This is a genomic window from Coraliomargarita parva (genome assembly GCF_027257905.1).
Classification (GTDB): domain Bacteria; phylum Verrucomicrobiota; class Verrucomicrobiia; order Opitutales; family Coraliomargaritaceae; genus Coraliomargarita_A; species Coraliomargarita_A parva.
Genome location: NZ_JAPZEI010000003.1, coordinates 461,372 through 514,927, shown reverse-complemented (window position 1 = coordinate 514,927; position 53,556 = coordinate 461,372). Strand labels below are relative to the sequence as shown.

The 53,556-nt window shown below is 57.3% G+C and carries 46 protein-coding genes and 1 tRNA gene (1 of these 47 running past the window's edge); 16 read left to right on the top strand and 31 right to left on the bottom strand.

The features are described 5' to 3' along the window. Positions 1 to 150 precede the first annotated feature (150 nt). From O2597_RS06495 to glgB, 5 genes are all read right to left on the bottom strand, one after another. Entirely contained in the window at positions 151 to 564 is a 414-nt protein-coding gene (locus O2597_RS06495; protein WP_269523451.1) for a DUF4288 domain-containing protein, read from the bottom strand. 120 nt (positions 565 to 684) lie between these two features. After that, positions 685 to 897, bottom strand: a complete 213-nt coding sequence (locus O2597_RS06490) for a hypothetical protein (protein ID WP_269523450.1) — start codon at positions 895 to 897, stop codon at positions 685 to 687. 1,207 nt (positions 898 to 2,104) lie between these two features. Further along, positions 2,105 to 2,181, bottom strand: a tRNA-Val gene (locus O2597_RS06485). Between the two features lie 1,184 nt (positions 2,182 to 3,365). Next, positions 3,366 to 4,016, bottom strand: a complete 651-nt coding sequence (gene yihA, locus O2597_RS06480) for a ribosome biogenesis GTP-binding protein YihA/YsxC (protein WP_269523449.1) — start codon at positions 4,014 to 4,016, stop codon at positions 3,366 to 3,368. 102 nt (positions 4,017 to 4,118) lie between these two features. After that, the gene (gene glgB, locus O2597_RS06475) at positions 4,119 to 6,335 is read right to left on the bottom strand and encodes a 1,4-alpha-glucan branching protein GlgB (RefSeq protein WP_425603730.1); all 2,217 of its coding nucleotides are present in this window, start codon (positions 6,333 to 6,335) and stop codon (positions 4,119 to 4,121) included. 144 nt (positions 6,336 to 6,479) lie between these two features. Between glgB and O2597_RS06470 the strand changes: the two genes are divergently transcribed. The 5 genes from O2597_RS06470 to trxA are packed head-to-tail and all read left to right on the top strand — an operon-like array spanning position 6,480 to position 10,484. Continuing rightward, entirely contained in the window at positions 6,480 to 8,624 is a 2,145-nt protein-coding gene (locus tag O2597_RS06470) for an LPS-assembly protein LptD (protein WP_269523447.1), read from the top strand. Between the two features lie 7 nt (positions 8,625 to 8,631). Next, positions 8,632 to 9,432, top strand: a complete 801-nt coding sequence (locus O2597_RS06465) for a segregation and condensation protein A (RefSeq protein ID WP_269523446.1) — start codon at positions 8,632 to 8,634, stop codon at positions 9,430 to 9,432. 2 nt (positions 9,433 to 9,434) lie between these two features. Beyond that, complete coding sequence (locus O2597_RS06460; protein ID WP_269523445.1) at positions 9,435 to 9,677, top strand: hypothetical protein; 243 nt, start codon at positions 9,435 to 9,437, stop codon at positions 9,675 to 9,677. A gap of 43 nt (positions 9,678 to 9,720) precedes the next feature. Then, positions 9,721 to 10,149, top strand: coding sequence for a hypothetical protein (locus O2597_RS06455; RefSeq protein ID WP_269523444.1), 429 nt, complete (start codon positions 9,721 to 9,723; stop codon positions 10,147 to 10,149). A 17-nt stretch (positions 10,150 to 10,166) separates the two neighbouring features. Further along, entirely contained in the window at positions 10,167 to 10,484 is a 318-nt protein-coding gene (trxA, locus tag O2597_RS06450) for a thioredoxin (RefSeq protein WP_269523443.1), read from the top strand. Positions 10,485 to 10,663: 179 nt separating this feature from the next. Here the strand turns inward: trxA and O2597_RS06445 are convergent, their stop codons facing one another. The 24 genes from O2597_RS06445 to O2597_RS06330 all read right to left on the bottom strand — a co-directional run bounded on the left by O2597_RS06445 (position 10,664) and on the right by O2597_RS06330 (position 41,335). Beyond that, positions 10,664 to 12,079: a UDP-N-acetylmuramate--L-alanine ligase gene (locus O2597_RS06445; RefSeq protein ID WP_269523442.1), complete on the bottom strand. Its 1,416-nt coding sequence runs from the start codon at positions 12,077 to 12,079 to the stop codon at positions 10,664 to 10,666. Between the two features lie 91 nt (positions 12,080 to 12,170). Then, positions 12,171 to 13,634 (bottom strand): undecaprenyl-phosphate galactose phosphotransferase WbaP, encoded by a 1,464-nt coding sequence (gene wbaP, locus O2597_RS06440; RefSeq protein WP_269523441.1) that lies wholly within the window; start codon positions 13,632 to 13,634, stop codon positions 12,171 to 12,173. A 227-nt stretch (positions 13,635 to 13,861) separates the two neighbouring features. Beyond that, positions 13,862 to 14,899: a hypothetical protein gene (locus O2597_RS06435; RefSeq protein WP_269523440.1), complete on the bottom strand. Its 1,038-nt coding sequence runs from the start codon at positions 14,897 to 14,899 to the stop codon at positions 13,862 to 13,864. 21 nt (positions 14,900 to 14,920) lie between these two features. Beyond that, positions 14,921 to 18,136 carry a hypothetical protein gene (locus O2597_RS06430; protein WP_269523439.1) on the bottom strand — a complete coding sequence of 1,072 codons (3,216 nt, stop codon included), beginning with the start codon at positions 18,134 to 18,136 and terminating at the stop codon, positions 14,921 to 14,923. 379 nt (positions 18,137 to 18,515) lie between these two features. Continuing rightward, positions 18,516 to 19,628: a glycosyltransferase family 4 protein gene (locus tag O2597_RS06425; protein WP_269523438.1), complete on the bottom strand. Its 1,113-nt coding sequence runs from the start codon at positions 19,626 to 19,628 to the stop codon at positions 18,516 to 18,518. Beyond that, positions 19,625 to 20,794, bottom strand: a complete 1,170-nt coding sequence (locus O2597_RS06420; protein ID WP_269523437.1) for a glycosyltransferase family 4 protein — start codon at positions 20,792 to 20,794, stop codon at positions 19,625 to 19,627. Before O2597_RS06420 ends, O2597_RS06425 begins: the two co-directional genes overlap by 4 nt. Positions 20,795 to 20,808: 14 nt before the next feature. Further along, on the bottom strand, positions 20,809 to 21,594 hold the full coding sequence (locus tag O2597_RS06415; protein WP_269523436.1) for a WecB/TagA/CpsF family glycosyltransferase: 786 nt from the start codon (positions 21,592 to 21,594) through the stop codon (positions 20,809 to 20,811). Then, positions 21,591 to 22,781, bottom strand: coding sequence for a glycosyltransferase family 61 protein (locus O2597_RS06410; protein WP_269523435.1), 1,191 nt, complete (start codon positions 22,779 to 22,781; stop codon positions 21,591 to 21,593). The genes O2597_RS06415 and O2597_RS06410 overlap by 4 nt, the downstream gene beginning before the upstream one ends. Before the next feature lie 25 nt (positions 22,782 to 22,806). Then, entirely contained in the window at positions 22,807 to 24,084 is a 1,278-nt protein-coding gene (locus O2597_RS06405) for an NAD(P)H-dependent oxidoreductase (protein WP_269523434.1), read from the bottom strand. 19 nt (positions 24,085 to 24,103) lie between these two features. Next, positions 24,104 to 24,655: a dTDP-4-dehydrorhamnose 3,5-epimerase family protein gene (locus O2597_RS06400; RefSeq protein WP_269523433.1), complete on the bottom strand. Its 552-nt coding sequence runs from the start codon at positions 24,653 to 24,655 to the stop codon at positions 24,104 to 24,106. Further along, a complete protein-coding gene (rfbG, locus tag O2597_RS06395; RefSeq protein ID WP_269523432.1) occupies positions 24,645 to 25,754 on the bottom strand; it encodes a CDP-glucose 4,6-dehydratase in 1,110 nt (369 codons plus the stop codon). The genes O2597_RS06400 and rfbG overlap by 11 nt, the downstream gene beginning before the upstream one ends. Before the next feature lie 11 nt (positions 25,755 to 25,765). Continuing rightward, positions 25,766 to 27,133: a UDP-glucose dehydrogenase family protein gene (locus O2597_RS06390; protein ID WP_269523431.1), complete on the bottom strand. Its 1,368-nt coding sequence runs from the start codon at positions 27,131 to 27,133 to the stop codon at positions 25,766 to 25,768. Next, the gene (locus tag O2597_RS06385) at positions 27,133 to 28,254 is read right to left on the bottom strand and encodes an NAD-dependent epimerase/dehydratase family protein (RefSeq protein WP_269523430.1); all 1,122 of its coding nucleotides are present in this window, start codon (positions 28,252 to 28,254) and stop codon (positions 27,133 to 27,135) included. The genes O2597_RS06390 and O2597_RS06385 overlap by 1 nt, the downstream gene beginning before the upstream one ends. 16 nt (positions 28,255 to 28,270) lie before the next feature. After that, complete coding sequence (rfbF, locus tag O2597_RS06380; RefSeq protein WP_269523429.1) at positions 28,271 to 29,047, bottom strand: glucose-1-phosphate cytidylyltransferase; 777 nt, start codon at positions 29,045 to 29,047, stop codon at positions 28,271 to 28,273. 108 nt (positions 29,048 to 29,155) lie between these two features. Next, a complete protein-coding gene (locus tag O2597_RS06375) occupies positions 29,156 to 30,319 on the bottom strand; it encodes a polysaccharide pyruvyl transferase family protein (protein WP_269523428.1) in 1,164 nt (387 codons plus the stop codon). Continuing rightward, a complete protein-coding gene (locus tag O2597_RS06370; RefSeq protein ID WP_269523427.1) occupies positions 30,316 to 31,140 on the bottom strand; it encodes a glycosyltransferase family 2 protein in 825 nt (274 codons plus the stop codon). Before O2597_RS06370 ends, O2597_RS06375 begins: the two co-directional genes overlap by 4 nt. A gap of 5 nt (positions 31,141 to 31,145) precedes the next feature. Then, positions 31,146 to 32,327 (bottom strand): glycosyltransferase family 4 protein, encoded by a 1,182-nt coding sequence (locus O2597_RS06365; RefSeq protein ID WP_269523426.1) that lies wholly within the window; start codon positions 32,325 to 32,327, stop codon positions 31,146 to 31,148. After that, positions 32,324 to 33,271, bottom strand: coding sequence for a hypothetical protein (locus tag O2597_RS06360; RefSeq protein ID WP_269523425.1), 948 nt, complete (start codon positions 33,269 to 33,271; stop codon positions 32,324 to 32,326). The genes O2597_RS06365 and O2597_RS06360 overlap by 4 nt, the downstream gene beginning before the upstream one ends. Further along, entirely contained in the window at positions 33,268 to 34,176 is a 909-nt protein-coding gene (locus O2597_RS06355; protein ID WP_269523424.1) for a hypothetical protein, read from the bottom strand. Before O2597_RS06355 ends, O2597_RS06360 begins: the two co-directional genes overlap by 4 nt. A 13-nt stretch (positions 34,177 to 34,189) precedes the next feature. Continuing rightward, complete coding sequence (locus tag O2597_RS06350) at positions 34,190 to 35,551, bottom strand: O-antigen ligase family protein (RefSeq protein WP_269523423.1); 1,362 nt, start codon at positions 35,549 to 35,551, stop codon at positions 34,190 to 34,192. 6 nt (positions 35,552 to 35,557) lie between these two features. Then, positions 35,558 to 37,147 carry an MATE family efflux transporter gene (locus tag O2597_RS06345; protein WP_269523422.1) on the bottom strand — a complete coding sequence of 530 codons (1,590 nt, stop codon included), beginning with the start codon at positions 37,145 to 37,147 and terminating at the stop codon, positions 35,558 to 35,560. A 144-nt stretch (positions 37,148 to 37,291) separates the two neighbouring features. Next, positions 37,292 to 39,493, bottom strand: coding sequence for a GumC family protein (locus O2597_RS06340; protein WP_269523421.1), 2,202 nt, complete (start codon positions 39,491 to 39,493; stop codon positions 37,292 to 37,294). Positions 39,494 to 39,511: 18 nt separating this feature from the next. Continuing rightward, the gene (locus O2597_RS06335) at positions 39,512 to 40,210 is read right to left on the bottom strand and encodes a polysaccharide biosynthesis/export family protein (RefSeq protein ID WP_269523420.1); all 699 of its coding nucleotides are present in this window, start codon (positions 40,208 to 40,210) and stop codon (positions 39,512 to 39,514) included. 15 nt (positions 40,211 to 40,225) lie between these two features. After that, entirely contained in the window at positions 40,226 to 41,335 is a 1,110-nt protein-coding gene (locus tag O2597_RS06330; protein ID WP_269523419.1) for an outer membrane beta-barrel protein, read from the bottom strand. A 288-nt stretch (positions 41,336 to 41,623) separates the two neighbouring features. Here O2597_RS06330 and purD point away from each other — a divergent pair, with 288 nt between their 5' ends. Then, a complete protein-coding gene (purD, locus tag O2597_RS06325) occupies positions 41,624 to 42,919 on the top strand; it encodes a phosphoribosylamine--glycine ligase (protein ID WP_269523418.1) in 1,296 nt (431 codons plus the stop codon). 36 nt (positions 42,920 to 42,955) lie between these two features. Then, the gene (locus O2597_RS06320) at positions 42,956 to 43,447 is read left to right on the top strand and encodes an arsenate reductase/protein-tyrosine-phosphatase family protein (RefSeq protein ID WP_269523417.1); all 492 of its coding nucleotides are present in this window, start codon (positions 42,956 to 42,958) and stop codon (positions 43,445 to 43,447) included. A gap of 604 nt (positions 43,448 to 44,051) precedes the next feature. Here the strand turns inward: O2597_RS06320 and O2597_RS06315 are convergent. Next, positions 44,052 to 44,198, bottom strand: coding sequence for a hypothetical protein (locus O2597_RS06315; RefSeq protein ID WP_269523416.1), 147 nt, complete (start codon positions 44,196 to 44,198; stop codon positions 44,052 to 44,054). Between the two features lie 112 nt (positions 44,199 to 44,310). On the opposite strand from O2597_RS06315, the gene O2597_RS06310 reads away from it, so the two are divergent. Next, entirely contained in the window at positions 44,311 to 45,891 is a 1,581-nt protein-coding gene (locus O2597_RS06310; RefSeq protein ID WP_269523415.1) for an NAD(P)/FAD-dependent oxidoreductase, read from the top strand. 4 nt (positions 45,892 to 45,895) lie between these two features. On the opposite strand, the gene O2597_RS06305 is transcribed toward O2597_RS06310, so the two are convergent. Then, positions 45,896 to 46,366 carry a hypothetical protein gene (locus O2597_RS06305; RefSeq protein ID WP_269523414.1) on the bottom strand — a complete coding sequence of 157 codons (471 nt, stop codon included), beginning with the start codon at positions 46,364 to 46,366 and terminating at the stop codon, positions 45,896 to 45,898. A gap of 101 nt (positions 46,367 to 46,467) precedes the next feature. On the opposite strand from O2597_RS06305, the gene O2597_RS06300 reads away from it, so the two are divergent. From O2597_RS06300 to O2597_RS06265, 8 genes are all read left to right on the top strand, one after another. After that, entirely contained in the window at positions 46,468 to 47,496 is a 1,029-nt protein-coding gene (locus O2597_RS06300; RefSeq protein ID WP_269523413.1) for a COX15/CtaA family protein, read from the top strand. After that, on the top strand, positions 47,493 to 48,410 hold the full coding sequence (gene cyoE, locus O2597_RS06295) for a heme o synthase (RefSeq protein ID WP_269523412.1): 918 nt from the start codon (positions 47,493 to 47,495) through the stop codon (positions 48,408 to 48,410). The genes O2597_RS06300 and cyoE overlap by 4 nt, the downstream gene beginning before the upstream one ends. Positions 48,411 to 48,424: 14 nt before the next feature. After that, positions 48,425 to 48,850: a DUF420 domain-containing protein gene (locus tag O2597_RS06290; protein ID WP_269523411.1), complete on the top strand. Its 426-nt coding sequence runs from the start codon at positions 48,425 to 48,427 to the stop codon at positions 48,848 to 48,850. A 125-nt stretch (positions 48,851 to 48,975) separates the two neighbouring features. After that, complete coding sequence (locus tag O2597_RS06285; RefSeq protein ID WP_269523410.1) at positions 48,976 to 50,268, top strand: cytochrome c oxidase subunit II; 1,293 nt, start codon at positions 48,976 to 48,978, stop codon at positions 50,266 to 50,268. 9 nt (positions 50,269 to 50,277) lie between these two features. Further along, positions 50,278 to 52,263: a cytochrome c oxidase subunit I gene (locus O2597_RS06280; protein ID WP_269523409.1), complete on the top strand. Its 1,986-nt coding sequence runs from the start codon at positions 50,278 to 50,280 to the stop codon at positions 52,261 to 52,263. Positions 52,264 to 52,282: 19 nt separating this feature from the next. Then, positions 52,283 to 52,885 carry a cytochrome c oxidase subunit 3 gene (locus tag O2597_RS06275; protein WP_269523408.1) on the top strand — a complete coding sequence of 201 codons (603 nt, stop codon included), beginning with the start codon at positions 52,283 to 52,285 and terminating at the stop codon, positions 52,883 to 52,885. Between the two features lie 2 nt (positions 52,886 to 52,887). Then, positions 52,888 to 53,241, top strand: coding sequence for a cytochrome C oxidase subunit IV family protein (locus O2597_RS06270; RefSeq protein ID WP_269523407.1), 354 nt, complete (start codon positions 52,888 to 52,890; stop codon positions 53,239 to 53,241). Positions 53,242 to 53,360: 119 nt separating this feature from the next. Beyond that, on the top strand, positions 53,361 to 53,556 hold the 5' end (the start) of the coding sequence (locus O2597_RS06265) for a cytochrome c oxidase assembly protein (RefSeq protein ID WP_269523406.1). It continues 626 nt past the right edge of the window; the window shows 196 of its 822 coding nt (coding positions 1-196); it begins with the start codon at positions 53,361 to 53,363; its stop codon lies beyond the right edge, outside the window.

The window sequence follows — 53,556 nt, the reverse complement described above, 5'->3', positions numbered from 1 at the left end:
TGCTGGTTGAGTAGGCCAGAGTCTCAACTGCTGTCCAGAGAGCTAAGACGATGTTGAGCCACGCAACTATCTGCAAAGGCTTTGGAAGTGATTTTAGTTTCTTTATCATATTCTTAGCTAACGTCGAGACCAGACAACCAGCCTAAGGGCTCAGTCGTCCAGTTGCTTTTTAGAATTTTCGGGCGGGTTAAATGGGTTGTCTGCGTCGACTGGTTCAGTCTTCTTTCCTTGTTGATGCTCGGTGCCAGTGTCAAAGAAGGCGTCAAGGTAAGCGTCAGGTTTTAGGTCGCTTTCTCTCAGAAGCGAGAAGACCTCAATGCCTTGTTCTTTAAGGTCCAAGTCAGTGTATAGCCAGTAACCTTGATAAAAGCCTAAAGAGACCATGCCTTCCTTTTCAGAGGTGCTATTCCCGATGTATTCTAATTCTTCTTTCTCGGCTAGCTCTAGGGCTTCGTCTAACGAATCAGCATTCCACATCGTTAATCGCTCTTCGTAGACATGCTTTTTCTCCCTGCCCCCACGGCTTGTCCATTCTAGGACTGATCTGACTGTGTATGTGGCCATTAATTTACTGAACGTTAAGGTGTATCGACGGAGTGAGCGGAGCGAACGGAGTTGATCACCGCGACTTGTTAGACTTTTTGCCAGCTGGTTTCAAATTCTCCTGAACGTCTCCCTTGCAGCTCATTCTTCTCTCCTTTGCTGCTGGTTGGATTTCGCTTCCAGTCGATCAAGTTTCTCTTCAATTCTATTCAATTGCTTCGTCCATTTAACGATCAGGTAGATAATCAACCCAACAAAGAGAATCCCCAACGCGAGGTTGATAAACTGTGCGATTACAATGCTCCAATTGTGCCCGAAGTCACCAACCCGTTCCATTTGGTATGTTTTTTCCATTCTTTCGTCTAACAGTGTTATCTACCCGACTCAGTCGGGGTTTTGCAAGAAAGTGTGTCGACTTAAACACTCGAAACGGGATCAAAGCCAACGGATAATTGATGTTCATAATAATCCGTCTGACAATTACTTATAGAATAATCCATCGCTCAAAAGATAAGTATTTACGGAAGAAATTGTCCAGCTGTATCACGAGCAAAAGCCCGACTCAGAGCTAAGAAATTGGCCGAGTCGGGCTTTTGCTATTTTCCCCAAGGCCCGCCGTTCGCACCCAAGACAATCCAAGCTACTAGATACCAACATGATATAAAAGAACCCTTCAATTTTCCCAGAGTCACCTTGACCGGGAAATAACCAACTCAACGAATCGTCACTTAACTTATAGTGAAATACGTTTACCGATCTCATTCATGAAGACTATCCATTTTCCACCTCGGGCCGAAGTATTGAACACGTCAGCAAGGAATGTCATGGCAAACCGAGCGGAGCTACCGGGGCCATAAGAATATCGAAACGACACAAAATCTATCTGCACGTCATGCAAAAGCCCGGAGCGGGCGGTCGGAGTCGGTTGGATAGCCTGTAGCTCCAATTGCAGGGGCGGTGCAGATTCCTGTCGACCGGACCAAGATGATACCGCCTCGCCATCAGGCAAGCTACCGCCATTGGTCGGGCGCTCCCCCACCTCGGGAAATAATGGACTGGCATGAACAAACTCAAACGGTTCGATGCCATGCTAGCGGCAGTGCGGATTCGCTGTCTAGGCTAATTGCGGCTTTTCCTGTGTTTAGGCGCCCCTCCTCATCCGGCTCACGCCGGATGCTACAATTTCAGGCCAACAACCGGAGATCTGCGACAGCCCCAACTCATAATCTTACTCTTAATCCTAATCCCTCAGATTAAGAGTATGAGTCTGATAAAGACAGGAACTAGCCCCTCGAAACACCCGATTCGTGAACCCTCCTCATCCGGCTCACACCGGATGCTACAATTTCGAGCCAACAACCGGAGACCTGCGAGGCCCCCAAATCATAATCTTAATCTTAATCTTAATCTTAATCCCTCAAAATGTAGCGAAAAGATTAAGATTAAGAGTAAGAGTAAGAGTAAGAGTAAGAGTAAGACCGAAAGAGGAATAAGCCCTTCATCAAAAACCAAATCTGCGGATGTGTGCGAGCCGGCGTGACCATTTCCACGCTCAAGGAAATGGTGGGAAAGCCGGAACTCGAATCCGGGACCTCCTGCGTGTGAAGCAGGCGCTCTAACCAACTGAGCTACTTCCCCAAAAATGAAAGGTGATTGAGATAAAGCCGAGAACGTGGGCGTCAAGCCACAGTTTCAATTCTTTTGAGAGGCGATGTGCCTTGTCCCTCCAGGACAACCCCGCGAGGCCTCAGGATCCCCGCGGGCAAAGCATACAGAGCACAAAAACAAAAGCTCCTCCTCTTCCCAAGGGGAGGCCTGTCACGGCGTATCGGAGAGAAGCCGGATGTCCCGGCTTGCCCGGGACGGAGGGGTCCGAAAAAAACGCGTACAGCAGATCCTAGCTGGTAAGCGACGCCACTTACACCTTACTGATATAGAAAAGCGAATGGGATGTTACAACCGCTAGAGACAGGGAGATGGGGAGAAAATCCGCCCTCAGCCCTCAAAATCCGCCCTCCAAACAACCTCGCCCGACATGTCCCGCTGTGGCGGAGGCAGAATCATGGTAGGCAGAATGATTTTCCAGCAACGCCGCTGCTTGTTCTGCGGTGCCCTACCTCCGTTGTAAGCATCATTCTGCCTGTAATGATTCTGCCTAAATCCACGTTGTTGTAAGAATTATCCTGCCCGTAATCATTCTGTTTCCCAAAACATCGCTGTAAGAATCATTTGTGGATACCTGTACACCACAAGCCATCTCCGCGCTCCTGCGCTTCGTCAGCTCTCAGGTCTCAGGTTTCAGATTTCAGCCCTCCAGAGTTAGCTCTCCGCCCTCAGCCCTCAAAATCCGCCCTCCAAACAACCTCGCCCGACATGTCCCTCCGTAGTCCGCCGGGCGGAGACAGAATGATTTTCCAGCAACGCCGCTGCTTGTTGTGCGGTGCCCTACCTACGGCCTGAATTGAACTTTGGTGCTGCTGCAGAACAGACCCAGCAGAGCTGGGAACCGCTTATATGCTCTTATAAACGCTTATGGGAATGAGGCCTTGCGGCCACGATCATTCATCCCCCAGTCATCAGGTTGTAATGTTCAGATAAGCGCCCCTAAGCGGACATAAGCGGACATAAGCGGACATAAGCGGTCTCCAGCTACGCTGGAAGAACCTCAAGGACGACTTCAAAAGATGTGTATAAGGATATGCTTCCCAAGGGAGGCCTGTCACGGCGTATCGGAGAGAAGCCGGATGTCCCGGCTTGCCCGGGACGGAGGGGTTCACCCACGACGAAAGCCGGAATTTCCCCGATAATCGGCAATCACCCAGTTATTTCTTCATCCAGCCGAGGTTGACGCCCTTGCCCTTGGTCTTGGCCTTGCTCTTCTTTTTCGGCAGCTGCTGGTCGATCCAGTGAAGGATGGGCCCGCGCCCTTTCCCGCTCTTGGCCGAGCAGTGAAAGATTCCGGTCGGCGCCAGGCCCCACTCTTCCAGAGCCGCTTCGAAGGCCTCCATGTTCTCCTCAACCTGGCTGTCGGAGCTGCGGTCGGTCTTGGTAAAGACGACGGAATACGGGACGCCGCACTCCTGCATCCACTGCATAAAGGACAGGTCCCCACCCTGCGGCTCGATGCTGGAATCGACCAGGGAAAAGACCTGCTTGAGATTGGGCCGGGTGGTCAGGTAGGCGCTGACCTGCACATTGAATTCATGCTGCTGCTGGCGGGACACCTTGGCGTAGCCGTAGCCGGGCAGGTCCACCAGGACCCAGCCGCCGTTGATCCGGAAAAAATTCATCCGCTGGGTCTTGCCCGGCTTGCTGGAGGTGTGGGCCAGTTCCTTGGTGGCCGTGAGCAGGTTGATGAGCGAGGACTTGCCCACATTGGAGCGGCCGACAAAGGCAAACTCCGGCAAGCCGGTCGCCGGACAGGACTCAAGGTCGAAGGCACTGGCCAGAAATTCGATGTCTGTAATCTTCATGTGCGGTCAGGGAGGAAACAGCACAACTGTTTCACCTGATCAATAAAGAAGATTCCCGGCCGGCAGGCAACCGCGGCCGGAAACCCCAAGCAAATGCGGGAATCAACCTTCGTAGCGGAAGACGCTCACCGACGAAGGCGGCAGTTCCAGCTTGATCGAATACGGACGCCCGTCCCAGGCCTCCTTCTCCGCAAGTATGCCGCCTCCATTGCCAAACCCCAGGCCGCCGTAGAGCTTCGCATCCGAGTTGAAGATCTCGCGGTAGTAGCCCGGCCAGGGCACACCGACACGGTAACCGTCGCGCGAAACCGGAGTGAAGTGCCCGACCACCACCAGGGTGTCCGTCTTGGACTCCCCCTTGCGCATGAAGGTAATCACGCTGCTGTTGTTGTCTGTGCTGTTGATCCACTCAAAGCCTTCCATGCTTAAGTCGCCGCTGCCCATGCCCGGCACATCGCGGTAGATCCGGTTCAGGTCGCGGACGACCATTTGGATGCCTTCGTGGTCCGGATACTGGAGTAGGTGCCAGTCCAGCGAGCCGGCGTAGCGCCACTCGGAGGATTGCCCGAAATCGGAGCCCATGAAGAGCGTCTTCTTGCCCGGCCACATCCACATCAACCCGTAGAGGGCGCGCAATTGATGCGCCTTGGCCGAGATCGGCTCACCGGGCATCTTCAGGAGCATGGAGCCTTTGCCGTGGACCACCTCGTCGTGGGAGAAGACCTGCATGAAGTTTTCGGAATACTGGTAGAGCATCCCGAACGAAAGCTGGTGGTGCTCGTACTTCCGGTAGATCGGATCCTTCTGCATGTACTCCAGGGTATCGTGCATCCAGCCCATGTTCCACTTGAAGTCAAAGCCGAGCCCGCCTTCCGATGTGGGCTTGCTCACGCCGCCAAAGGCGGTCGATTCCTCGGCGATCATGAGGGTGCCCGGATAGTACTTGTGGACGAGGTCATTCGTCATCCGAAGGAAATCCATCGCTTCCAGGTTTTCACGGCCACCGTATTGATTGGGGATCCACTGTCCTTCCTCGCGGGAATAATCGAGGTAGAGCATCGAAGCAACCGCATCGACCCGCAGGCCGTCGATATGGAAGCGCTCACACCAGGCCAGGGCGCTGGCGATAAGGAACGCGCGCACCTCATGGCGGCCGTAGTTGAAGATGAGGGTGCCCCAGTCCTGGTGAAAGCCCTGGCGCGGATCGGCATGCTCGTAGAGCGCACTGCCGTCAAACTGGGCCAAGGCGAAGCTGTCCGTCGGAAAGTGTGCCGGCACCCAGTCCATGATCACGCCGAAACCGTTCTGGTGGAGCGTGTCGACCAGGTACATGAAATCCTCGGGCGAACCGAAACGCTGCGTGGGCGCGAAGAAGCCCGTCACTTGATAGCCCCAGGACCCGTCGAAGGGGTGCTCCGAAAGCGGCATGAACTCCACGTGGGTGTAGTGCATGCTCTTGAGGTAGGCCACCAGCTCGGTCGCGACCTCTCGGTAGTTCAGGGGCCGGTTGGCATCCTCCACCACGGACTTCCAGGAACCGAGGTGCATTTCGTAGACCGATATCGGGGCGTTCTTCCAGTCGGTTGAGGCCCGGCGCTCCTGCCAGTCGCCATCGTTCCACTCGTAAGCACCGAGGTCACACACGATCGAGGCATTGTAGGGCGGCGCCTCGAAGCGGGTCCCGTAGGGATCCGTCTTCAGGTGCGGGTAACCGTGCCGGGTGCCGATCTCGTACTTATACTTGGCGCCAACCTCGAGGCCCGGAATGAACAGCTCCCAGACCCCGGAAGCCCCCATGCTGCGCATGGGATGGTAGCGTCCGTCCCAGTGGTTGAAATCGCCGACCACCGAAACGCGCTGCGCATTCGGGGCCCAGACGGCAAAGGAAACCCCCGGCACGCCGTCGACCACACGGATGTGCGCCCCCATCTTGTTGTGGACCTGATGGTCATTCCCCTCGTTGAAGAGATAGATGTCATCTTCCGACAGGGTCGGCAGGAAGCTGTAGGGATCGTAAAACTGGCGAATTTCACCGTTGTAGCGCTCGATCCGCAGGCGGTACGCGAACACATCCGGGCGCCCTTCGATAAAACCTTCGAAGAATCCGTCCGGGGTGAGCTTCTTCAGATGATAACGTTCCCCGTTTTCATCGGCGAGGTCCACAACCTCACAGCTTTTGGCATCATCCAGATAAGCCCGGACCAGGACGCCCGCCTGCCGCTTGCCGGATTTCCTTACAGGGTGCATGCCCAAGACTGCATGCGGTTGGCTACAAGACACTTTGGTAATCGAGTCGAGGTCAGCTTTGGAGATAATCACGGGATGACACAAAACGTATCTTTTACGACATGCAAGACTCTTAGCATCCGCCCTTTACGCTTATTATAGAAAGACCGCAGACTCGCCCTTACGGGCCCATAAAAAACTTGTGCCGTCAAAATCGTCTGCCCATAGTCCCACCCCGTGCCACAAAAAGCCCGGAATTACATACTCATTTCCCTAATTGGTTCCCAATTGAGCCTGTCTGCAGCCCTGCCCGAATTAAGTTCGATCGAGCCGATTGAATTTGATGAAGCCGCCCAACGTCTGGTCGCCCGAGGAGATGCACGTCTGGACTTCGAAGACACCCGGGTACGGGCGGACCGGATTTCCTACTATCAGGACTTCGCCCTGGCCGACGCGCTCGGCAATGTGGCCATCAACCGCGACGGCTACCGTGTGATCGCCGACCGTTTGAGTTTCGATGCGGAGGAAAGCATCCTTTCGATGGACGTCATTCGCACCGGCGAATGGCCCTTGTATGTATCTGGAGTGACTGCCGGCGGCACCCTCGACAATTCCAGCGTGCAAGGTGCGACCTTGTATTACGGAAACCCCGGATCCTACACGCTCAGTGTCGCTTCCGATGCGGTCCACTATGTGCGCGAAGAGGAACAGGCCTACCTGGAAATGGAGGGCGCCACATTCCGCGTCGGGAAAATTCCCTTCTTCTATCTGCCCAGCTACACCCACTATATAAGCGAGTCGCCCTACTTCCTCGATCTCTCGGCGGGCTACGACAACGAGTTGGGCGCCTACCTGCAAACCACCACGCTGCTCCCCGTCACCCCCTGGCTGCGCCTCGGAGCCAATCTGGACTATTACACCAAACGCGGCGTGCTCGCGGGCCCAACCGCCCAGTACGTCTACAATTCCGAACGGCAAAGTATCACTGGCTCCTTTGGTTCGGGCTACATTTCCGACCATGGTGGCCGCGGCGAGGACGTATTCGGCGATCCCATCAACGAGGACCGCGGCTTTATCCAATGGCGCCACAAGCAACAGGTCGGCGAGCGCTTCAATTTGACCGCCAGTGCCGACTACTGGTCCGACTCCGAAGCCATACGTGACTTCCGGGACGATTACTATAATGACAACCGCCAGCCGGACAGCTTCGTGGAAGCCGTCTATTCAGGAGACAACTACTACTTGTCCGCCTTCGGCCGTTTCCAGCCCAACGAGTTTCAGTTGATCAATGAGCGCCTCCCGGAAGTCCGTCTGGATCTCCTCCCCGTGCCGATCTTTGAAACCGGGGCCTATCACCGGGGCGCGGTCTCTTATGCACGTCTCCGGCAGGACCTCGAACGTTTCATTCCGACCATCCATGATGAGACCGAGTACGACCGCTTCGACCTCTCGTACCGGATCGAACGCCCCATCGCGTTCAGCGACTGGCTCACCCTCACGCCGCTGGCCGGGGCCCGCATCACCCATTATACGAACCAGGAAATCGACCCGGCAAACCCCTACTATGATCCGGAACTGGAGGACGATTTCACCCGTGACCTCTATGAAGTCGGTTTCGACCTCGAATCCCGCTTCCATGCCACCTACCCGACCTATAACAAGACCTGGAAGATCGACGGCTTGCGCCACATCCTCCGTCCGGTACTGCGTTACCGCTACTACTCGGACAGCGATGCCGACGGTAAAGTCGCCGTCATTGAAGGCACCCCCTTCGACCTGGAACGCCCGGTCCTGGACCTGAGCGACCTCCGCAATGCAGACGTCCTGACCGAAACCCACCTCGCTCGACTGGGAGTGGAAAACCTCTTCCAGACACAGGCGCAAGGCTACGGCTCGCGCACCCTGGCAGCCTTGAACTTCTACCAGGACATTCTCTTTGAAAAGGGCGTCCGCTACGACGGGGACGACCAGAACACCTTCGAGGCGACCTGGGTGGAACTCGTCCTCAGCCCGGCGCCATGGTTGAAGTTCGACCTCGCCGCACGCTTTAAGACGGAATCGCTCACCCTCGAAGAACTTCGCACCCGCACACGCCTGATCAGTGGTGAAATCTGGGAAATCGGGCTCTCCTCCGACCTGCTGAACAAGCACATCGACCAATACCGTCTGGACTATATCTACCGTGTGAACGAGCGCCTGAAGTTCCTCGCCGATGCACGCTATGATGCCGATACCGGCAAGTTCACCGAATTCGGGGTCGGCGTCCAATCCAACCTCGGCAATGCCTGGGTCATCATCTACGCGCTGACCTTCCGCAATGACGCGCAGCGTGAAAGCGATGTCGAATTCAGCATCCGCCTGAAGATGGTCGGCATCCAGTAAGGACAATATGGAAGAAGCGCTGATTCCATCCAACGACTTTTCGATCCGGCTGCCGGCCTTTGAAGGCCCGCTGGACCTGCTGCTCTTCCTGATCCGGCGCAACGAGGTCGACATCTATGATATCCCTATCGAGAAGGTCACACGTCAGTACATCGAAATCCTGGGCTCGATGGAACAGCTGGATCTGGAAATCGCGGGGGAATTCTTCGTCATGGCGGCCACCCTCATGTATATCAAGAGCCGCATGCTACTGCCCAAGCAGGAACAGGGGGTCAATGAGGACGTCGAGGACGAGGATATCGATCCCCGCTGGGAACTGGTCCAGCAGCTTCTGGAATACCGGAAGTTCAAGGAAGCCGCCTCTGATATCGAGAAGCTCATCCTCAACACCAACGACCTGATCCCGCGCATCGGACCGAAGGAAGCAGTCGAAGCCGTCGAGCGCCCGCTCAAACCGGTGGATCGGGTGGAACTCTGGAATACATTCAACCAGGTGCTGCGTCGTCTGGCCGAACGCATCCAAAAGGGCGAAATTCATGCCGAACAAGTCACGGTTGCCGACCGGATGGAATATGTTATGCTGCGTCTTCGTCACGAGAAGACCTTCCTTTTTTCACAACTTTTCGAATCCACCACCACTTTAACCACCATCGTAGCCACCTTCCTCGCCGTGCTCGAACTGACCCGCCTCGGGGAGCTCTCCATCCAGCAGGACTGCGCGTTTGCCGACATCCGCTGTGAGGCCCGCGAAAAATCTGCGCCGGTCAGCGACGACAGCGTCTGGGAAGCCGGCAATGGGGAATCCTGACAATGAGTCGACCCAAGAATGACAAAGCCCACCTGCTGGGCCTTGGCCTGGACAATAAGGACGGGCACAAGCGGATCACCCGCGCCGAACGTTTTTCAATCGTCGGCGGCTCCGAGGAGACGCACAGCCGTATAACCGAAACAGTGGTCAAAACCTTTGAAACACTGGACCGCAAGGGCAAGTCCCTCGAAAGCGTCGAAAAAAAGGAGTTGATCGACATCATCCAGCAGTCGACTCCCAAATGACGCTACTTGACAGGCGGGTTCCCGAACACATGCTGAAACTTTTATGAGTGAATCGAACGATACCCCAAAACCGGAAAATGTAACGCCCGAGACGCCGAAAGCTCCGGAGACACCCGCCGCCGCGCAGCCCAACCGCCCGTCCGTGCCGGCCAAGCCGAGCTTCAAAACCGGCATGCCCTCCGCTCCGAGCAAGCCGCAAAGCATCGGAGCCTCCGTGCCACCGCCTCCGGCCCGTCCGAAGCCCTCTTTCCAGCCCAAGGCGCCCGCCGCTCCGGCCAAGCCACAAGCCGCCAAGCCACAGGCCCCTGCCCCGGCAGCTCGCCCTGAACCGGTCGGCGGACTGCGGCCCTCCAGTGCCAGCAAAGAGTCCGGCGTCAGTGTCCCTGCCCTCGTGGTCGATGCGATTGCCGCCGCCGCCGCAGTGGTTTTTGCCGTCTTAATCCTCCAACAGGTGTTGCCTTATTTCAATTAACTCATATCCGAAAGAATATGTCCGCAAACATTACAGACCTCGACAGTAGCAATTTCGATTCGATCGTCAGCGGTGCCTCGGTGCCGGTGCTGGTTGACTTTTGGGCACCTTGGTGCGGCCCCTGCAAGGCGATCGCACCGATCCTCGAAGAGATCGCCAGCGAGATGGGCGATTCCGTGAAGGTGTGCAAGGTCAATGTCGACAACAACAGCGAGATTGCCGGCAAGTACGAGATCCGCGCGATTCCGACCATCCTCGTCTTCAAGAACGGCAGCATCGCCGACACCATCGTCGGCCTGACCTCCAAGGACGACCTGAAGGCCAAGCTGTCCTAAGGGTTAAACAAGCTTTTACAAAAAAGGCATCCGCTCCCGCGGGTGCCTTTTTTGTGTTACGGGATACGTGATACGGGATGCGAGCGATTCAGTTCACACGACACGGACGCGCGGAAGCGCGTCCCTCCATACCGTATCCCGCATCCCGAATCCCGTATCTCGGATCCCGTCGTAGGGCATCAAGCCCCACGCAAATGCGCGGCAAAGGACTGCGGCACCCCGTCGAAGGAACCGTTCGTAAAGAAAACGAACAACCCGCCTTCATCTTCGGAGTCCGCAAGACGTTTCGCTTCCTCCAAGAGTTCTGAATTCTGATCGAATGCGAGGCAGCTCATACCTTCGGCCTGCAGTGCATGGGCGATCTGCGCGGTATTCAGGCGTTCCTCGACAGGCACTTTCTCAGCGCGGTGGACCGCACCCAGCAAGACACGGTCCGCATGGAGCAGTGCGGCTTCAAATTCACGCTGAAAGAGCGAGGTGGTCGCGGTATTGCTGCGGGGCTCGAAACAAACGGTGCAACGCCGTTCCGGGTAGGCGGCCCGAAGCGCTTCGATTGCGCCGGCAACGGCGGTAGGATGATGGGCAAAGTCCTCAATCACCGTCCAGGCACCGTCCTGAAAGAGGACATCCTGCCGGCGTCGCACCCCTTGAAAGGCCGCAAGTGCGTCTAAATTGAATTCGCTCGGTGGCAGGCCGAGGCTGGTCGCGGCGGCTAGGGAAGCCATCGCCGCATTCCTCGCATTGAAGAGACCGTGTAGCGGCCAATTAACACGAGCCCAGAGCTTGCCCTGCCAATACAGTTCGAAGCGGGCGCCTTCGGGCCGGTCCTCAAAATCCCGGACCACCAGGTCATTCTGCGCCCCGGTGCCAACCCGCCAGACACGGGTCCATGGCGCGGGCAGAATGGCCTCGATGTTGGCATCATCGCCATTCACGATAAGCGTCCCCTTGCCTGGTATGATCCGGATGAAATGCCGGAAACTGCGCTGGACATCCTCAAGGTCACGGAAAATATCCGCATGGTCCATCTCCAGGTTGTTGATCACGGCCACCTGCGGCCGGTAGTGGATGAATTTACTGCGCTTGTCGAAGAAGGCCGAGTCGTACTCGTCACCCTCAATCACGAAGGCGGCCCCCTTCCCGATCTCCGAGCCGCTGGGCAAATCGTGCGGCACCCCGCCGATCAACCAACCGGGTTCGGCCTTGGCAGACTCGAGCAAATAGGCAGTCAGGGTCGAAGTCGTGGTCTTGCCGTGCGTGCCCGCAATCACGACTGGTGAACGACCGGCTAGAATAGTGTCATGCAGCAAGGCAGGCAGGGAAACGAAACTGATTTCGGACTGGTTCAACAGCCACTCGACCTCCGGATTCCCCCGGCTCATCGCATTGCCGATCACCACCTGGTCCGGCTTCAAAACCTCCAGACGCGCCGCGTCATAGCCCTCCAGCACTTCGATCCCGGCGTCCGCCAAAACGTCGCACATGGGCGGATAGACCCCTGAATCCGCGCCGATCACTTCATGTCCCTGTGCCTTGGCCAACAAGGCCGCATTTCCCATCGCAGTGCCGCAAATTCCAAGAAAGTATACCCGCATGCCTTTTCTTCGCTTGCGGAGGGCGAAAGTTCAAGCGCAAGTCACAGGAATCCTGACGCAAGGGAGGGACTGGCCAAAGGGAAGCCGCCGCTCAACGAGCGCCGCTGCCCAGCAACACGACCTTGAAGGTCCGCACCAAAATTACGATATCGAGCCAGAGTGACCAGTTCCGCACATAGTAGGGATCCCAGCGCACCATCCCCTCGTTGCCCACATCGCTTCGACCGGAGACCTGCCAGAGCCCGCTCATCCCCGGCTTGACCCGTTCACGCAAACGACGCACCCCGTCCGGCAGTTGCACGTAGTGGTATTCCGGCAAGGGACGCGGTCCGATCAGAGACATGTCCCCTTTGAGAACGTTGATGAGCTGCGGAATTTCATCCAGCGAGGTCTTGCGCAGGAAACGTCCCACTTTGGTAATCCGCGGGTCTTTTTGCAGCTTGCAGTTTGCCTCCCACTCCGCCCGCAGTTCGGGTTCCTCACGCAACTTCCGTTGCAGAACCATTTCCGCGTTCGGCACCATGGTCCTGAATTTCCATGTCTTGAAGAGGCGACTGCCCTGCCCGATCCGCTCCTGCTTGAAGATTGGATTTTGGCGGTCCTCCAGCCAGATCAAGGCACAGATCAACAAGTAAAGCGGCCCCCAGAACGGCATCGAGCACAGCGTCAACCCCAGTTCAAAACTCCGCTTCAAGACCCGCTTACTGGGATCCAGCAAGTTATTGGACAACTCCAAGCCCGGAGTGCCGCTCAGGTCGCGGGAAGTCACCCAAAGCGTCGGCGTATGAATCAAGTTCGGGATGATCATCACCCGCAGGTAACTCGACAAGCTCCCTTCCATGAGCTCCGAAATGCGTTCACCCCCGATTTTGGTCATGGCAAGGATCGCGACCGGCACGTCCTTTGCGATGGAATCGGTTCCACTACGTACGGGGATCCCTTCCAACTGTGTGCCGTGAAGCATCTTGTTGTCGTCGAAGACACATACCGGATAATAGCCTTGGCCCGGTTCTTCCTTGAGACGTTGGATAATGCTACGCCCCGCCAAACCGGCACCGTAAATCGCTACCGGAATCCCCCAGATGTGGGCCTGCAGGAGCATTCGTTTGACCAACATCCGCACGAACGGCACGATCGGCACGGTCAGCAAAAAGGAGGCCAACAGCGACACGCGTGTGTAATCGAAGCTAGAGCGCGAGAGGAAGAGCACGATCGTCATGCCGGCATAAACCGCACAGGTTAAGCCCACCTGGCGGCGCAGCGATTCAACCGGTGACATGCCCCAGGCGGGAAGCAGCTTGAAAACGAAAGCACCGATGGTCCAAAAGGATGCCAGCCAGGGAAGCCATGAAGGACTCAAAGGCTGACCAACGACCAGCCACCTGAGCATGGCGGCACACTCAAAGCCAAGGGCCAGACCGATCAGATCACCGGTCAACAACAAAAGGGAATTAACCGTGTAGCGGTTAAAGTAGCTAAAGCCAATCTTCAGCTTGGTGCTGAAATACCAGCCTGACGGTGCCGGACGCACACGTGTAGCGACTGTTGGGTTCATACTGGTTCTGCTGGTAGTGTAGATGAGAGGGCGGCGGTAACAGAACTGTAGTAGACTTAGGTAATCTTAAGTTCATTCATCATCTCTGGATCGAGAGGATCTCATATGAACGTGCATAAAATAAGGCATTCTGGTTAAACTTAGGTGTCTTATGAAAACTTGCAGATTACATGCCATCGACACGCAATGCACGATTATAACGCAAAACGAGGCGGAATGTCCGTTTATTATTCTCCGGATACCGTCCAACGGTAATAACCATTTACATTCATCAGGATAAACCCACCACCCGGCTCTAAAGGCAAGTCCCCACAGTCCAGTCCGGATTGTGCAACCGACAAAAAGGAGCCACAACTGGCATTGAGGTAAATCGTATCCGACACCGTCCCCGCATCGGGATCCACGACCAGGATTCGGTCGCCATTCCCCGCGACCGTGCTGGCCTGGAAGCCGCTGGTTTTCAAGCCGACATGCGCGAGGGAAAGATTGTAGGCCCCATCCTCGGCGATCAAGGAACCGGCGTAGACCGGCGCGATAAAATTGTAGCCGCGATACACTGGGATGCGGACCGGACCATCCACCACCACGCCCTGGATTCGGATATCAACTCGCTCTGCTGCGTCCGGGTTGGAAAGATAGAAACTGGTTCCCGGAAGGATGGCATTATCACCCACGGGAATGTGTTGGTCTCCAAAGCTTTGCACCCAGCCTTGAACGCCGGTACGGGAACCGTCCGAGAGCCAGTAGCGCTCGAAACCGCTGCCGGTGTAGAAATCAAGAAAGGCCGCCTCATTGACGCTCGGACCGGCAGTCAGCACGCCTCCCACGGCGCCGAAGAGCTCGTCGAGCGTGAAAAACGCATGCACGGAGAAGATTTCATTTCCCGCCAACTTCGACAATTCTCCGGCTTGGCCGTCCTCAAGGACTTGTACGACTTGCGCGTCGTCCGCGCTGCCGGAAACCACAAACCAACTGCCATTTTCAGCTCCGGATCCGATCAACAACAGGTAGTACAGCTCCGGGTCCAGTTCCGCGAAAGCGGATTGCGCATCAAGCAAGCTTAGGTTCTCAAGATCGATTCCGTCCAAACGCCCACGAACCACCGGGACCTTCAGATAAGGGACGCTGATCAAGCGGCTGTCCTGCCCCGGTTCGACCAGCGTCAAGACATGGGTGCCCACCGTTCCCATCTGAGTCCGTGCGCTCAGTGCCGGCAAGAGCGCGAGCGTGAGAATACCAAGGCTTGCCAATAAATGCTTTTTCATGACCTGTGTTCCTTCCTATTCTCAGTTGCTCACGACGATACGGTACTGGCGGTTACGCACCACATCCCGGGAATCCGAATCGAGCCACACCATGTCTTCGCCGGTACCGGCAAGCGTCTCGCTGGAAGCATAGGTCACCCAGCCGTCATCACTGTACTCGATCTCGTAATTTTTGCCGGACTGGCTCGACCAGCTCACGCCGATGACCGGAGCCAGCGCCAGATAGCTCGTGCTATCCGTGGGATCCGTACCGGCCAGGTATTCCTGGTAGTTGCTGGATCCGTCGCCGTCGAAGTCTTCGTCCTGACCGCCGAACTCAACATCAATGCCGCCGAAGTAACGTTCCTCCCATTCATCCGGCAGGGCATCCTCGTCGACTGCGACCTCGGACTCCGGAGCGGTGGTGGCACTGACATCCATGTAGGCGGTCGCCTCCAGTTCGAAGGTGGCACCGTCCAGATCCGTCACCAGCGCCAGGATGTGCAACTCCCCTTCGACGAAATCATCCTCGCTGACCGCCGCATTCTCGGCGGCAAAATCGAAGGGAGCAAAGCCCTCGGTATTCACCAGGACCGCCTCGCCATTCACATACTTGTAGAAATCGACCGATGCCACCTGGTCGGCCGGCTTCACCGAGATGTACACCGCACCCTCCAGTGTGACACCATCGAGCGAGTCATAGCTCGAGACGTTGTAGCTTTCCGAATAGACCAGTTCCGCCTCATTTTCGACCGTTTGCTCAACGGACAGGTCGACCCAGAACTCGGCGATATTGCCGTAGGCATTTTCCGGCGCGAGGTAGCGGTAATAGCGGTAGGCCGGCACCCCGTCCAGTTCGATAACATGCTCCCCGTAGGCCGGCGTCTCCGTCACTTCGTAGAGAGTCACGTAGCCGCTCGTGCTGCTCTCGTTGGACCCCTGGAACTTGCCGCCTTTCATCCGGTAGGCCGCATTCAACCGTGGCATGAAGCGGATCGTCAGCGGGACACCGGCCTCGCCAAAGTCGATCCCGGTGTAGACCTCCGTGCTCGTGTAGAAGTCGTAGAACGAGTCCTCATTGCCGTCGAAAGCCTTTTCGAAATTGCCGCTCGCCGACCAGGCCGGATCGAAACCGAAGATCACGAAGCCGTTCGCTTCCGCTTCACGGTAGCCGTCCGGAACCACCACCTCCTCTTCCACCACTTCGACCACATCCGATTCAGTACCGGTGCCCGTCGCCGTGCTGTCGTCCTCCGTGACCGTCTCGCCCGTCCCGGCGCTGCCGGGATCCGTTTCATCGACCACTTCGTCCGTCGCGCCGGTCTCGGACAGGTCGACCCAGAACTCGGCGATATTGCCGTAGGCATTTTCCGGCGCGAGGTAGCGGTAATAGCGGTAGGCCGGCACCCCGTCCAGTTCGATAACATGCTCCCCGTAGGCCGGCGTCTCCGTCACTTCGTAGAGGGTCACGTAGCCGCTCGTGCTGCTCTCGTTGGACCCCTGGAACTTGCCCCCTTTCATCCGGTAGGCCGCATTCAACCGTGGCATGAAGCGGATCGTCAGCGGGACACCGGCCTCGCCAAAGTCGATCCCGGTGTAGACCTCCGTGCTCGTGTAGAAGTCGTAGAACGAGTCCTCATTGCCGTCGAAAGCCTTTTCGAAATTGCCGCTCGCCGACCAGGCCGGATCGAAGCCGAAGATCACAAAGCCGTTCGCTTCCGCTTCACGGTAGCCGTCCGGAACCACCACTTCCTCTTCCACCACTTCAACCACATCCGATTCAGTACCGGTGCCGGTGGCCGTGCTGTCGTCCTCCGTGACCGTCTCGCCCGTCCCGGCGCTGCCCGAGTAGCCGTCGGAAATTCCTTCCATCTGGCCGAACATGAACAAGACACTCGGGAAGCTTGCCTGGTGCCCGCGCCAGGGCCCGCCATAGGGGCCGGCACTTCCCAGCGGACTGGTGTAGGCGATCGAACCGCTGTTCTGGCGCATGTAGCCCTTTTGGATTCGTGAATCATTCCAGTAGCGGTTGCCCATGGGGGCGAAGTAAATTTCAGAATTCCACTGGGTTCCGATCTCGATGCCGGTCTCCGAGGTATTGTCGATCCGGTACACCTCCTGGACCGCGGCACCGTCATAGTACCAGTCCTTCTTCTTCTCGATCAGGTCCAGGTGTGTCGTGACAATCATCTTCAAGGTCTTGTCCGCATCGCCGTCCCCACACTCCGTGCCGTACATCCCGTCACGGGTGGCGAATTCATACAGCGAGCTGTCTCCCGAGCGTGCCAGCGCATCCGTGATCGCGACGGCGGACTCCAGGTTGTAGCCGTTGTAGTTGAAGCCCTGCTGCACATTTCCACTCAGGTTATTCCGTTCGTACTCCCCCACCGAGCCGTCCGGAAATACGCTGAACTTGATCCATTCCTCAACATAGAGCTTCGCGCGTTCCTTCAGGAAGGCATCCTCCAGCCACACGCCGGCGAGTCCGACAAACTCCATCACTCCCGCACGCCGGTTATTGTAGAACTTGTGCACCCAAGCGATCGGGTTATGAAGCGTCCCGGAAGCGTCCTTGTAGGCATAGGTCGATCCGAAGTAGTCTTCCTTGGCGGCATATCCCAAACCGGTTTCATAGTCACGGTCGGCCCGGTTGCTGAAGACCCCGCCGGTCAACTCCTTGTGCACGGAGTATTCATAGGAGTAGGCCCAGTCCTTCACCCAGGCACGAAATTCGGCCAGTTCGCTACTGCTGAAGGAGGTCTCGACGAAATCCGCACACATGACCAGGCGAAGGATCCAGGCGGCCCCCCACCAGTTGCCGTAATCCGTCCGTTGGTACTGGGCCGGATCCATCTGCAGGTTCGAATTGCGGGCGTGCCAGAGCAGCTCGTCCTTCACCTGTCCGGCCAGCTCGCTGTCATTCATAACCAGCGAGTAAAAGGCCGCGTCCAGCATGACACGGTGATTGCGGATGTAAACCGCCGCAGACGCACCCGAACTGCTGGTTTGAATCGTGTAGCTGCTCTTCCGTTCCGCCGCCGGGTCGGCCGCAAAAGTAGCGGCACTCTCGGTCAGACGTTGCCACTCTCCGGGAATCTGCGGATCAAAGGCATCGCCACTGACGCGGTACGGACCATTGACCGTCCGCTTCTGCCATTCCTCCAAATCGGTTTGATCCCAGAGAATGCCCTGCCCTTGCAGGGCGGCAAAAGCACCGGCAAACAAGACGGCGATCAAGCATGTCCGGATACGACACATCCAATTACCTAGGTCACTGACTGATTGTGTCCACCGGCACCCTCTACGACGCGGGTCTGGGTATAAGAAATAATCGTTTAGGGAATGGTTTTTCATAAGACCCGTAGATGCCATCCGGATCCGCTTGGTAAAGGCTCTTCAATAGTCATTCGGTCTATTTACAAGCTGTTGATGCGGGACTTACGAATTGTTTACAGCGCATAGGGCGCAGCCCCCAGCATAAGATAGATTGTGTATCCGATAGTGCGCAAATCACGTATTTCTTAATACGAACCCCCAGAATCAGTAGCCCTGCACGCGGCCATTAGGGCCCCAACTGGACGCATGATGCAACAGATGACACGGTCTTGAAAGCGAAAAGGTATGGGCGTCGAAACACTCAGTCCAAAGTATCCAAAAAATCCTTCCAGATGCCATACACCGTATCGGGACTGAAGCGTGATTCGGCGTCCTCACGGGCATGCCGCCCGAAGGCCTTCCTGCGCGCGGCATCAGCAATCAACAATTTGAGACGCTCGGCAAATCCCGCGGTATCCGCAAAGGGCACCAGGTACCCGTCTTCCCCCTCGCAAACGATCTCGTTGGGACCGGAAACGATGTCGAAACTGACGATCGGCAACCCGCATACCTTGGCTTCAATCAGAACCAGTGGGAGCGCCTCGTACTCCGAGGATAAGGCATAGATAGAAGCATCCATGTATTGGGCTTCAATCGCCTTCGTTGGTGCCATCCAATCGATCGATTCGAAGACCCCAAGTTCCGTGGCCAGCGCCTGGGTGGATTCCAAAGATGGACCATCACCAATAATCTTCAGGCGCCAGTCCGGATAGTCCGAAACCACAGACTTCCAGGCTTGAACGAGAAGATCCCGCCGCTTCTGGTCATTGAAATGCCCGATACTAAGCACCGTCCTGGCATCCAGTCCGGCTGCCTGCGATGGACAAAAGGAATAGGCATTCACGATGACGTGCACCTGACGGACCCCCAGCCCACGATAGACCTGCGCTTCGTGTTGGGTCAGGACCACGACCGCACGGAGCCGAGGATAGGTCGCCTTCACCTTCGCGGCCATTTTGGCATTACGCTCGGTCACCCAGAACGGCCAGTGTTCAAATGCCACCAACCGGCCCCCAACACAGCTTGAGGCAAGTCCGACCGTCAGGTTGTTTGAAAAGGACACGACGACGTCCGATCGGTCCAGCGCCGTTGCCCGCAGGAAGCGATTCCAGTTGCGGGTCCCCAACAGTCGCTGGGCGACACGGGCAACAGGCCCCGGCAGCCGACGGGCCCATTGGCGTTCCACCGTATATTCGTGTACCGGAATCGACGCATCCAAGGCGTAAGGTCGGGATTCGCCGACCCGCAAGACCAGGATCTGCACGGGGTAGCCCATCCGGTGCAAGGCATTCGCCAGATTGACCAAGACCCGCTCCGTACCACCACCGGAGTGGATCGAAGGGGCCACCAGCAATATGTTTTTGGGCGGACTCACAGGCATCGCAGTGACCCGAGCAACTCACGGTAGATCGAAATGAATCCACGGGCGGTGTTCGCAGGCTGGAAATAGTCCCGGTCTTTTTCGTGATTCCTGCCCCCCAGGGACAGCGCATGTTCGGGATCGTCCATCACCCGGCAGAGCGCTTCCACCAAGCCGGACTGCTCCAGCGGATCGACGATATAACCGTTCACACCATCGATCACATATTCCGCCTGGCCGCCATGACGTGTTGTCACGACGGGGAGCCCGATCACCCGTGCCTCCTTGACCACATTCGGGCTGGTGTCCGCTTTCGTCGGCAGAACCAGGCAGCGCGCACCGGCGAGTTGGGCCTGCAGGGCTTTCCAGTCCAACATCCCCAGCCACTCTACATTCCCAGGCGAGTTTGCCTGCAATTGCGCACGCAAGGGTCCGTCCCCGGCCACCCGGAGCTTCCAGCCGCGCCCGTCAATGGATGCCATCGCTTCGACCAGCAGGTCGATCCCCTTGCGCCGGTCAAAGGTACCGACAAACAAGGCATAGGGCGATTCGTTATCGGGACAGTAGTGGACATCATAGAAACCACGATTCACCCCATACTCCACCTGGTACAGCTTTGCATCCGGCCGGATCTTCCGCACCTGCTCCATCCCCCATTTCGACTCAGCGGTGACCACGTCCGCGCTACGGATGAACTTCGGCTCAAATGAGGTGATAATCTTCCACTGGAAGCCCGGCGGGATCGCTCCAATCTCCTTGTAGGTCGACATCACCCCCTGCATGGAAAGAATCCCCGGGACTTTGATGTGATTGAAGACAACCGGAAAAGGACGCTCCGTCCCCCAGCAATGGACAAGGTCAGGCTGGATCTCACGCAGCGCGGCCAAGAGCCGACGACGGGAGGGCCAATAGCCCAGAAGCAGGTCGACCGTGATCTTGGTCCGTGGCAGGCGATAGAAATGCTGCCCTTCCCAGACTTCGGTTTCCGGTCCACTCTGCCGGGCTTTCAAGTCGAGGGTGACCCAATGAAATTCATACTCGTCAGTGTATTGGCAAAGTTCTTCCGCCAATTGCATCAACCATGGATTACCTTGCCCCCCGCCCCGGCCTTTCGCGCCTTCGGAAAGGAAGCTCCAGGGAAAATCGGCGAGTATTGCGATACGTTTTTTTTCAGCTGCCATTCAGTCGTTTCGTGTCAGGTAGAGTTCGAGCCGAATTTGTAAGCCAAGTACTGCCAGCCAAAAAAGGCGATGAATCGTGGATTATGCCAGGCGTAGCGGCGCCAGAGGCGACGGGGTTCCATGAACAAGCGAAACAACCATTCCAGACCGAGCTTTTGCATCAAAGGCGGGGATTGCTTGACCCGGCCGCTGTGAAAATCGAATGCTGCGCCGACACCGAGCATCGGCATGCTGATCCGTCCCTTGTGCGCGGCCATCCAGCGTTCTTGTTTCGGACAGCCGATGCCGACAAACAAGACACCCGCCCCGGAGGATTCAATTTGTTCGGTATATTCGCGGTCCTCCTCGTCAGTCAACGGACGGAACGGCGGTGAGATCGCACAGGCGACCTCGATGCCCGGTATTGTCTTGTCCAATACGGCGACAAAATCCTTCAGGCTTTCCTCGGTCCCGCCGTAGAGGGCGACCTTCACACCTTCCCGAGCGGCAGCCCGGCAGATATGCAAGGTCAGGTCGGGCCCGTAGACACGTGTCGCGTGCCCCACCCCGAGCGCCCGCAGGCTCCACACCAGAGGCACCCCGTCGGGCGTGATCAGGTCCGCGGAATTCACGACCGAACGGTATTCCTCGGAATCCCAACCTTCCATCACCACATGGACATTCGTCACACAGACATAACGCGACGAACGTGCCTTCCCCCATTCGATAACCAGTTGGGTCGCATGCTCGTAGGAAGTGGCGTGCAGGCGCTGCCCCAGCACACGCCGCTCTTCGATTTGATTCGTTTCAGCCGCCTTCATGATGCTTTCAACTTCTCCAGTACAGGATCCAGAAGAGCATCCAGTGCGTCGATATCGACTGTGACATGCACCTTTTGCCCCTCTTTGCCGTCTTTCGCGCGAACCGGACTGGGGCAAAGCATGTGGGAGTAACCGAGTCCCACATTAAAGGCCAGATCCGCATAGGTGGTCAGTACGAACTGCTCCGGGAACAGCTCGACAAAATGGGCGCTTTCCGGACAGAACATGATGTTTGCCAGGCCCGCCCCGTGTACGGAGACAACAACCTGTGCCCCCGCAAAGAGCGCAATCTTGTCGAGAAAGGGCAAGGATGCCATTTCGAAGGATCTAAAACCGCGCTCGGCCAGATGTGCCACGAGGGCGTCCTCATTCAGCACATTCCGCATACTCGAATCGCTGCGACGCACATAGACCAGCGGCGCTTCGAAATCCCTCAGCTTCCGGGCCTTGAGAAATGCTTCGCGGTGAAAATCCGTCACCCATTTCGGGATGATCACGGAGTCGCCCCGCGGCGCCGTCGAGGTGATGAGCCGGTCGGCCGTAAAGTGATGATGCTCGGCATCGGTAATCAGCTGGGATCGGTCGATGCCCAAATACTTCAAACTGTCCGCCTGGAAATCGTACCGGGGCTCGGGCACCAGAAACCGGTCGACCGAGTCGTACAGCCCGCTGAGTCGAAGCAGGTGCAGACGCGAGAGCGAATCGATCAACCAGTGCGCGTAGTTATTGGCGCCTCCACCACCGGTCAACAGCGAGAAAACCGTCCCCTCGCAGTGCTTTGGGTTCGGAAAATTCGAGAGTTGGAAGACCTTGTTCAGTTCCGGCGAAACGACGCGCCCCATCGCATAATTGAAGGACATGTCGCCGAGTAAGCGGTTGTCGCTGGAGATGACCGCCACTGTCGCCTCGTTCGGATTGAAGATCCGGCCGTTTGTAATCTCCGCCACGCGATAATCGACACTGACCGATCGCTCCGCGGGCTTGCCAAAAGGCGACAAACGTTCGTAGAGCGCATCCGGGATATCCAGGGAATTGATCACACCGGACAGGACCGGGTGGTAAGTCACCCCCTCGGGCGGATTGCTCGCACCGGCGATGCCCGTCGGCCTCAAGGCCGTGTTCTTCGGCACATAGCGCGAAACAAAACGGGTCCTCGCCTGATTCAGTTTTTTTGAGAGCTTGCTCACCTTGAAACAGGAATAGTTTCCGGATTTAAGCGATGATCGCGCGATAGGCGGATTCGACAGAGCCCGACAGTTCCGGTTTGAGATCAGACCAGGCAATCGCGGCATCTTTCGGCACGTCTTTGGCCAGCGTACGCCCTTTCGACAAAGCCACGGGCAGAAGGCCATCGCTTTGAACAATAGAATGGTTTTCGCATTCGCCATAAACCGCGAATCCCCCGATTCCGTCGAGGGTATCCCCCGCCTTCAAATCCTGCTTCGCCGTGGCAATCACCTCGACGGAAAGTGAATCGAGGGCATCCAGTGTCCCGTCCTGGAAATCAACCAGCCGCGCAATCGAGGACGGCAGTTCGAAGAACAGGAGATGGTAAGGAATGTAGAAGCTGTACAGGGGCCCATCGCCCAATTTTCCATAGTTGAGGAAACGCGCGGAGACCGGATCGTCGGTCGAGGCAAAAACAAAGACACCGGGACCGGGCTTGCCCCCGATCACCATTTCGACAATTCCGCCGTTCGCCTGTAGGTCATCAAAATCGTAACGACCGGTGAGATCATCCACATGGCCCGTGTAGTCGATGGAGATCATGCCCCGTTTCGCCACGCGGAAGCCGGTGGCGTTGGCGATACAGGCTTGCTCCAGGGAGACCTTGGTACCGTCCGCAAAACTCGTGACCATGTCGACACTCATGCCGGATTTCTCGGCAAAGCCCTTTTGGGTCTCCGGTGTTCGGTAGTGGTCCAGCATCCCTTTGATGTTGCCCAGTACCTGTGGCTTGAAGCCCATACCCTGGACAAAGCGCATCAGGTTTAGCGTCACCCCCGGCTGGTCCCCGTCGCCGAGGGTGTAACGCACCCCTGCCTCGCGCGCCTTAAGCTGCAGGTAAGGACCCACCGTCGCATCGAGCTCCGCGTTGAAGGAGACAACAGATTTGCCCGCGGCAAAGGACTGTATGATCAGGTCGAAGGAGAACTGGATCGTGCCCGTCATCTCCACGACGACGTCAATTCTCCCGGCTCCGAGAATGACCCCCGGATCATCCGTCACGCTAGCGGTCCCCGAGCCGATACAATCGTCCAGCGAATTGGCGCTCGTGAGGACCGATACTTCGGAGACCCCGGCGGTTTGGTAGGCGCGTTGCGCTTTTTCCAAAGTACGGTTGTAGACGCAGGCTACCCGCATGCCCGGAACGTAGCGTTCGATCTGGTTGATCAGGCCGGCGGACATCTCACCGGCACCGATGATGCCGACTTGGATCGGATTCCCCTGCGCTTCGCGCTCTTTTAGTTTTGTGTCGACGATAATCATGGTAGTGTATCTCAGGTAGTTAGGCGCCGGACTTCGAGTCCTGCGGGGAGAAAAGCGGCCAGGACCGGTCTTTGTCGGAAATGACCTTTGCTTCCATGGGCCAGTTGATCTTGAAAAACGGGTCGTCATGGCGAAGTCCGTCTTCCAGCTCCCCCGCGTAGTATTCACTGACCAGATACTCGACTTCGCTGTCCGGCTCCAAAGTCATGAAGCCGTGGGCACAACCTCTGGGTACGAAGACCATCTGCAGGTCACCTGCCTTCAATTCGATGCCGAAATGCTGCAGGTAGCTGGGCGAGTCGGGCCGAAGGTCCAACATGACGTCGTACACCGAACCGTTGATGCAGCGAAAGAGCTTCGTCTCTTCTGCCGGCGCTTTCTGGTAGTGCAGCCCACGCATGGTCCCGGCGTCGGCGCTGCGCGAGTAGTTCACTTGCGCCACATCGGCGATAATGCCGTGCGCCTCCAACTCCTTGCGGCAAAAGACACGCGCAAAAAACCCTCGGGCGTCGCCCCGTGGTTCCATCGTGACCAGCCAGGCATCCTTGATTGGTAATTCCTTAAACTTCATTACGGTGGTAGGCTTGGGTGTATGCGGCGATGTGGCCTTGAGTCACATCGCTCGCGCTGGAGGGATCTTCATGTGCCATGCGGTACCATTCGACCGTATGGGCCACGCCTTCGTCAAAGTCCCAAACGGGCTTCCAGTTCAATAGGCGCTCAGCCTTGCCGATGGCCAAATTCAAAAGCTTCGCTTCGTGAGGCGCGTCGCCGCCCGAGCTGTCCTTCCACTCCCCCTTCCAGCAGGCAACCACTTTTTCCACCAGGTCGCGGACCGGTCGGTTCGATTCCGGATCGGGGCCGAAGTTGAAGCCGGAGCACACTTGCTGACGATGTTCCAGCGTGTCGGCCTGCTCGAGTTCGATGCCTAGTTTCAGATATCCGCCCAAGGGCTCGAGGACGTGTTGCCAGGGACGCGTGGCATTGGGATTGCGCACATGTATCGGCTCGTCCTTCGCGATCGCACGGATGCAGTCCGGAACAATGCGGTCATCGGCCCAGTCACCGCCGCCGATCACGTTGCCCGCCCTTGCCGACGCCACCGAGACCCCGTGCTTGCGCCCATATTCCTCCGGAGGGAAAAAGGACCTGCGATAGGACGAAATCGCAAGCTCGGTTGCGCCCTTGCTCGCACTGTAGGGATCGTGCCCGCCCATCGGGTCGCTTTCCGCATAGGGCTGGGTACGCTCCAGGTTCTCATAGCATTTGTCGGTCGTGATCATGACGGCCTCACACTGTTTCTCCAGACGGCGGATTGCCTCCAAGACATGGATGGTACCCATGACATTCGCTTCGAAGGTCTCCACCGGAGTTTCGTAGGACTGCCGTACCAGCGGCTGTGCCGCCAGATGGAAAACCTTGTCAGGCTGCGTCTCCGCGACAAGCTTCGCCATGGAGTCCGCATCCCGGATATCAACGATGTGATGCTCAACCCGGCGCTTTAAACGCAGTTGGTTGAACAAGGACGGCGTCGTATTCGGCAAAAGGCTCACTCCGATGACGATGGCCCCGAGAGAGAGCAGCCATTCTGCCATCCATGCCCCTTTGAACCCGGTATGCCCGGTGAGTAGAATTCGTTTTCCTCGATAATGTTCTTCAAAATCAGACATGAAATCTTAAACTATGCCGTGGCACTTTCGGGTACGGGTAGTGTGAATCCGATTCCTTCATAACGCGGCACACTGCTCCGGGCGATCATGCGCCTGCCATCGACCAGCAGGGGCGTCATCGGCATTGCGGCAATCAACTCCGGCAGTGACTTGAATTGCGGCCATGAAGTCATGAGTAAGATGACTTCGGCGCCCTCGACGCAGGCTTCCACGGTCTCCGCATAAGCGATGGTCCCCTCTCCAAGAGCCTTTTCGGTCTCTTCCTGCGCGATCGGATCGAAGGCTATGATATCGGCCTGATGCGCCAGCAGGTCGCGAATCACCGCGATCGAAGCAGACTCGCGGATGTCATCGGTCCCCGGTTTGAACGCAAGCCCCAGCACCGCCACCCGCACCCCAGCCAGAGAGGCGAAATGCTTGAGCGCAAGTTCCACCATACGCTGCGGCTGGGCCAGATTCGTCTGTATCACGGAATCCAGTATCGACATCGACTGCCCGCGGTCCTGGCCGTAGCGGATCAATGCCTTCACGTCTTTGGGGAAGCAGCTTCCGCCGAAGCCGCAACCGGAGGCCAGGTATGTCAGCGACGAAGGAAAGACCCGCTGGCCGGATTCAAGAATCGGAGCGAAACGCTTGTCCAGATGCACCCCTTGCATGACTTCGACAGTATCGACATTTTCCAGGGCGGCACAGAGGTTGCCGATTTCATTGGAAAATGAGATCAAGGTCGCAAGCAGTGAATTCGCGGTGTACTTGATCATCTCGGCCGTTCTGGGACTCGTCCGAAGCTTGTCCGTGTCGGGGAAAACCGAATACACTTCGTCAAGCACGGCAATGGTGCGCGCATCGATGCCGCCCAGCACGATGCGGTCCGGCTCCATGAAGTCCTTGATCGCCTCCCCTTCCTTGAGGAATTCGGGGTTCATGCCCACGCCGAAATCCGTGCCGGCTTTTTTGCCCGAGGCCGCTTCAAGGATGGGCAGTACCACATCCTCGGTCGTCCCCGGAACGACCGTGCTCTTCACGATGACCGTGTGATACGTCGGCTTGTCTCGGAGCACTTCGCCGAGCTGCTGCGCCACTTGCTTGATATATTTCAAGTCGATACGCTCCCCGTCGAAAGGTGTGCCCACCGCGATCAGAGAGAGCTCGCTGTCCATCACCGCGCCGGTGAAATCCGTGGTTGCCTGGATCCGGGTTCCGACGTGCTCCTTGAGCAGGGACTCCAGGCCTTCTTCGTAAATCGGAGGGTCCCCGGCGTTGATCCGGTCCACCTTTTCCTGAATGACGTCGATGCATGTGACCTCATGTCCCTTCGAAGCCAGGCAGACGCCTGACACCAAGCCTACGTAACCGGTTCCTACCACTGATATTTTCATTACGCTTCTTCTGCCTCGCTATTGTCGTTGTACCAAATGAGTGCCCGCCGCAGTCCTTCGTCCGGACCGATCTTCGGGTCATACCCCAGTTCATCCCTCGCCTTGTCGATCACCGGACAACGACGATTCGGGTTGTCGACCAGGTAAGCGCTATCCGAACTGTCTTGCTTCACGACCTGACCGGTATAGCCGAAGAGCTCCTTTGAGAGGGCGACCACGCGGTCGGCCAGCTCCGCCATCGAAATCTCGGGCTGTTCGATGCCGATGTTGTAGGACTCGCCGTCCCGGCCAACCAGCAGGATCTTGAAGTAGCCGACGATTGCATCCGCGATATAGCAGAAAGTCCGGGTCGGCTTGCCGTCCGACAGCATGATAATGTCTCGCCCCGCCAACACGTCGCGCGCGAAGTCGGGCAAGACCCGCTTGTCCGTGATCTTCAGTCCGGGACCATAGTTGTTAAACGGCCGGGCGATCCGGACAGGGACCCCGTGCTGCTGGGCGAAATTCACGCAGAGGGTCTCGCCGTAGCGCTTCGATTCGTCGTAACAGGCCCGTGGCCCCGTACAGGACACATTCCCGCGGTAGCTCTCGGGTGTCGGGATATTCTCCGGTGATGGGTCGCCGTAGATCTCACTGGTGGAGTAGTACAGAAGACCGGAAACCGGCGTTCCGGCGTCCTTCATCTGCATGCAGTAATCCAGTATCAGTCGCAGGCCGTTCACATTCGCATCCATCGTCTCGATCGGATACTTGCGGTAGAAGGTCGGTGACGCGATCGAGGCCGCATGGATGATATAGTCGAAGGCCCCCATGCCCTCGGGCAGTGGATGCGTAATGTCATGCTTGACCAGCGTCAGCGTGGCATCTCCCTCCAGGGCAGTCAGCCAGTCCGGCACCCCGCGGATGAAATTGTCATAGACTGTCAATTCGACCGCCGAGCCGGCGGGGAGCTTGGTATTCAAATGCAGGATCGACTGAACCAGGTAGTACCCCAGAAAGCCGGCCCCGCCGATGAGCAAGAGCTTTTTGCCTTCCAGTAACTTGAATTCTTTCTCGAGCTCACGACAGATGAATTCGAGATCCTCTTGGACGATGTCCGTAGCAGATGGGAGTGTATTCATTCTATTAGTCTATAATTCAGCTCCAGACCTTCCATGGGGCCTTGCCGGACTCCCATAAGTCTTCAAGAACCATTTTATCGCGTAAGGTATCCATCGGTTGCCAGAAGCCGGCGTGACGGAAAGCCGCCATCTTCCCCTCATGGGCAAGCCGCGCCAAGGGGTCCTTTTCCCATGGCATGTCGTCGGACGGGATGTAGTCCAGAACCTCAGGCTCCAGCACGAAAAAGCCCCCGTTGATCCATGCGCCGTCCCCCTGCGGTTTCTCCACGAACTCAGGCACCTTGGTGTCGTCCGGGTGCAAGGTGAAGGCACCAAAACGTCCCGGCGGCTTGATCGCCGTCATCGTCCCGAGAAGGCCTTGCTCCTGATGGTAGCGGATCGAGTCGCTGATGTTCACATCGGATACGCCGTCCCCGTAGGTCATGCAAAAGGTCTCGCCGCCAAGATAATCACGCACCCGTCGCATACGGCCACCGGTCATGCTGTCGACGCCGGTGTCCACACAGGTGACCCGCCAGGGCTCCGCCTTGCTGTTGTGGACCTCCAGGCTGTTGTTGGCCAGATCGAAGGTCACATCGGCCGAGTGCAGGAATAGATTGGAGAAGTATTCCTTGATCACATGCCCCTTGTAGCCACAGGCCACAATAAAGTCGGTGATGCCGTGATGGGCGTAGATTTTCATGATGTGCCAGATGATCGGCTGGGGGCCGATACTGACCATCGGTTTGGGCCTGACGGCACTTTCTTCACTGATGCGGGTACCATACCCACCGGCTAGTATGAGTGCTTTCATGTATGTAGGTTTAACTTGGTAGGAAGAGAGGAAAGGCTGTTCTAGCTATCACCAGCAAATACAAAGCCAAACGGTAATGAGAAACATATTCCTAATCATAATCAAAATTTAACATTCCACAGCCCCCCGACGGCTCGCAATCTCCAGGAGGCTGTTATTCAGGTAGTTCCGCGATATATCCAAAGCGTGTTTCATGCTGTCCCCCAGGTCGATCTTGCACTCAACATTACAAAGAGACGGCTCCCGATGCAAATCAGAAACGTCGCGGATCAATCGCGCACCTAAGCCGGCCATCGAGAGCAGACTTTCCATTCGCGCGTTGCGGCTGCTGTGGCCGATAGTAAGAAATGGAACCCCGAACAGCATCGAAAAGACCGTGGCGTGAAAGGAATTGCTGAGGACAAAGCGTGCATTCCGGATCAGGCCGAGAAACTCCGCGGGGCCCGAATCAATCGCGATGCGTGTCTTGCGCCCGAGCATGAAACTGCCGCCCTTCCCTGCGATCACGATCCGGACTTTCAGGGTATCGGACAGGTAACGTATGATCGCGTTCGTGCGGGCGTTCATTTCCAGCGCATAGAATAAAAGATAGGGTTCCTGCAGCAATGGCGGTGCGGCCAGTTCACCCCAACCTTCGCCATCGAGGAAAAACGCGGGGTCCAGTACCTGCGGCACACTCCGTCCGGCCAACTCTTGAATAAAGTCCACACCCGAGGATTCACGCGCCGACAGATACTGGAAACGCTGAATCCAGTCGGCCAGGTGCTCCGGCGCACTGGACGCTTCGAAGGTCTTGCCAAAACTGGGCGCATAGGCGATCGCAGGACGATCCGTTGGCAGAAAGCGCAGGAAATAAACCGGCGAGGCGCCCTCGCTGAAATTCCAGATCTGGTCGCTGCCACAGACGTATGCGTCATATTCCGTCGGCCCTGCTTCCAACTCCGCCACCGTGTGATACCGGGGGCTGAGCCGGAGCTGGTTTTGCTGAAAGCTTTCAAAGCGCTCGAAGCGCCGTTTGAGCAATCCGGAAAACAGAAGGTAGCCCGACTTCGCGACCAGGTCCTTCGGCGATTTGAGCGGCCGCTTGTATCGGTTCTTCGCTTCCAGTTGATGCGAATAGTAATGAATGAATTCGACCTCATGGCCATGTGCCTCCAATTCGCGCTGCAGGCCGTAAGCTTGCAGCACGGCTCCGTAGTTATGGGCGGAGTGGAAGGTTAAGACACCGATTTTCATGGCTCGCGATTTCGAAACGGGTACTTCAGTCATCATCTTCCCAGAAGAATGCGTGCGTAGGGCGCAACAAAGTGACGCAGCCAATTGCCCTTTTGTGTACGCCTTGCGAAAGCCAGATGATCCCGCCATGGCAAGCCCTTGGGTGAATTTAATTTCTTCAGTCGCTGCAAGCGCCCCAGTTTCGCATCCTGCCAAGTGTTTTCATTGGAATTGGGACGGCAGATGCCGACGACCTTTGACGATTGAAGGACGTCGATACCGCAACGTGTGGCCTGGATCCCATAATCGAAGTCTGCAAAGCTATGTGTGTATCCGGAATAAAGGCTGCCCAGACGCTCTCGAACAACTCTCGGAATCAAGACACAATTCCCGTTGAAGGTATCACACTTCACCGGTGTTTCCTTCAGGGGCGCAGGTCCTTTGGGGTGGCTTCGCAAACGTCCACCGTAGGACAGCTCCCCGCTGTCAGGATCTGATATCGCACCGACGGCGATCACCGGACAGTCCGCAGCAGGCGCCAACTGTAGCAGTTCGCGGATCGCGCCGGGATGGAGCGTCGTGTCATCATTAAGCATCAAGAGATAGTCCGGATTGGCCGATTCCGCCTGTTCCCAGGCCTTGCACATCCCCCCGCACCAGAACAACGAGCCGTCGCCTTCAAGCACTTGTGCCTTCGAAAAGGCTGCCCGTATCGCATCCCCCGTGCCGTCCGAGCTTCCGTCATCCACCAGGACCACATCGAGCCTCACGCCCTCAGGCAACTCCTGGTCGAAGAAGGCCTGAAGGCAGGCGAGTGTCAGCATCTTGCGGTTGAAGCAAGTAAGCATGGCGGTGATCTGTATCGGTTTGGATGACATGATTCTTATGCGACTTCATCGAGTATGGTGCTGAAGCGTTGCAGCCATTGCTCCCTGGAGGCCTCCTCCAAGAGCCAATGGTGACCGCACCGGCCCATCTGCAAACGTTGCTCGGCTGGTGTAAGTTCCATCGTCCGGACCGCCTGCATCAGGGATTCCGGAGACCCCGGCTCAAAGAGCAAGCCCGTCCGCCCATCCTGGACGGTCTCGCGGAAACCGCCGGAATTGGACGCAAGCATCGGCTTGCCGTGCTCATAGGCTTCATAGGTAACCAGTCCGAGCGGCTCCCACCAAATGGACGGAGCGATGAAGGCGCGTGCCCGGTGCATCAGGCGTGCCTTCGCATCACCACTGACATAGCCGGCATATTCAATTGCCGCACAGTTTTCGGCGGCAGCCTGGACTTCGGATTCAAGCGGCCCCGTCCCGGCAATACAGAGTTTCGGACAGTGTTGCCGAAGGGATCCGTAGAGTCTTGCCCACGCCTCGAGAAGAACACGGACCCCCTTTTCCGGAACAAGACGGCTCAGGAAGAGGTAGTACCCGTCGTCCTTCGTCTCCGGCACCTTGGGAACCGGGTTCCAGAAGTGGCGTAGCGTCACCACCCGCTCCGCCGGCACCCCGGCCTCGATGAATGCATCGCGCATAAAATCGGATATCGCTATCCAGCGCGTCACCGCGTCGAAGGTACCCAGCGACTTATGGAGCTTTAGCACGCCTGCCAGGATTGCGGATTTCACCAAAGATCCCTGCCAGGCGCCGGCCCGGACCTCGGGCCAGTAATCCCCCGCCAGTCCGTCCGGGACGATGCTTTCATTGGCCCAGAGTGTCCCGTTGACCGAGAATGGCCTGAAATTGTGGATGAACTGAATGACCGGAATTCCAAGCCTTTGGGCACGGCGGTAGACAGACGGCGAGGCAACCGGATAGAGGTTGTGCGCAAGAATCGCACGTGGGCGGCTCGTATTGACCACGGCCTCCAGTTCCCGGGCTGCGTCACGGTTGTAAAACATCATCAGCAGCTGACGCAGCTTGTTTGGTGCCAGCTTCCCCTTCCACTGGCTCGAGTCCCAGCGTAATGAAGACAACTGGTAACGGCTCTGGAGCAAGTCCCGGATCGCGTCGGCGATAAGCTCTTCCCCACCCTTTTCCACGTAGCAGTTAAAAGTTTCCACCAAGCTGTTCATAAACCCGTATCCTGTGCCCCCTCCACCAATCTCAATTTACGGAGCAACCAGCGAAAACGCATGCCCGGCGATTTACTGTGCCAGTTATCCTCGATCCATTTGTTCAACTGCGGGGAAGCTTCGACTTGCTCCGGATGCTTCAGGGGAAAGGCCAGTTCCTGACTCTCGGTGCCGCTGAGACCCGCGGTATTCGTGGCGTCTTCACCGAAGCCTACATTAGAAACCAGGTTTCGGTTTGGAAATATGGCCAGCCCCCGCTGCAGCCAGATGCTTAACTGGTAACGATAGGCCCAGCTGTCCGTGGTGCCGCGGGAAACACGGCCGAGTATAAACCCCCAATAGGCCCGCTGACGTAAGCCCGGAAACACCCGGCGATGAATCTGCCCCCAATGAAGCGGGTTCAGAAAACCGTGCATGTCCGGATCGTAGTTCACCCATGCCCGGCGCCAGGTGGCCCAGCCCCAGCATGAAAAATAATCGGAAAATGTATAGGATTCATGGATACCCAATCCGTTATCCTTGCCGGTGTATCCGGAGACCGCATAGATCCGTTCGTCCTCACGGTAGCGTACGAGCATCTCATCCGCAAAGCGTAGGAAAGAGCCGGTGGGCAGACAGTCGTCCTCCAGGATGATGCCGGCCTCGCAGGCATCCAGAAACCGAGTAATCCCATCCGAGATATTGGCGCGGACACCCAGGTTGTGCTCCCGATGGATCGTCGTCAGTTCACATTCCCAGGGCAAGGATTCGAATTGACTGCGAACCGCGGCAACTCTGTCCGCATCCGTCGGATGGCCCGCCCGGGGGCCGTCTGTCAGGACCCAGACCCGCGGGGGTGAGAAGCGCGCCAGTATCTCGATCTGCCGGCGTGTCAGGTCCGGCCGGTTGAAGTGGATCAATAGAACCGGGGCGCTCAATCCTTGATGTGTTTCTCCGTGACTCACCAGTACGTGCCTCCTTCCACGATATTCCCTTTCTCGGGGCGTTCCGAGGCGCCGGGCCGGCACCAGTGTTCATTGTAAAGTCGGCTGACTACGGGATGCCCGTCCCAGCGCCGCCCCTTGATACCGAAGAGTACCTGTGTCGCGCCGCCCAGATGGATCGCCACCTTCCCAAGGCGTTTCGCGTGCGCCGCCAGTGGCAATCCATAGGCCCCCGCTCCGATGATCACAACGTCACAGTCAAGCGCTTCGATCGACGTCTTCATCGATTCCAAGGCCTGTCCCCAGTCAGGAAAGCCCGGATCCTCGCCGGCTATACTTTGTACGGCCTGGACAACCTCCAGGGTGGCGAACTCCGGCAGCACCGGATCGTCAAAGAGCAGTGAGCGTTTGCGGTACTGGGACAGTATCGAGGCTTTGAAAGGGTGCACCACCAGAACACGCTTCCCTTCCAGTGCGCTGGACCAGGGACTGCTCGAATAGTAGGGCTCAAGCACCCGCAACGGCGCAAGCTGCAGTGAACTGGGCCCCCGTCGATTAATCAGGTAGGCTTCTCCCCTCGGGTACCAGGTCCCCAGCAGGTCTAGCTCGCCAAAGGCATCGGCATAAGTCCGGGCGAACGCATCGATCGCTTCAACATTGTCCGGAAAGACGCCGGCATGTTGCGTGATGCGGAAGCGTTCCTCTGGAGAATACGCCTGCCCCCTCAAATACTTGGAGGTGATCCGGGCTTCGTTTGAACCGACGCGACCGGCCAGAAAAGGCTGCCCTTCCAGGATCGCATTCCGCAGTAGCCGCTCCGCCTCCGGGGAGTCGAGAAGTGCGGCATACCTGGCACAGGCCAAGCGCGCCGAAGACTTCTTAAAGAAGGATTTCGCCTGCCGGATCAACTTTGTATCAGTATCCATATAGACTCGTGCTTCAGGTGGTTTGTAGTCGTGTACTGCCTTTATGCAGGGCGGACGGCTCCGGAGCGGAAATGCGATTCACCTCAGCCTGCCATTGCATGCGGGATTGCCGAACTGCGGAAATCGCAAGGCCGAGGAAGACTGCCTGTGCGGTATCCGCATCGTAAGGCAGATAGTAAACGAGCTGACAGAGCGCGGTGACAAACAAGGCCTTACTGGCCGAGCTATAAACCGGATTGGCAGGCATGTCGGCCCGGCGCAGTCGCAGGAAGCGGCAGTACATGACAAGAAGTAAGCCCAATCCAACCACTCCGCCTCGAAGCAGGGTCTGGATGTAATAATTGTGAGGCTTCACATTCTCAATCTCGATCGTACGGCCATCCGAACCCTTGAACGTACGACCCCAGCCCGAACCAAAGGAATTGCCGATGGCGACCTCCTTCACGGAGTCCATTTGCTCCCCCGTGAGCAGGCTCAGCCATCCGACATAACGCCAGGACATCGTGCTTTCGTCGGAGAAGGCCTCCTCCGTAGACTCGTCCAAGGCCTTGAAAATTGCGTCTCCTGTGAAAGCAAAGGCAGCGACCGTCCCGACAATGCCTCCGATCAGGAGGATCTTTAGCAAGAGCGAGCGCAAGGCCGGCAAGGTCCAATACAAACCGAATATGGCACAGGCAGTCACCACCCAGACACTCCGATGCTGCAACAACAGGATCATAGGAAGCAATGACAAGCTGACCATGAAGTAGAACGGCTTTAACCGCCCTGCGGCAAAGGCCACCGCCGCCACCACGAATGCTTCGAGCAAGACCATCGTCTCATTCGAACTCAGCGGCCGGCCCGCACGCGAAAGGTCGCCGTCGGAATACCCCGCCAGCGCAATCAGGACGAGACCGGCCGCGGCGGCAAAGATAAGCTTTTCCACCTTGGGCCAGACATCGCTGACCGACAGGGACGCGGTATAAATCGCGATGCAGATCACATACAAATAGCCTCTGAATCCGTTGGTCGCAGCCTGCAGGCCGAATTCACGACATCCGGCCAGAAAGTTCCACCCCAGCACCATTGCCCAGGCGAGCAGGATCAAAAGCTCGATATCCTGCTTCGAAAATCCGTACTTCAGTTTGCCGTAGTAGAAGGGAAAAGCGAAAAGCAGCATGAGCGGACAGAGCAGATCCAGGGGAAACACATTCATGCCTCCCAGCGAAACCGCCAGGGACGCGCCCTCCGTCATCGTTGCGGAGTAAAGATACACAAGGAAGACGGCGGCCACCAGGACCTCGGGATGACGCTCTATGTAGCGGGCCAAAGGCAAGGCAAAGGCGGCGCATAAGGCTCCGACCAGTCCAAGCAAAACTAGAATAAGTATCGTCACAAGGCGTCAACCACCGGAGGTGGTACCGAATTTTCCGTATTTTAAATTTTTCCCGGCCAGCCTGGTCTTGCCCAGCAAGCTTCCGGCACGCTCGATCACCCGGGGAGCGAGGCCCGGCATACCAAAGAAAAAGACCGTGGCAATCGGCACGCCGACCAACAAGGACTTGAATAGAAACGGCCACCAGCTGTCATGGTGGAAGAACCCGGCCGTATAGTAAGCCAGTACGAAGACCATGGCCATGGGCACCCAGATCCAGCGCAGGACCTGAAGGCTTTCCCCGACCACCGGACGCACACGCCGCAAGAGGTAGTGGTAGATCGGCTCCGAAACCAACAGGGAAAAGATGATCGCAAAAGGCACCGCATGGATGCCCCAGGCTTCAATTGCAAAACAGAGGGCCACGGCCTGCAACACTGACTCGAAAGTCTGGGTCAGCTCGAAACTGTTGATCTTGCCCATGGCCATCCCCAGGCCCACGTAAAGATTACCACGAAGGAAAAAGAAACATGCCAAGGCGGAACCCGAGGTGAACAATTGCCCGGCGAACTGTGCGTCGGAGGTCCAGAGGCTCACAAAGCCCTGATTGAGGAATGCAAAGCCCGTCCCGAAAACAAAGCAGGATACGATAAAGCCCCGGATCATCCGTTTCAGCGTTTCACGTTCCTTCTCCCGGGAAACCGCCTCGTCGAAGAAGAAGTGGCTGCAGGCGGAATAGATTCCCGAGAGCGCCTGGTTGACGAAGCCTTGGGCCACCTGCAGGACCCGCAGCGAAATATTATAGGCAACAGTGGCCTCCGGTCCGACAAAGCGTGCCAGCAATACCGGCGGCAAGTTCCGGGCAAACTGGCTGCTTGACTTTGCGGCCAAGACCGAAGGCGTGGTTTTCACGTAATCCATCAGGGTTGCATTCGACCAGGACACGCCCTCCCCCAGTGAATAAAGGATCCACAGGGTATTGAAAAGATTTGCAACGAATGTGATGCCGCCCCGCACAATGACTCCGGAAACCAGTGCATATAAGCCAAAGTCGAGTAGCGTCAGGGTCACAACAATGGTAACCAGGCCAAGGATGTCGCCGATGGCTCGAGCCGCGACCGGAATTTGGCTGCGTTGCAGCGCAATCGCGAAATTGCCGAAGAAATCATTGCATAAGCGCAAGACGACTCCCAATCCGGCGATCATGAAACAAGTCCGTATAATCGAATGATACTCGGGATCGATCACCAGCCAGCTCAGCATGTGCCTGGAGATATAGGCCATTCCGGCAATCACCACGACGACAACCACTGCCAGGACACATAGGCCGTGCCAGAAGTAGCTCGCAACCGTGCTGAAATCCTTGCGCCCGTAAGCCGCCGCACACCGCTGCAGGGTGACTGCCGATGCGCCCAGATCCGCCATGGACAGCCACGCCAGCAAGCCGCCGGTAGCCAGCCAGAAACCATATAAACGTTCCCCCAGGAAATGAAGATACAGGGGAATCAGGAGAAAGCCCTGGACGATCAAGATGGCATTCGTCGTCCAACCGCCGGCAATAAGCCAGACAACAGAGCGCTTGCGACGCGCAGGCTGGCTGAAGTCGATCTTTTTCATCCTTTTGGTTGAGAGGGTGCAAGCGGCCGTGACAGCGGAGCGGGCCCGACGCTCTCACGCCTGTGGCATTTCCCGGTACGGCGGGCCTGCGGTTTGGTAGGAAGGATCAAGTGTCATTCAATGAGAGTGTTCGCCCAGTCTGCCCTAGGTCCGTTGCGCATAGTAAGCGGCATATTTGGAAGCATCCTTTTCGTAGCCATGCCCATAGGACAAGTTCGCGGCACTGCCGTAGCCGATCGCTGCCTTCACGTTTTTGATACCGTTAAAGACGACACCCATGACCGGTGCGGGACTGCGATCCATCTGCGCAATCGAATAGCGCATCTTCTGTCTCGTCACCTTGAACTGACGTGCCACGAAAATGCTTTCCTGCGCGAACTCAGCGACGAGTCCGGCATCCGGGAAAAGGCCGACCGGCGGAGTATCGTACAGCAGCACATCATAGTCTTCGGCAAGCCGGCTCATCAGAGCCTTAACCGCATTGCTGCTGAGAATTTCGGTGGCTTCCTGGCTGCTGCCACCGGAGCGCAGTAGTGATAGATTATTCTGAACTTGAGTAATCCCCAGCGTCGCAGCCTCATCCGGCTTCTCCGGCAACGCCGACCCTGCGTCAAACCAGGGAATCAGACCGCTGTCATTGTCCAATCCGAAAGCATTGTGCTGCATCGGTCGGCGCAAATCAAAATCGATCAGAAGCACTTTCATGCCATGCGATGCGATGACTGCAGCCAGATTGGCGGTCACCATGGACTTCCCCTCTCCCGGCAAGGAGCTGGTAACGAGGAAGGACGTCTTCTTCCTGTTCAAGGAACTCCGCATGCGAATGCTGCTGTAGATCGCCCGGAGCGGTTCTTTCATTTTCAGGTCACCGGACTGGAAGGCGGTCGAAAGTGCCTTGAAGTCCACATCCCCCTGCTGCCGGATATCGCCCAGCAGCGGCTTGTTGGCGAAGCGTTCCACATCCGTAAAGCTGGCCAGACGATGATCCAGCAACTCGATAACCAGTGGCACGCAGATGAAAAAGACACCACCGAGAAACATGGATGCCGCCAGTATCTGCACCGGGGCGATCACCATGGGGTGTGTCGGCAAGCCCGCGGGCTCGAGCAGGCTCACGTTGTTGAGGTTCAACTGTTGCGCGATGCTGGTCTCGGCATAACGCGTCGACAACTTGTTGTACATGTCCCGCAGGGAATCCAGGTTTCGCTGCATCCGGTTGTACTCGACCAGTGCACGCTCCGCATCCAGAACCGCCTGCTCCCCTTCCTTGAGCTTCCCCTCCAAGGTTGTCAGTTCCGCAACTGCCGCCTTGTGGTCATTCTCGATTTGGTTCACCGCTTGGCTGATGGCCGCCTTCAACACCGCCTTGACCGATTTCAGGGAGGCTTCGTTTTCAATCACTTTCGGGTGACGGGCCAGATAGGTCTCATCCAGTACCAGACGTTCTCGCTGGAGCTCATTGAGTTGGGAATAGATCGCGATAATGTCCTCACGCCCGCCGATCACCGGGATCTCCATCAATTTCTCCAGGTTTTTACCGGCCGCCTGGATCTGTTGCTGAAGCGTCTCCACCTCCAGCAGGCGTAGGTTCGCATCGGTCAGTGCATCGTTGATGCGCCGCAAGCGCTCCCCGAGGATGCCCTGGTCCTGCTGCACCGAAACAAGATTATGCGACTGGCGGTACTCCTGTAGCTCCAGTTCCTTGCCCTCTAGTTGTGTGCGCATTTCCTCCACTTGCTTGCCGAGGAAATGGACCGCCTCGCCCGTCGAACTGTTTCTCAGGTTCGCTTTGTAGGCGATGTATTGCCTCACGTATTCATTCGCCAGGAACTGTGCCACTTGGGGCGAATGGTGTACGATGTGAATCAGGATTACCTGTGACTCTTCTTCCGACCCCTGCTCCACAGACAACATCTTCGACATGATCAGCCCGGGGGCGTCCGCCGGCTTCTCCGCAGTGGCCGGATCATAATAAGGTGCCACCACGGCTTCGACCTGCTCGGGAGTCAAGGCACGGACCACGGCTTCGGCGATCCCACGCGTCTGAATGCGCTCCATGTGTGTGTTCATGAAGGTATTCAGCAGGTTCACATGTGTCACGCTGGTGTCCATGACCTCACGAAAATCCATCACATTCGCGGTGCTGAGCTCGATCGTCATAGATGCCTCGGCCTCATACAGCTTTTCCTGTGAAAGCAGGACCGCCATGAGCAGTCCTGCAACAATCGCACCGCATACCGCGCCGATGCACCAGCGTTTGCGTATGATCGCGATGATATCTGTGATGCTGATCAAGCCATCGGCCTGGCTCTTGTCGTTTGCCCCCGTAAATTCTCCTGTTGCCATAGAATACCGTAGTTGAAGTTAGAATACCCGTCGTGGCACGTAGACGACGTCCCCCGTGCGGATGATGAACGGGGGCTCGGTAACACCGTCCGATTTGGACTGCAGCAAGCGGTCCACATTGACCACGGCAGTCGGGGCTTCCCCTTCCGCCGAGGTGGCCCTCGTCACCGTCACTTCGGTAGTCTTGGCCGTGTTCTTGAAACCGCCCGCTTCAGCGATTGCGATCTGGATCGGCAGGCCATTCAACCCGGGGTTGATTTGAACCGTGCCCGGCTTGTTCACTTCGCCCATGACGGTGAGGACCTTGGGAGCGAATTCTTCGATACTCACGGTCACCACCGGTTTGCGCAGGTACTGTTGGTCAATAAAGGATTGTGCGATGATCAGGGAAGCTTCCTTCACCGTCTTGCCTCCGATTGTCACCGTCCCGACCAGCGGCACCGACGCCGTGCCGCTATCCGTAATCAGCTGTGTGGTGGCCAGGTCCGGTTCGCCGTACACCGAAACCTGTACCTTGTCGAAAGGCGACAGGCGGTATTCCGTCTCAGGCTTGGCCGCAACGGCACGTACCGCCTGTAGCGGCTTGCTGGTGGCAGGTTCGGCCCCTTGCGCGGCCAACGGAACGAGCATCCCCAGTGTGGTGAGCACAAATGGAAGGAGGTAGGTGAGCGCGATCAGGCGACCCGTCAGCCGAGGCTGAAGTCTGTGGTTTAGCATAGATGGTTGGACTGGTTAGTATACGAAATCGACACCAACAATGACAAAGGTCCGGTCATAATCGGCCAGTTTAACGTCGGAATCCTGGTCTGAGTAGTAGAGGGATGCATTCAGGCTCAGGCGGTCCTCAATCAATTCGTAAATTGCCTCGATATAGCCGTAGTACTTGTCGTCGGAGCGGTAGGTGCCACCGTCGATAAGGCGCTCGAAATCATTGTTGGCATAGCCGAGCTCCGCACGCATGGATAGCTTTTCGTCGAAATCATGGTCATACGCGAAATTCAGATACATGCTTTCAACCGCTTGGTTCGCGGAGGTCGTCTCGGTGTCACTGCCCGCAGTCAATTCCAGCTTGGAGCGCTCATCCATCATCCAGGAGGCGACCAGCTCGGCGAAGACCGAAGTTTGGCTGTCGAAGGCGGACTCGTCGAAGTCGCGGTACTGCAGGCCCAGACGCCCTTCGAGCTCGACGGTCGGCGTCAGCATGCCTTCGCTCACCAGGTACCAGGAATGGCTGTCACTGTCCGCCGTCGGATCGGTGCCGTCCACCGTGGTCCGCTTGTAGCGGTAGCCGAGACCGAAACTCAGCGCGTCGTTGTAACGGTACATAAAATCCAGCGGCAAGGTGTAGGTGGTCACATCGGCGAAACCGTCGGTCTTAGCCACTTCGGATCGGTAGAGGATGCCGGATGACAGGTAGTAGCGGTCGGTGAAATAATAGTGCCCGGTCAGTCCGAGATTGATGATCTCCTTCTGGATGAAGGACTGCAGCAGGGAATCCCCCGTCGAGACCTCGTTGTACCCCGCGGTAAAGTGTAAATCGAAATTGGTGTCCTGCGCATCCTGCGGGTACTCGATATCAATGCCGCTCTTGATATTTTCGGTATTGAGCGAAGTGTTGTCGTCATAACGGCGGAATTGCAGCCCGGCAAATGCGTCAATGTAGAGCAGTCCGGTATCGTAGCGATAAAGCAAATTGGGCTGCGCGATGAAGATGTAATCATCGATATCGTTCGCACTCCGGTTCAGGTTACTATCGTATTCAACCTTTGAATTGAGCCCGAATGCGGCCGCTCCTTTGTTGCCCAGTTGAATCTCAGCCTTGAGCAGAAGTGGAAGAACCATACATGAGGAGAGCGATAAGGCCTTGATTATTAGGTCGCTAGGGGTTCCGCACCTGGTAGTCGCGGGTCGTGTCGATGTGTTAGCCATGAGTTGTAGTGGTTATGTCTGAGTGGCATTCGGACTCAAGCTCAACTGCTTGTGTCACAAAGAGTTTACGTTGTCATACTCATCGTTTTTGCATGGTTAAACGCATTCTATAACATCGTGAGCATTCAAAATGCCAAAATACAGAAAGTGACGATGAAAACGGACTTTACGCGCCCCTGAGAATATGGAAGCGTGCGCGGCATGTCTGAAAACCATAGCCTCAACATTCTTGTCATCGGATCCGGCGGCCGTGAGCACGCACTTGTCCAAGCCTGCCTGCAGAGCCCGCTTGCCGGCAAAGTGATCGCCGCACCTGGCAACGGCGGCATGGCTAGCGAGGTGGAATGCTTCAACACTGCGGTCGAGGATGTGCCGGGCATCGTTCAACTGGCCCAAGCCGAATCGATCGGTCTGGTGATCGTCGGCCCTGAAGTTCCACTCAGCCTGGGGCTGGTGGACGCCTTGCAGGCAGCCGGCATTCCCGCCTATGGCCCATGCCAGGCTGGCGCCCAGCTCGAATCGAGCAAGGCCTTCTGTAAGGACTTTTTTGCCCGCCACAACATCCCCACGGCCGCCTATGCAAATTTCACGGAAGTCGCTCCGGCTCTGGAGTATCTGGAATCGCACCCCGCACCGATCGTAATCAAGGCAAGCGGCTTGGCCGCCGGCAAGGGTGTCATCATGGCCGAGACTCAGGAGGAAGCGATCGCTGCGGTCAAGGACATGCTTGAAGGCGGTGCGTTCGGCCAAAGCGGCGCTGAAATCGTGATTGAAGAGACCCTCTACGGTGAAGAAGCGTCGATCCATGCCATCGTATCGGGCGACAACTTCGTTTGCCTGCCCCCCAGCCAGGACCACAAGCGCGTGGGCGAAGGCGACACCGGCCTGAACACCGGCGGTATGGGTGCCTACACTCCGACCAGCAAAGTCAACGCGGCACTGCAGGCCCAGATCGAGGAAATGGTCATCCGCCCCACCCTCGAAGGATTCAAAAAGGACGGCATCGATTTCCGGGGTACGCTCTATGCGGGACTGATGCTCACCGAAGCCGGCCCCAAGGTGCTTGAATACAACGTCCGTTTCGGCGATCCGGAAACCCAGGTGCTCCTCCCGATGGTCGCCGACGATCTCGTCCCCGTCCTGCTGGCCTCGGCCAAGGGCGAAGCCCTGCCGCAACAACTGGCCTTCCATCCGGGAGCCGCCATTGTCGTAGTGCTGGCCGCCGGCGGCTACCCGGGCAGCTATGCAAAGGGCGAGGTCATCCGTTTTCCCGAAAGCCTGCCGCCGCGCACAAGTATCGTGCATGCCGGAACCAAGCGTTCCGATGATGGCACCATCACCACGAACGGCGGCCGCGTCCTTGGTGTGAGCGCACAGGCTCCCTCATTGGAGGAAGCCAAAGACCTCGCTTATACCGTCTGTGACCAGATTCATTTCGACTCGAAATACCTGCGCCGGGACATTGGACACCGGGAACTGAATCGCGGGTCGAATTGACAGCCCGCATCCCCTGCCACAGTTTGCTTCATCCACATGGCTCAAACACGCGATCTCATACTAACCATCTGCACCGGTAACGTATGCCGTAGCCCAATGGCGCAAAAGCTACTGCAGCATGCGCTCGACGCAGCGGAAGGTCCGCTGGGCCGGTTGAAGGTCGTGTCGGCGGGGGTGGCCGCCGGCTATGGGGATCCGGCATCCCGCAACTCAGTCAGCGCCCTGAAAAAGGTTGGGATCGACCTGGAGCCGCATAAAAGCCAACCCCTGACCGTCGACCTGGTGGAACGCGCGTTCGCCATCTTCGGGATGACGCACTCGCACCTGGACATTCTGTATCATTACCACGGGGAACATCTTCCTGAAAGGGTCCATCTCTTCCGTGAATTCATCGGCGGCGGTGCCTCACCGGAAATCCCGGATCCCTTTGGACAAAATATCGACGCTTACCGGGAATGCCTCGACTCCATGGTCGAAGCCATCCCCTCCGTCGTGGCCTACCTCAAGAAGGAAATCGAGCAGGAGTAATAGCCAGAACCCCTCCACCGCTTCGCGGTCCCCCTCCCCTTGAAAGAGGAGGAGTTTTATTTTGCAGCCTCCACCTGAAGTGGATGGTGAGGCATCCTTACTAAACGAGTTGCCATCAGGAGCAAACCACACACTCAAACTCCTCCTCCCTGGCTCGGCGTAGTCTTAGACGAAGACGGGTGCTTGCAGGAGAGGCCTGTCACGGCGTATCACAGAGAAGCCGGATGGCCCGGCTCGCCCGGGACGGAGGGGTCCACACTCAAGCCTACCCATTGAAGCACTCGATTGGATCGAGCTCACGGATAAGCTTTACGCAAGTCTGCCCCGATGGAAGCCGTCCACTTCAACAAGCCCTTACCAGGTATTTGACGATGAGCCTGAATGGCACGGACTTAATGAGGCGATTTGAATATTTGGGCCTATAGAGGCTTGGGGCGGTAGTGGCTGCTTTAGCTGCCATATTACGTACTGTAGGTGCGTCGACTTGCTGGCGACTGAAGTCGCCACTACGGCATTGCCTTAAGTCCGTGCCATTCACGATGAGCCTGAAAAAGGGCGGACAACTGAATGCAGCTGCCCGGCCTGAAAGTCTGCAAGCAGGCAACTAATTTCCCTCAATCGTGTAGATCGTGGGAGTGACGCTCACTTCGTTTGCCACCAGCAAAAGAGCGACACCGCCGGGGCTGGATGCTGCAGGGATAAACTCCATCTCTTCGGGGCCGAAGTCGCAGGAATGTGTCGATTCAGTCACGTTTCGGAAAAGAGCCGACACGCGTAGCCCGGCCGGCCGGTGCGCACCAAATTATACGTTCCGTAAATATAGCGCTTGTTACCACTCGGCCGCCTGCTTCAAACTGCAGGCGATGAGTGACGACGCCCACGCACTATTGATCGATATCGTACTTCCTCTGGAGCAATCGGAGGATGCGGATGCCCGCGTGCAGGCAGTGGCTCAGAAGCTCGAAGTCCCGGCGGCTGACATACGCGAGCTACGCTTGCGGAAACACTCGATCGACGCCCGGCAGCGACAGATCAAAGTCCGGATGCGTTTCGAGGTGGGCCTGCGCCGGATGCTTCCGGCCGAACCAGACCTGAAGCCGGAGTATCCAGAGCTTCCGGCTTCCGCCCCGACCGTCATTATCGTCGGTTGCGGCCCCGCAGGCATGTTTGCCGCACTGCGTGCCATCGAACTGGGCCATCGCCCCGTCCTGCTGGAACGGGGCAAGGATGCCTCGGCCCGTCGCTTCGACCTCGGGCCGATTCTCAAGGAAGGCCGGGTCATTGAGGATTCGAATTATTGCTTCGGCGAAGGCGGCGCCGGGACTTTCTCCGACGGTAAGCTTTACACCCGGGCCACCAAACGGGGCCCCGTGCGCAAAGTCTATGAGACCTTTGTCGCCCATGGCGCTCCGGATCGAATTTTGATCGACGCCCACCCCCACATCGGATCCAACCTGCTCCCGAAGGTCGTGATGGCGATGCGTGAATCAATCCGCGCCGCCGGCGGAGAAGTTCATTTCGGAGCGAAGGTGAATCACTTCATCCTCCAGGACGGCCGGATCGAGGGCGTCACGACAGAGGACGGCCGGGAGTTCCGAAGCAAGCGGGTCATACTCGCCACCGGTCATTCCGCGCGCGACATCTACCGGCTCCTGCAGGAAAGTGGCATCCTTTTGGAACAGAAACCCTTTGCGGTCGGCGTTCGGATCGAGCACCCCCAAGCCTTGATCGACAGCCTGCAGTACCATATTCCGAAGGACAAAGAGCGCCCGCGCCTTTTGCCGGCCGCCAGCTACCGTTTGGCCACCAAAATCGACAACCGAGGGGTCCACTCCTTTTGCATGTGTCCCGGTGGGTTCATCGTACCGGCCGCGACGGAAAACGATGAAGTCGTGGTGAACGGCATGAGTCTGGCCCGACGGGACTCCCCCTTTGCAAACAGCGGCATGGTCGTCACCGTTGAGCCGGAAGACACCTCCGGCTTCGCGGGTACGCACGGTGTGCTCGCCGGCATCGCATTTCAAAAATCGCTCGAAACCGCAGCCAAGTCCGCCGGAGGCGGCGGTCAGGTCGCACCGGGCCAGCGGGTCACCGACTTTCTCAAGGGGAAAGCCTCTCAAACACTTCCGGCCACAAGCTACTTCCCCGGCATTCAAACAGCACGTATCGACGAATTACTGCCTGCATGGATCGTCGAACGTCTGCGTAAGGGCCTGGATTTGTTCGGCAAGCAGATGCGCGGCTACATTACCGAAGACTGTAATTTGATCGGCTTTGAAACCCGGACCAGTTCACCGGTCCGTATCCCCCGCCGGGACGACAGCCTGCAGCACCCTGAAGTCGAGGGCTTGTATCCCTGCGGCGAGGGTGCGGGCTACGCCGGCGGAATCGTCAGTGCGGCACTTGACGGCATGCGCTGCGCCGATGCCGCCTGCCAAGACTAATACGCTATTCGACGGACAGGATCGTTCCCTCCAAACCGTTGGCCAAAAGGAAGCGCTCGCCCTTGCGCAGGCCCAGCACGCGCCCGGCCAAGACCGAACTCGGCGTAATCACGGTGACATCGGCATCATCCATGTGCACAACATGTCCGCCCGCCACTCCGGCGAAAAAGTAGTAGTCGGGCTCGCCGGCGATTTCGCACTGGAAAAGCGCCCCGAGAGAGACTCGGTCGTTCGGCTTAAGCAGGTCTTCGCGTTCGGACTGCAATTCTTCAACCGCCTCTGCCCATTGACGAGCCTGCCCGGCCTGGCCTGCGGCGAGGTACGATGCTTCCAAGCCCTGCGTGTCCCATTGGGATTCGGCACGTGATTCTTCATTCGTCGCATATTCGGCCGCATCTTTCGATGCCGCGACCGCATGTTGAAATTCCTGCCGGAGGGTTTCGATCAGTGTATTGAAAAAGTGTGTCTTATCCATTGGGGCAAACGAAGATATTCACTTGCAGCTTTTTCGGTTTCAACAATTTTTGAGCAAAAAGCATCAGCTTTCATTTTATACGCTAAGGCCCCCCTCGTACCATGCCATCCCCCTCCCGACGTACCCACCTATACAAACCCTATTTCTTTTTCTTCTGCCTCTTCGCTCTGGTCTGGATCACCATGCTGTTGTTTGCCGGCGGCTTTACCACCAGCATCAAGGCGGGCATGGCCTTCCTCGACTGGCCCCTTTCCAACGGTTCCGTCAATCCCGACGGCTGGCTGAGCGAATCGGACAAAATGGCCGAGCACAGCCACCGCCTGCTGGGCATGCAAATCGGGCTCATCTCAATCGCTTTGGTGCTGTGGACCTACTTGCGAGAATCGAGAACCTGGGTCCGTCGCCTTGCCCGTGTCTTGCTTCTGGTCGTCATCCTACAAGGCGTGCTCGGCGGTGCCCGAGTACGCTTTGATCGGCTCAACCTGCTGACCGACCATAATCTGCTCGCTCAAAGCTTTGCCGTTTTGCATGCCTGCGGCGCCATGATCGTACTCGGATTACTGGTCGCCATTACATTGGCGGGATCCCGCAATTGGATCGAATGCAAGCAGAAACCCGGAACGGACGTACCGGACTCGCTGCGCAAGCTGGGACTGCTGACCTGCGGCTTGATCTTCATCCAAATCCTCCTCGGCGCCATCATGCGCCACGCCGATGCCGGACTTGCCATTGCCCGTTTTCCACTGGCGAGGGAAGGTAGCCTCTTCCCCGCAGAATGGAATTTCGCCATCGGCATCAACTTCGCTCATCGCTGCGGCGCTGTATTGGTCACCTTAATACTGCTAATCTACATCCAGCGTCTCTTCAGCAATGCTACTACCCGCAAGGCGCTGGCCCTCGGGCTCTACTTCATTCCCTTCCTCATTAGCCTGCAGATCTACCTGGGGGCACTCACAATCTGGACGGCGAAGAATCCCTATGCCGCGACATTACACCATTTGGTCGGCGCTTTTCTACTTGCCAGCACGTGGGCTCTAACTTTCCTCTTGTATCGCCCTCTACTTGACCAAACAGGAGCAAACTACCTCGCTCCTGACAGTCGTCCGTATTCAGATTCTGTTACCGGATGAACCAACACCAAAGCCAAACTACCAATTACAGTCCAAGCCGTGCGCAGCTCAAAGTGCTGGCCGAGGACTTTTACGAACTCACCAAGCCGCGTCTGAGTTTCCTTTCCGTGGTCACCGCCGTGGTCGGCTACCTCATCGCCAATCCGGCGCGTGATTTCGCAATCCTACTCGCCCTTTTGCTGGGCACCTCCTTGGCCGCCGGGGGCGCAGCCGTGCTCAACCAATGGCTCGAAAGGGACGCCGATGCCAAAATGGTCCGCACCCGAAACCGCCCCATTCCGGCGGGACGGGTCCAACCCGCACATGCGCTGCTCTATGGCCTCGGCCTCGGCATGCTCGGCTGCACCCTCCTCTATACGGGCGCCAACCCGCTGGCCGGTTCGCTGGCCGCAGCGACCATTGCCTCCTACGTGCTACTTTACACGCCGCTGAAACAACTCACCACCTGGAACACCATCGTCGGTGCCGTCCCCGGAGCGCTTCCGCCTCTAATTGGATGGTCGGCCGCCGAGGGCAGTATCAGTACCTTCGGATGGCTGCTCTTTGCCATCCTCTTCCTCTGGCAAATGCCCCATTTCTTTGCCATCGCATGGACCCACCGAAAGGACTACGCCCGTGGCGGATTTGTCATGCTGTCCAACGCAGACAAGCATGGGCGTCTTGTCGCGGTCCAAAGCTTGCTCTTCTGTATCGCGCTGGTGACCGCCAGTCTTATGCCCAGCTTTCTCGGCTATACCACCTGGGGCTATGGCTCGATTGCATCGATCCTTGGCCTCTACATGCTGCGCCCCGCGTTCCGATTCCTCAGGCAATCCGAACGTGACCCTGCGGCAAGGAAGCTGTTCATCGCATCGATCTGCTATTTGCCGGCACTGCTGGTCCCCTTGGTCCTCGACGTCTGGCTCGTCCACTAATACCGCATGCGTATATGAGTTTAACTGAGTCCCTGCCCAGCATCAACGCGATACTCAACGGCAGTGCAACTGTCCTACTCACTTCAGGCTTTATCTTCATCCGCCAAGGCAAGAAGCAAGCCCACCGCAGTTGTATGCTCACGGCCTTCGGGCTCTCCGTCGTTTTCCTCGTCACCTATGTGCTGCACAAAATCCTCGTGCATGGTGTCCATACCCCCTTTGGCGGCGAAGGTTACTGGCGCCTCTTCTACTACGGGATGCTCGTCTCCCATATCATCCTGGCCATGGTCATCGTACCGCTGGTCCTGACCACGCTAACGCTGGCCGTTCGGGGGAAATTCGAATCGCACAAGGCCTGGGCCCGTTGGACCTTTCCCATCTGGTACTACGTCTCCGTCACCGGCGTACTCGTTTACTGTTTCTTATATCACTGGTTCTAATACCCGGGCCATGCTGATTTTAGCCCCCAAGCGATTGAGTAATAGCTTGTAAGCGTACATTAGTACCTTTTACTGGTGCTAGTTAATCTACTAATCTCCCACTCCTCCCCACACTACCAACTACCGTGATAAAACGACTAAGCGGAGCCCGTTTCCTCTGGCCGATCTACCTGTTGCCTGCCCTCCTGCTTCTTGGCGGCTGCAATTTGCATACGCGCATGTCGACTTTCGATGCCAAGGGCCCGATCGCCGAAGAGCAATTAAACCTATTCATGATCACAGTTTGGGTGACCTGTTTCATCTTTGTCGTGGTCGGAGGGGTCTTCCTATACTCGGTCGTCAAGTTCCGCGAAAAACCGGGCGACACCCGTCCCTTGCCCAAGCAGGGCCACGGCAATCCCTTGGTCGAGATCGGCTTGATCGGCGCCTCCGTACTACTCTTGGTCATCATCGCCGTGCCTACGCTCAAGGCGATTTGGTTTACCCATGAGACCCCCGATGACAAGGAACACAAGCTGGGCTCGTGGTACAGCGGGAGCGAACTGTCGGACGAGTCCGAAGATGAAATCCTCACCATCCGGGTAATCGGCTACCAGTGGTGGTGGGAATTTGAATACCCGCAACTGGGCATCACCACCGCAAATGAAATGGTGATACCCGCGGGCAAAGCCGTGCATCTGGAACTACGCTCGGTTGACGTCATCCACTCCTTCTGGCTGCCGCGCATAGCCGGCAAGGTCGACCTCATTCCAGGCCGGGCGAACTCCATGTGGATCCAGGCCGGAGACAGTTTTGAACAATGGCTGGCAAAGTCCGGCACCCCAGTTGACGAAGCGCCCCTCGAATCGGCTTACTCGGATTATCTGCAAAACGAAATTTACGATTACTACTACGGTCAGTGCGCGGAGTACTGCGGCGACTCCCACGCCCGGATGCTCTTCCGCAGCACGGTCGTCAGTAATGAGGATTTCCACCAATGGGTAAATAGCATGCAAGCCGGTCAACAAGCCCCAGACGGCAAGGAATGGGATGAATGGTTAAAAACCTACAATAAGACACCGGATCAATTAACGGGCGATCTGAACGAAGGACTGAAGTTGTTTGTCGGGAAAGGCACCTGCAGCGGCTGCCACACGATCAATGGACACCCATTGGCAAGAGGTGTTGCCGGCCCGGATCTAACAAAGCTTGCTTCCCGTTACTCCATTGCAGCTGGCTGGCTCAACCACCGGAATGAAGACGGCAGCATCGACCGCGAACAGCAATATGCGAACTTCGTCAAGTGGCTCAGCGAAACCAATAAGGTCAAACCCGGCAATCTGATGTGGGATAACCGCCAAGGCGGCGGCATCGGCCACATGGGACTGACCGAGGACGAGAATCGCAAGATCGCAACCTATCTCCAATCCCTAAAGTAAGCCATCACGATGAGCACTACGGTTACCGAAACGCCAACTACCACCCCGGAACATCACCCCGAGCTCAAGCCGGAACGTAGCCGTCTGGGCCTGCTGCGTCCGGACCACGGAAAAAGCACCCTCGTCGATTGGCTCACGACCGTCGACCACAAGAAGATCGGCATCATGTACGGTGCGATCGCGCTCTTTTTCCTGTTGGTCGGAGGCGTCGAGGCATTGCTGATTCGCACGCAGTTGGCCGTGCCTGAAAACGACCTGATTTCGGCACAGCGCTACAACCAGCTCTTCACCATGCACGGCACGACCATGATCTTCCTCGCGATCATGCCGCTCAATTCCGCCTTCTTCAATTTTCTAGTTCCCTTGCAAATCGGAGCGCGAGACGTGGCCTTTCCACGGATCAACAGCTTCAGCCTCTGGGCCTTTGTCTCCGGTGCCTTTGTTCTCAATTTCGGATGGGTCCTCCAAGCCCTTGAGATGATGGGACTCTTCCAAGCGTCCGGGCCAACCGCAGGAATGAATGATTTCGTGCCGGCCACGGGCTGGTTCGGCTACGCTCCGATTACCGGCAAAGCCTTCACCGGTGCCGGTACCGACTTCTGGATCATGGGATTGCAGATCCTCGGCATCGCCTCCCTGACCTCGGCCATGAATTTCATTGTTACAATTGTCAACATGCGCGCGCCCGGCATGAAGATGATGCGGCTACCCGTCTTTACCTGGATGACCCTGGTCGTCTCCCTCCTCATCGTGTTTGCCTTTCCGGCCATCACGATCGCCTTGGCCGAGCTGATGTTCGACCGGGTCTTCGGCACCAATTTCTTTGTCACCGCAAGTGGCGGTCAACCCATCCTATGGCAGCACCTGTTCTGGATCTTCGGCCACCCGGAAGTCTACATTCTCGTGCTACCGGCCATGGGCATCGTTTCCGAGGTCCTGCCCACCTTCTCGAGGAAGCCGCTTTTCGGCTATGCCATCGTGGTCTTCTCGGGTGCGGTGATCGGCTTTCTAGGATTTGCAGTGTGGTCGCACCATATGTTTACCACCGGACTGGGCAAGGTCGCCACGGCCGCCTTCTCCCTCCTCACCATGGCCATTGCGGTGCCGACGGGAGTGAAAATCTTCAACTGGGTCGGGACCCTCTGGGGCGGCCGTGTCCGCTTCGCGCCTCCCATGATCTTCGCTCTCGGCTTTGTCTGGATGTTCATGATGGGCGGCTTTTCCGGTATCATGCACTCCTCCGCCCCCGCCGATGCGCAGCAGCAGGACAGCTATTTCGTGATTGCCCACTTCCACTACGTCGCGATCGGCGGCATCTTCCTCGCCATCGTATCCGGCATCTATTTCTGGCTGCCCAAGATCTGCGGCAGGATGTGGAAGGGAAAGCTCAGCACCGTCGTGGCAATCTTCACCGTCATCGGCCTGAACATCACCTTCTTTCCCATGCACTTCCTCGGTCTGCTCGGCATGCCGCGTCGGACGCATACCTACCTAGCCGGCTTTGGCTGGGATAGCTATAACCTGGTCTGCACCATCGGCGCCTACATCCTCGGCTTCGGAATCCTGCTCCTCGTGATCGACATTGTACGCTGTATCCGAAGCGGGGAACCGGCCGGGAACGACCCATGGGATGCGCGGACCCTAGAGTGGATCACGACCTCGCCGCCCCAAGTCTATAATTTCGCCCGCACCCCGGTCATCCATGCCCGTGACGCCCTTTGGGAGCACAAGTACGGCCCGGAAACACGACGCATCGACAAGGAAGCCGACGACGGCCACGGAATTCACATGCCAAGCCAGTCCTGGATGCCGCTGATCGCGTCCCTCGGGTTCGTCCCCTTAGGCTTGGGCATGTCCCTCAAACAGGCTGGCGTCCCCTTTATGGGCTATGTCGCCATTCTGGGGCTGGTCATTTGCTCCGCGGGCATCGCCCTCTGGGCCCTCGAAGGTCCCGGCGGCTACCACCTTCACCCGGAAGACACCGAAAAACTCTAAACCAGACGATTCCTATCCAATGAGCACAGCTGCGACTGCCCAACAAGACGGACACCGGAACCTGATCATCGACAACAAGAAATTGTTGATGTGGCTCTTCCTAGGCTCCGACTGTATGTTTTTCGGAACCCTGATCTCGACCCACCTCATCTACCGGAAGCTCTACCCGGAAGAGTATGATCCCACCCACCTGTTCAGCCTCGAACTGACCTCGTTTTCGACCTTCATCCTGCTCATGAGCTCCTTCCTCATGGCCCTGTCCGTATCGGCCATGCACAAGGGAGAGTTGAAAAGCTTTCGCCGGAACGTCATCGGGGTGATCCTCTTCGGACTGATTTTCCTCGGCTGCCAGGTCTACGAGTTCACCCACTTCGTGCACGAAGGCCTGACACTCAGCACCGGCACCTTCGGATCCACCTTCTACCTGATGACCGGCACCCACGGCACCCACGTCGCGATCGGTGTATTCTGGCTGACCTGTATGCTATTCCACTCCTACAGCGGAAAAATGGACGCTCACGAAAGCGCGGTGGATGTTGAAGTTGCCGGACTTTACTGGCACTTTGTGGACATCGTGTGGATCGTCATTTTCACCGCTGTCTATCTCATCGAATTCATCTGACTATGAGCGAAGCCCACTACCACCCCGTACCGGTCGCCGACCCCCACGCCGGCGACGAAAATGAAAAGTACCACGCCTTTGTGAACCTGGCCTTGATCCTGGCCGCCGTTACGGGCGTCGAGCTCGTGCTCGTCTACCTGCCTTTCGCCCCGGCCTTCGTCATGTCCGTGCTCGTCGCGCTCTCACTGTTTAAATTCCTGGCCGTGGTCTCCTGGTTCATGCACCTGATCTACGACAAGCTCCTGCTCTCCCTGGCCTTTGCCACCGGCATGTCGATTGCCTTTGGCACCTTTACCGCACTGATGTTTATCATGGACACGAAATATGTCGCACCCCCCGAAATTCCGGGGATGTAGTTACTGGTATAAGATGTAAAAGAGCACAAAAAGCCACGATTGCTTTTCTACGGGGCGGTCCTGCATAATGCGGAATCGCCCTTTTACATGAAAAGGCGAAAAGCCCCCCTCCGACTAACGTGCAACTTCACTGGCATACCGAGCCCCTTTTGCTGATCAGCCTGTTGCTGACCGGCTGGCTCTACGCGCTCGGAACAGGCCCCCTGCGCACACGAATCGCCAAACGCAACATCCCCTATCCCTTCGGCCGTGCCGTCAGCTTCTATAGCGGACTCGCACTGGCCTACCTGGCGGTCGGTTCACCCCTCGACCAAC

Coding starts and splice junctions, on each gene's coding strand:
- O2597_RS06495 (WP_269523451.1), bottom strand. CDS start 564: ATGGCCACATACACAGTCAGATCAGTCCTAGAATGGACAAGCCGTGGG.
- O2597_RS06490 (WP_269523450.1), bottom strand. CDS start 897: ATGGAAAAAACATACCAAATGGAACGGGTTGGTGACTTCGGGCACAAT.
- yihA (WP_269523449.1), bottom strand. CDS start 4,016: ATGAAGATTACAGACATCGAATTTCTGGCCAGTGCCTTCGACCTTGAG.
- O2597_RS06465 (WP_269523446.1), top strand. CDS start 8,632: ATGGAAGAAGCGCTGATTCCATCCAACGACTTTTCGATCCGGCTGCCG.
- O2597_RS06460 (WP_269523445.1), top strand. CDS start 9,435: ATGAGTCGACCCAAGAATGACAAAGCCCACCTGCTGGGCCTTGGCCTG.
- O2597_RS06455 (WP_269523444.1), top strand. CDS start 9,721: ATGAGTGAATCGAACGATACCCCAAAACCGGAAAATGTAACGCCCGAG.
- trxA (WP_269523443.1), top strand. CDS start 10,167: ATGTCCGCAAACATTACAGACCTCGACAGTAGCAATTTCGATTCGATC.
- O2597_RS06445 (WP_269523442.1), bottom strand. CDS start 12,079: ATGCGGGTATACTTTCTTGGAATTTGCGGCACTGCGATGGGAAATGCG.
- wbaP (WP_269523441.1), bottom strand. CDS start 13,634: ATGAACCCAACAGTCGCTACACGTGTGCGTCCGGCACCGTCAGGCTGG.
- O2597_RS06435 (WP_269523440.1), bottom strand. CDS start 14,899: ATGAAAAAGCATTTATTGGCAAGCCTTGGTATTCTCACGCTCGCGCTC.
- O2597_RS06430 (WP_269523439.1), bottom strand. CDS start 18,136: ATGTGTCGTATCCGGACATGCTTGATCGCCGTCTTGTTTGCCGGTGCT.
- O2597_RS06420 (WP_269523437.1), bottom strand. CDS start 20,794: ATGGCAGCTGAAAAAAAACGTATCGCAATACTCGCCGATTTTCCCTGG.
- O2597_RS06415 (WP_269523436.1), bottom strand. CDS start 21,594: ATGAAGGCGGCTGAAACGAATCAAATCGAAGAGCGGCGTGTGCTGGGG.
- O2597_RS06405 (WP_269523434.1), bottom strand. CDS start 24,084: ATGATTATCGTCGACACAAAACTAAAAGAGCGCGAAGCGCAGGGGAAT.
- O2597_RS06400 (WP_269523433.1), bottom strand. CDS start 24,655: ATGAAGTTTAAGGAATTACCAATCAAGGATGCCTGGCTGGTCACGATG.
- rfbG (WP_269523432.1), bottom strand. CDS start 25,754: ATGTCTGATTTTGAAGAACATTATCGAGGAAAACGAATTCTACTCACC.
- O2597_RS06390 (WP_269523431.1), bottom strand. CDS start 27,133: ATGAAAATATCAGTGGTAGGAACCGGTTACGTAGGCTTGGTGTCAGGC.
- O2597_RS06385 (WP_269523430.1), bottom strand. CDS start 28,254: ATGAATACACTCCCATCTGCTACGGACATCGTCCAAGAGGATCTCGAA.
- rfbF (WP_269523429.1), bottom strand. CDS start 29,047: ATGAAAGCACTCATACTAGCCGGTGGGTATGGTACCCGCATCAGTGAA.
- O2597_RS06375 (WP_269523428.1), bottom strand. CDS start 30,319: ATGATGACTGAAGTACCCGTTTCGAAATCGCGAGCCATGAAAATCGGT.
- O2597_RS06370 (WP_269523427.1), bottom strand. CDS start 31,140: ATGTCATCCAAACCGATACAGATCACCGCCATGCTTACTTGCTTCAAC.
- O2597_RS06365 (WP_269523426.1), bottom strand. CDS start 32,327: ATGAACAGCTTGGTGGAAACTTTTAACTGCTACGTGGAAAAGGGTGGG.
- O2597_RS06355 (WP_269523424.1), bottom strand. CDS start 34,176: ATGGATACTGATACAAAGTTGATCCGGCAGGCGAAATCCTTCTTTAAG.
- O2597_RS06345 (WP_269523422.1), bottom strand. CDS start 37,147: ATGAAAAAGATCGACTTCAGCCAGCCTGCGCGTCGCAAGCGCTCTGTT.
- O2597_RS06340 (WP_269523421.1), bottom strand. CDS start 39,493: ATGGCAACAGGAGAATTTACGGGGGCAAACGACAAGAGCCAGGCCGAT.
- O2597_RS06335 (WP_269523420.1), bottom strand. CDS start 40,210: ATGCTAAACCACAGACTTCAGCCTCGGCTGACGGGTCGCCTGATCGCG.
- O2597_RS06330 (WP_269523419.1), bottom strand. CDS start 41,335: ATGGTTCTTCCACTTCTGCTCAAGGCTGAGATTCAACTGGGCAACAAA.
- purD (WP_269523418.1), top strand. CDS start 41,624: ATGTCTGAAAACCATAGCCTCAACATTCTTGTCATCGGATCCGGCGGC.
- O2597_RS06320 (WP_269523417.1), top strand. CDS start 42,956: ATGGCTCAAACACGCGATCTCATACTAACCATCTGCACCGGTAACGTA.
- O2597_RS06310 (WP_269523415.1), top strand. CDS start 44,311: ATGAGTGACGACGCCCACGCACTATTGATCGATATCGTACTTCCTCTG.
- O2597_RS06305 (WP_269523414.1), bottom strand. CDS start 46,366: ATGGATAAGACACACTTTTTCAATACACTGATCGAAACCCTCCGGCAG.
- O2597_RS06300 (WP_269523413.1), top strand. CDS start 46,468: ATGCCATCCCCCTCCCGACGTACCCACCTATACAAACCCTATTTCTTT.
- cyoE (WP_269523412.1), top strand. CDS start 47,493: ATGAACCAACACCAAAGCCAAACTACCAATTACAGTCCAAGCCGTGCG.
- O2597_RS06290 (WP_269523411.1), top strand. CDS start 48,425: ATGAGTTTAACTGAGTCCCTGCCCAGCATCAACGCGATACTCAACGGC.
- O2597_RS06280 (WP_269523409.1), top strand. CDS start 50,278: ATGAGCACTACGGTTACCGAAACGCCAACTACCACCCCGGAACATCAC.
- O2597_RS06275 (WP_269523408.1), top strand. CDS start 52,283: ATGAGCACAGCTGCGACTGCCCAACAAGACGGACACCGGAACCTGATC.
- O2597_RS06270 (WP_269523407.1), top strand. CDS start 52,888: ATGAGCGAAGCCCACTACCACCCCGTACCGGTCGCCGACCCCCACGCC.